Source organism: Paenibacillus sp. CFBP13512, assembly GCF_005233705.1.
In the GTDB taxonomy this organism is placed as follows: domain Bacteria; phylum Bacillota; class Bacilli; order Paenibacillales; family Paenibacillaceae; genus Saccharibacillus; species Saccharibacillus nuruki.
The window spans coordinates 1-57,671 of record NZ_QGAD01000017.1; the positions used below are offsets into that span (position 1 = coordinate 1).

The 57,671-nt window shown below is 38.9% G+C and carries 43 protein-coding genes (1 of these 43 running past the window's edge); 39 read left to right on the forward strand and 4 right to left on the reverse strand.

The window, feature by feature from the left end:
* The first annotated feature begins 165 nt into the window (after positions 1-165).
* From PaeCFBP13512_RS19050 to PaeCFBP13512_RS19115, 14 genes are all read left to right on the forward strand, one after another.
* Positions 166-2,046 (forward strand): glycosyltransferase, encoded by a 1,881-nt coding sequence (locus tag PaeCFBP13512_RS19050; protein WP_137225346.1) that lies wholly within the window; start codon positions 166-168, stop codon positions 2,044-2,046.
* 58 nt (positions 2,047-2,104) lie between these two features.
* Positions 2,105-3,070: a Gfo/Idh/MocA family protein gene (locus PaeCFBP13512_RS19055; RefSeq protein ID WP_137225348.1), complete on the forward strand. Its 966-nt coding sequence runs from the start codon at positions 2,105-2,107 to the stop codon at positions 3,068-3,070.
* A gap of 27 nt (positions 3,071-3,097) precedes the next feature.
* Entirely contained in the window at positions 3,098-4,201 is a 1,104-nt protein-coding gene (locus PaeCFBP13512_RS19060) for a DegT/DnrJ/EryC1/StrS family aminotransferase (RefSeq protein ID WP_137225350.1), read from the forward strand.
* Between the two features lie 41 nt (positions 4,202-4,242).
* A complete protein-coding gene (locus tag PaeCFBP13512_RS19065) occupies positions 4,243-5,220 on the forward strand; it encodes a DapH/DapD/GlmU-related protein (protein WP_137225352.1) in 978 nt (325 codons plus the stop codon).
* Between the two features lie 162 nt (positions 5,221-5,382).
* The gene (locus PaeCFBP13512_RS19070; protein ID WP_137225354.1) at positions 5,383-5,748 is read left to right on the forward strand and encodes a flagellar protein FlaG; all 366 of its coding nucleotides are present in this window, start codon (positions 5,383-5,385) and stop codon (positions 5,746-5,748) included.
* 36 nt (positions 5,749-5,784) lie between these two features.
* Positions 5,785-7,290: a flagellar filament capping protein FliD gene (gene fliD / locus PaeCFBP13512_RS19075; protein WP_137225356.1), complete on the forward strand. Its 1,506-nt coding sequence runs from the start codon at positions 5,785-5,787 to the stop codon at positions 7,288-7,290.
* Between the two features lie 35 nt (positions 7,291-7,325).
* Positions 7,326-7,715 carry a flagellar export chaperone FliS gene (gene fliS / locus PaeCFBP13512_RS19080; protein WP_137225358.1) on the forward strand — a complete coding sequence of 130 codons (390 nt, stop codon included), beginning with the start codon at positions 7,326-7,328 and terminating at the stop codon, positions 7,713-7,715.
* Positions 7,708-8,043, forward strand: coding sequence for a hypothetical protein (locus PaeCFBP13512_RS19085; RefSeq protein WP_137225360.1), 336 nt, complete (start codon positions 7,708-7,710; stop codon positions 8,041-8,043). Before fliS ends, PaeCFBP13512_RS19085 begins: the two co-directional genes overlap by 8 nt.
* A 113-nt stretch (positions 8,044-8,156) precedes the next feature.
* Positions 8,157-8,825: an ion channel gene (locus PaeCFBP13512_RS19090; RefSeq protein WP_137225362.1), complete on the forward strand. Its 669-nt coding sequence runs from the start codon at positions 8,157-8,159 to the stop codon at positions 8,823-8,825.
* A 207-nt stretch (positions 8,826-9,032) separates the two neighbouring features.
* Positions 9,033-9,230 carry a cold-shock protein gene (locus PaeCFBP13512_RS19095; RefSeq protein ID WP_069328533.1) on the forward strand — a complete coding sequence of 66 codons (198 nt, stop codon included), beginning with the start codon at positions 9,033-9,035 and terminating at the stop codon, positions 9,228-9,230.
* 445 nt (positions 9,231-9,675) lie between these two features.
* Complete coding sequence (gene hpf / locus PaeCFBP13512_RS19100; protein WP_069328532.1) at positions 9,676-10,245, forward strand: ribosome hibernation-promoting factor, HPF/YfiA family; 570 nt, start codon at positions 9,676-9,678, stop codon at positions 10,243-10,245.
* A 391-nt stretch (positions 10,246-10,636) separates the two neighbouring features.
* Positions 10,637-13,090, forward strand: a complete 2,454-nt coding sequence (gene secA, locus PaeCFBP13512_RS19105) for a preprotein translocase subunit SecA (protein WP_069328531.1) — start codon at positions 10,637-10,639, stop codon at positions 13,088-13,090.
* A gap of 192 nt (positions 13,091-13,282) precedes the next feature.
* A protein-coding gene (prfB, locus tag PaeCFBP13512_RS19110; RefSeq protein ID WP_137225364.1) for a peptide chain release factor 2 occupies positions 13,283-14,396 on the forward strand; the annotation gives its coding sequence in 2 pieces (ribosomal slippage) (positions 13,283-13,354 and positions 13,356-14,396; 1,113 coding nt in all).
* Positions 14,397-14,651: 255 nt separating this feature from the next.
* Positions 14,652-15,548, forward strand: coding sequence for a YitT family protein (locus tag PaeCFBP13512_RS19115; protein WP_137225366.1), 897 nt, complete (start codon positions 14,652-14,654; stop codon positions 15,546-15,548).
* Positions 15,549-15,738: 190 nt separating this feature from the next.
* On the opposite strand, the gene PaeCFBP13512_RS23285 is transcribed toward PaeCFBP13512_RS19115, so the two are convergent.
* Complete coding sequence (locus PaeCFBP13512_RS23285; RefSeq protein ID WP_161594325.1) at positions 15,739-15,909, reverse strand: hypothetical protein; 171 nt, start codon at positions 15,907-15,909, stop codon at positions 15,739-15,741.
* Between the two features lie 430 nt (positions 15,910-16,339).
* On the opposite strand from PaeCFBP13512_RS23285, the gene argC reads away from it, so the two are divergent.
* From argC to argH, 7 genes are all read left to right on the forward strand, one after another.
* A complete protein-coding gene (argC, locus tag PaeCFBP13512_RS19120) occupies positions 16,340-17,392 on the forward strand; it encodes an N-acetyl-gamma-glutamyl-phosphate reductase (protein WP_137225368.1) in 1,053 nt (350 codons plus the stop codon).
* A gap of 150 nt (positions 17,393-17,542) precedes the next feature.
* Positions 17,543-18,769: a bifunctional glutamate N-acetyltransferase/amino-acid acetyltransferase ArgJ gene (gene argJ / locus PaeCFBP13512_RS19125; protein ID WP_137225370.1), complete on the forward strand. Its 1,227-nt coding sequence runs from the start codon at positions 17,543-17,545 to the stop codon at positions 18,767-18,769.
* A 57-nt stretch (positions 18,770-18,826) separates the two neighbouring features.
* Positions 18,827-19,630, forward strand: a complete 804-nt coding sequence (gene argB, locus PaeCFBP13512_RS19130; RefSeq protein WP_137225372.1) for an acetylglutamate kinase — start codon at positions 18,827-18,829, stop codon at positions 19,628-19,630.
* Positions 19,631-20,196: 566 nt separating this feature from the next.
* Entirely contained in the window at positions 20,197-21,450 is a 1,254-nt protein-coding gene (locus PaeCFBP13512_RS19135; protein WP_137225374.1) for an acetylornithine transaminase, read from the forward strand.
* Positions 21,451-21,474: 24 nt separating this feature from the next.
* Positions 21,475-22,443 carry an ornithine carbamoyltransferase gene (gene argF, locus PaeCFBP13512_RS19140; protein ID WP_137225376.1) on the forward strand — a complete coding sequence of 323 codons (969 nt, stop codon included), beginning with the start codon at positions 21,475-21,477 and terminating at the stop codon, positions 22,441-22,443.
* A gap of 63 nt (positions 22,444-22,506) precedes the next feature.
* On the forward strand, positions 22,507-23,757 hold the full coding sequence (locus PaeCFBP13512_RS19145; protein WP_069328524.1) for an argininosuccinate synthase: 1,251 nt from the start codon (positions 22,507-22,509) through the stop codon (positions 23,755-23,757).
* A gap of 9 nt (positions 23,758-23,766) precedes the next feature.
* Complete coding sequence (argH, locus tag PaeCFBP13512_RS19150; protein ID WP_137225378.1) at positions 23,767-25,173, forward strand: argininosuccinate lyase; 1,407 nt, start codon at positions 23,767-23,769, stop codon at positions 25,171-25,173.
* A gap of 66 nt (positions 25,174-25,239) precedes the next feature.
* Here the strand turns inward: argH and PaeCFBP13512_RS19155 are convergent, their stop codons facing one another.
* Complete coding sequence (locus tag PaeCFBP13512_RS19155; RefSeq protein ID WP_137225380.1) at positions 25,240-25,881, reverse strand: pentapeptide repeat-containing protein; 642 nt, start codon at positions 25,879-25,881, stop codon at positions 25,240-25,242.
* A gap of 257 nt (positions 25,882-26,138) precedes the next feature.
* On the opposite strand from PaeCFBP13512_RS19155, the gene uxaC reads away from it, so the two are divergent.
* The 11 genes from uxaC to PaeCFBP13512_RS19210 all read left to right on the forward strand — a co-directional run bounded on the left by uxaC (position 26,139) and on the right by PaeCFBP13512_RS19210 (position 41,742).
* Positions 26,139-27,563, forward strand: coding sequence for a glucuronate isomerase (gene uxaC / locus PaeCFBP13512_RS19160; RefSeq protein WP_137225382.1), 1,425 nt, complete (start codon positions 26,139-26,141; stop codon positions 27,561-27,563).
* Positions 27,564-27,799: 236 nt separating this feature from the next.
* Positions 27,800-29,197, forward strand: coding sequence for an MFS transporter (locus PaeCFBP13512_RS19165; RefSeq protein WP_137225384.1), 1,398 nt, complete (start codon positions 27,800-27,802; stop codon positions 29,195-29,197).
* Between the two features lie 145 nt (positions 29,198-29,342).
* Positions 29,343-30,347 carry a LacI family DNA-binding transcriptional regulator gene (locus tag PaeCFBP13512_RS19170; protein WP_137225386.1) on the forward strand — a complete coding sequence of 335 codons (1,005 nt, stop codon included), beginning with the start codon at positions 29,343-29,345 and terminating at the stop codon, positions 30,345-30,347.
* A gap of 231 nt (positions 30,348-30,578) precedes the next feature.
* Complete coding sequence (locus tag PaeCFBP13512_RS19175; protein WP_137225388.1) at positions 30,579-32,051, forward strand: tagaturonate reductase; 1,473 nt, start codon at positions 30,579-30,581, stop codon at positions 32,049-32,051.
* 57 nt (positions 32,052-32,108) lie between these two features.
* Positions 32,109-33,614 (forward strand): UxaA family hydrolase, encoded by a 1,506-nt coding sequence (locus PaeCFBP13512_RS19180; protein ID WP_069328517.1) that lies wholly within the window; start codon positions 32,109-32,111, stop codon positions 33,612-33,614.
* A gap of 123 nt (positions 33,615-33,737) precedes the next feature.
* On the forward strand, positions 33,738-35,288 hold the full coding sequence (locus PaeCFBP13512_RS19185; protein WP_069328516.1) for an MDR family MFS transporter: 1,551 nt from the start codon (positions 33,738-33,740) through the stop codon (positions 35,286-35,288).
* A gap of 367 nt (positions 35,289-35,655) precedes the next feature.
* Positions 35,656-36,342, forward strand: coding sequence for a cell division ATP-binding protein FtsE (gene ftsE / locus PaeCFBP13512_RS19190; protein ID WP_069328515.1), 687 nt, complete (start codon positions 35,656-35,658; stop codon positions 36,340-36,342).
* The gene (gene ftsX, locus PaeCFBP13512_RS19195; protein WP_069328514.1) at positions 36,332-37,252 is read left to right on the forward strand and encodes a permease-like cell division protein FtsX; all 921 of its coding nucleotides are present in this window, start codon (positions 36,332-36,334) and stop codon (positions 37,250-37,252) included. Before ftsE ends, ftsX begins: the two co-directional genes overlap by 11 nt.
* Before the next feature lie 141 nt (positions 37,253-37,393).
* Positions 37,394-38,689, forward strand: a complete 1,296-nt coding sequence (locus PaeCFBP13512_RS19200; RefSeq protein WP_069328513.1) for a murein hydrolase activator EnvC family protein — start codon at positions 37,394-37,396, stop codon at positions 38,687-38,689.
* Positions 38,690-38,718: 29 nt separating this feature from the next.
* Positions 38,719-40,185, forward strand: coding sequence for a S41 family peptidase (locus tag PaeCFBP13512_RS19205; protein WP_137225390.1), 1,467 nt, complete (start codon positions 38,719-38,721; stop codon positions 40,183-40,185).
* A 156-nt stretch (positions 40,186-40,341) separates the two neighbouring features.
* The gene (locus PaeCFBP13512_RS19210; protein WP_137225392.1) at positions 40,342-41,742 is read left to right on the forward strand and encodes a serine protease; all 1,401 of its coding nucleotides are present in this window, start codon (positions 40,342-40,344) and stop codon (positions 41,740-41,742) included.
* 177 nt (positions 41,743-41,919) lie between these two features.
* On the opposite strand, the gene PaeCFBP13512_RS19215 is transcribed toward PaeCFBP13512_RS19210, so the two are convergent.
* Together PaeCFBP13512_RS19215 and PaeCFBP13512_RS19220 are read right to left on the reverse strand one after the other, a co-directional pair.
* Positions 41,920-42,738 (reverse strand): flagellar motor protein MotB, encoded by an 819-nt coding sequence (locus PaeCFBP13512_RS19215; protein WP_069328510.1) that lies wholly within the window; start codon positions 42,736-42,738, stop codon positions 41,920-41,922.
* A gap of 2 nt (positions 42,739-42,740) precedes the next feature.
* The gene (locus PaeCFBP13512_RS19220) at positions 42,741-43,526 is read right to left on the reverse strand and encodes a flagellar motor protein (RefSeq protein ID WP_069328509.1); all 786 of its coding nucleotides are present in this window, start codon (positions 43,524-43,526) and stop codon (positions 42,741-42,743) included.
* A gap of 346 nt (positions 43,527-43,872) precedes the next feature.
* Between PaeCFBP13512_RS19220 and uvrB the strand changes: the two genes are divergently transcribed.
* From uvrB to galU, 7 genes are all read left to right on the forward strand, one after another.
* The gene (gene uvrB, locus PaeCFBP13512_RS19225; protein WP_069328508.1) at positions 43,873-45,867 is read left to right on the forward strand and encodes an excinuclease ABC subunit UvrB; all 1,995 of its coding nucleotides are present in this window, start codon (positions 43,873-43,875) and stop codon (positions 45,865-45,867) included.
* 212 nt (positions 45,868-46,079) lie between these two features.
* On the forward strand, positions 46,080-48,941 hold the full coding sequence (gene uvrA / locus PaeCFBP13512_RS19230) for an excinuclease ABC subunit UvrA (RefSeq protein ID WP_069328507.1): 2,862 nt from the start codon (positions 46,080-46,082) through the stop codon (positions 48,939-48,941).
* Positions 48,942-49,173: 232 nt separating this feature from the next.
* Positions 49,174-50,259 (forward strand): S1C family serine protease, encoded by a 1,086-nt coding sequence (locus tag PaeCFBP13512_RS19235; protein WP_241669434.1) that lies wholly within the window; start codon positions 49,174-49,176, stop codon positions 50,257-50,259.
* A 96-nt stretch (positions 50,260-50,355) separates the two neighbouring features.
* The gene (locus PaeCFBP13512_RS19240) at positions 50,356-52,278 is read left to right on the forward strand and encodes a stalk domain-containing protein (RefSeq protein WP_137225394.1); all 1,923 of its coding nucleotides are present in this window, start codon (positions 50,356-50,358) and stop codon (positions 52,276-52,278) included.
* Between the two features lie 238 nt (positions 52,279-52,516).
* Positions 52,517-55,030, forward strand: coding sequence for a U32 family peptidase (locus PaeCFBP13512_RS19245; RefSeq protein ID WP_137225396.1), 2,514 nt, complete (start codon positions 52,517-52,519; stop codon positions 55,028-55,030).
* A 337-nt stretch (positions 55,031-55,367) separates the two neighbouring features.
* The gene (locus tag PaeCFBP13512_RS19250) at positions 55,368-57,575 is read left to right on the forward strand and encodes a bifunctional alpha,alpha-trehalose-phosphate synthase (UDP-forming)/trehalose-phosphatase (protein WP_137225398.1); all 2,208 of its coding nucleotides are present in this window, start codon (positions 55,368-55,370) and stop codon (positions 57,573-57,575) included.
* Positions 57,576-57,622: 47 nt separating this feature from the next.
* A protein-coding gene (gene galU, locus PaeCFBP13512_RS19255) for a UTP--glucose-1-phosphate uridylyltransferase GalU (protein ID WP_069328502.1) crosses the window boundary here: on the forward strand, positions 57,623-57,671 show its 5' portion. Its footprint extends 836 nt past the window's final position; the window shows 49 of its 885 coding nt (coding positions 1-49); the start codon lies at positions 57,623-57,625; its stop codon lies beyond the right edge, outside the window.

Consider the following 57,671-nt stretch of genomic DNA (forward strand, 5'->3'; position numbering starts at 1 on the left):
AAGGCGTGTTGCAGTTGCTTCGTTAATCTTCACAATCAAAGCGGTCTCCATTACTGGAGATCGCTTTTTTTATATAAAGCAATTGCACATATATGCAATCATGACTAACATTCTATTATTAAATCACCGATAAATAGTGTATCAGTTATAGTTAGGAGAGAGATAATGACATATACAATATCACTTTGTATGATTGTGAAGAATGAAGAGAAAGTATTAGAAAAATGCCTGAATAGTGTTCAAAGTAAAGTAGATGAAATTATAATTGTAGATACCGGTTCTACAGATCGTACATTGGAAATCGCAGAAAAGTATCAAGCAAAAATTTATTCATTTGAATGGATTAATGATTTTGCGGCGGCTCGTAATTACTCGCTAGATCAAGCGACTTCAGATTACTTACTGGTGTTAGATGCAGATGAATACCTGGAAGAGCAATCAGATCTCAAAAAAGATATTGCTGAATTTAAAGATTACTATATTATGCGTATTAAAAATTTATTGTCTAATAATAGAGTGTTGACGCATTCTTCTATTCGTGTATTTAAAAATGAAAAAAGATTACGTTATAAAAATAGGCTTCATGAACATCTTGATATTGATCAACTGGAAAATGAACTGAGTAGAGGCGAATCAGACGCAATCGTTCAGCATACAGGATATACGGATGAAGTTATGGAAGAAAAAGATAAACGTAACCGTAATATGCCTTTGATGCAGATAGAAGTTAAAGAAAATCCTACAAGTTACAATTTGTATAATATGGCTAAGCTTTATATGAATATTGAAGAATACGATAAAGCATTCGAATATTTTAAAAAAGCATTTGTAGGTAGTGAAAATAGAATGTATCAGCCAGAGCTATTAACTAAAATGGCTTCATGTTTAGATCAACTAGGATTTATAGAAGATGGATTGAAAGTATTAGAAGATGCCGTAGAGTTATATCCAGAAGATACAGGTATATGGAATGAACGTGGAAATTTATTTAAAAAAGCAGGTTATTATCGAGATGCAGAATTAGCATGGCTACATTGTCTAGCTATTGGAGATAATGGAATCACAGTGAATGAAGGCGTTGGAAGTTATATTGCTTATTTTAATTTGGCTGTACTATATGATATGCAAGGCAAACTATTACAAAGTTATGAAATGATTGTTCAATCGATACAGTTCAATATTGCCTTTGTACCTTCATTAAATAAATACTTTGAAATTGTTTTAAAAGCTAATATTCCGTTAGATGATATTTATAATAATTTTAATTTATTATACAATGTGGCATCTGTTGAAGAGTTACAAAGACTATTAGATTTGTTATATACTTTGCGCCATCCATTACTGCATCAGTATATAGAAAATAAAAACATTGTAGCTGAGAAGCATGTATCTGCCATTTCTTATCAATATATCAAACAGTATGATCTTGCTCAGAAATATTGGGGTGAGGTAGAAGAAGTTGCAGAAGAGAATGCAATCGATTTAATCACTTTAGCTTTTATTAAAAAAGATATAGAGCTATTAATACGTGCCAAAAGCATAATTAATGTAAGTGAAAAAGAATATAAAATAATCAAATTATTATTTGATAATCAAAATACTGAATCTCAAAAATTATCTGCAAATATTAAAAATATCTTAATCGATATTTTTGATAAATTAATCTATCTACAAGAATTTGATGTGTTACAAACGATGGCGAATTTACTTTCAGAAACGAATAGTGAGTTTCAATATCGTTTTGGAAAATTGTTATCTGAAAAAGGATACAGTGAAGCAGCGATCGATGTATTAATAAAAGCTTATAACCAAAATGAAGGTAATATTGACATCAATATACTATTAGGTGATCTTTGTATAAGTTCTGGTTATTTAGAAGATGCTCAATTATTTTATAATAAGCTAATTAAATTAAAGCCAGAATATAGTTCATACGAGCGTTGTTATAATATAGCTGAAAAAATGAATGATGTACCAAAAATGGTAGAAATGCAATCAATAATTAAAGAAAAGTATCCTCTTTCTAAGTGGATAACAACTGTTTAATTTTAAAAAGAAATAAGAGATACGATGGACAAAATTTATAGGACAGGAAGTAGTATAGATGGCACTTAGGGTAGCAGTTATTGGAACGGGAAATATGGGTATTCATCATTTGAGAAACTATTATCACAATCCGGATGTAGAATTGGTAGGATTTGTTGAAACAAATGAAAAGAATGCGGAAAAAGTGAAGACAAAGTATCCCATTGAACATTTTGCAGATTACAAAAAGGTACTTGGAAAAGTTAATGCTGTTAGTATTGCCACTCCTACTTGTACTCATTTTGAGATAGCTTCTTTTTTTCTGAGTCATCAAATCCATGTCCTACTAGAGAAGCCTATAACTGATAGTATTGAAGAGGCAGAAGATTTGATTGAAATTGCCAAACAACAAAATACTTTATTGTCTATTGGACATATTGAACGTTTTAATCCTGTTATTCAAGAACTCAAAAATATCCTAAAAAAAGAAAGTCCAGTTTTTGTAGAAATTCATCGTGAAAGTCCTTTTGATCCTAGAATTTATGATGTAGATGTAGTATCTGATCTTATGATACATGATATAGATGCCCTCTATTATATATTAAAAAGAAAACTCAACATTGTATCTTCTACTGGCATTAAAGTTCATTCTAATAAAAGTGATCTAGTTAATGTTCAGTTAATTAGTGATGATAATGTCTTGATAAATATTACAACAAGTCGAGCTACAGAACAAAAAATTCGTAGTTGGAGAATTATTTTAAAAGATAAATTAATTGAAGCAGATCTATTAGAACGAAAATTATATCTTTCCAGTAGAACAGAAGTTGGTAAAAAGATATTTGATACAAATGCAGATCATCATTATACACAAGAACAAATTACAGCCAAAATCTTAGTGAAAAATGATGAGCCATTACAAATAGAAATAGATAACTTTATTCAGTCGATTTTAGGTAATACTGTACTTGAGGTTGAAGGAAAAGATGGTCTAAAGGCATTAAAATTAGTTAAAGAAATTCAACAAAAAATAATAACTATCTAACTAAAATCTTCATAAAGGAGAGGGATTATGAATCCTATTTCAATTGCCAAACCATCTATAGATCATAATGAAATAGATGCAGTAGTAGAAGTGATGAAAACAGGAGAATTGGCTCAAGGAAAATGGGTGTACGAATTTGAAAACAAATTTTCACAAAAATTTGATCTGCCTTATTCTGCTGCTGTATGTAATGGAACGGTAGCACTGCATGTTGCGTTACAAGTTGCAGGTGTACAACCAGATGATCTTGTGTTAACTACTCCATTTACTTTTGTAGCTACTAGCAACGCTATTTTATATTGTGGAGCTATACCTATTTATGTAGATATTGATGAGCAGACTTATAATATCTCAATAGATTCATTGAAAGAAACGATAGCGAAATATCCTGAGGCAAAATATCTTATGTTAGTTCATTTATTTGGACAATCATGTGATATGAACGAAATTATTAAACTGACTAAAGAAAATAATATTACGATTATAGAAGATTGTGCTCAGTCGCATGGAGCTACTTATGATTCTAAGCCAGTAGGAAGTTTTGGTATTGCGGGGACTTTTAGTTTTTATCCAACAAAAAATATGTCTACGGGTGAGGGGGGATTAATAACCTCTACGCAGTCATCTGTTATAGAAAATTGCAAGTTACTAATAAATCATGGATCCAATACCCGGTATGTTCATGAAGTACTAGGCTATAACTATAGAATGACTAATATAGCGGCAGCAATTGGTATTGAACAGCTTAAAAAAATAGATAATATGAATCAAAGACGTGTAGAAAATGCCACTCAATATTTAGAAAATATAGATAACAAATGTATTAAGCTTCCTGTTACTATCAATAAAGCAAAACATGTTTTTCATCAATTTACGATTCAAACTACTCAAAGAGATCATTTAACCGAATATTTGACACAAAATAATATTGGTTCGGGCATCTATTATCCTTATCCACTTCATCAACAAAAGCATATTGTTCATTATTTAAATGACAAAAATATAACTATACCAGAGTTGCCTGTCACAGAGTTAGTGGCGCAGAAAGTAGTATCTATTCCTGTTCATCCTTTATTAGAACAAAACCAAGTTGAATATATAATAGAAACTTTAAATAAGTATTCTGTTTAATACAATTAGATTAAGAATGGGTGAATATTGTGGAGTTGTTAATGCAGCCAGTCCATTTAGAAAAAATCAGTTATCAATTTGATTGTATTCTCGTAGGAGAAAATATAGAAATATTAAAGTTCGGAAATTTAAGTACTAGAAGTGATAATCATCAATATCAATTAACTTATATTATGAACGAGAAATATTTAGAAGAATTCAATTATTCTAATGTTGGAGCAGCTATTATTCACAGCAGCTTAAAAGATAAAACTGTCAATTTTAAAAGTTATTTATTAACAGAAATTAATCCAGAAACATTATTTTATACTATTTTTTTTGAATATACTTCACGAAATTATTTTAAAAATTTTAAAAAAAGCTCTAAAGCCACTTCTATCATATCTTCTTCAGCTATCATCCATGATTCAGTAATTATAGGTAATAATTGTATAATTATGGATAATGTAGTTCTAATGCCTAACACAATAATAGGAGATCGAGTTACGATCAAGCCTAATACGACTATTGGTGGAGATGGATTTCAAGTAAAAGAAGTAGATGGTATTAGAAAAGTAGTACCTCATGTTGGAGGCGTTCAAGTAGGTAATGATGTGGAAATAGGATCAAATGTGTCTATTGATAAAGGTTTATTTGGAGAGTTTACGACTATAGGAAATGAGACTAAGATTGATAACCAAGTATATATAGGACATTCTTCTGTCATTGGTAATAGAAATATTATAGCCGGTGGAAGCTCTATAGCAGGCAATGTAATAACAGAAGAAAATATATGGATAGGGTTATCTGCATCTATTAACCAACTTTTAAAAATAGGGAAAAACAGCTTTATTGGAGCGCACGCAGCAGTCATTAAATCTATAAAACAGCATGAAAAAGTTGTAGGAGTACCTTCCAGAGTAATAGGTTGGGTCTGTGATTGTAGAAGTCCATTGAAAAAAAATGAAAATGAGTTTATGTGTACAAAATGCTCAAAAAAATACAAATTAGATGTTGATTTAACTATGCACAGAGTATAATCTACTTAATTTTAATTTAAATCTAACATTTATGTTATCGTAAATGTTTATTTAGTCTGAGTAATTAATATAAAATTATTTATTTGTATTATTCGCTCTAAAGCTAATGATGTTTTTAACCGATATATATATTAAATAAATCATTGTCGGAGGTTAACGCTAATGAATGTTCAATTCTCATTTTCATCTAGTGGCACCTACAGTCCGTTGAATAACGCCAGTACTTCTCCTCAACCTAATGTGGTTCCTGCTAATGTTAGTGAAATGAAGCAGATGGAAAAAGAAGGAGTCGTGTTACCTGTAGGACAAGAAGAGTTAATGCGAAGATTAGATCATGCTTTTAAAGCTTTATCTGGACCGGAGACTACACTACAAGTAAGTATGCATAAAGAAACCAATAGTATCATGGTTAAAGTATTAGATAAAGAAACGGGTAAAGTGATTCGCGAAGTACCTCCAGAAAAAACGTTAGATCTTGTAGCTAATATGATGCATATTGCTGGGATTTTGGTGGATAAGCGTACTTAATTATTTAAAAAATTGTAATACCAGGGAGGTTTATTTATGTCTTATATGTCCGCAGCATCTTCTTCTATTCGTGTGGGAGGACTGGCATCAGGGATTGATACAGATAGTATTGTTAAGCAGCTAATGTCAGCACAGCGTATTCCTTTAGATAAACTTAATCAAAATAAACAATTACTAGAGTGGAAACGAGATTCTTATCGAGAGATCAATAGTAAACTTGTTGATTTCCGTCAAAATAAACTTTCTCTTTATAAAAGTTCTGAATCATTAAATGCACAGAAAGCTACGGTCACAGGCAATACAAGTGCGGTTACAGCTACGGCTACGGCTGGAGCAACAGGCATAGCAATGAATGTTACAGTTAACCAACTAGCTTCTAAAGCCACTAATACTGGAGCCAGTCTTACAACTTCAGATGGAAAAGCTAAAACTTCTACTACACTTAGTCAAATTACTAATAGTACAGATCCTGCTCCTACTGAATATAAATTGAAAGTAAATGATGTAGAAATGACCTTTCGAAGTACAGATAGTATTAATGTTGTGATTTCTAGTATTAATAGTAATAGTGCAGCCAAAGTTTCAGCTACATTCGATGAAATTACAGGCCAATTCTCAATTACTTCGAAGGAATTTGGTGGAGCCGTAGTTGTGGATCCAAGCAGTACTTTTGCAAAATTGTCTAAAATGGATACAACTAATGGAGTTGTTACTCCTGCTAAAAAAGCTGAAGTGGAAATTAATGGAACCAAACTTACATTTGATAGTAATGTAAACACCGTTAATGGAGTACAATTGAATTTCTTAGCTACATCTGGAACAAATGGAGAAAGTAAAATTTCAACTCAAACAGATTCGAGCAAAGTGATCGAAACGTTAAAGGCTTTTATCAGTTCATATAACAGTATGCTTAGTACAATGAAATCAAAAACAGAAGAAACTAAATATAGAAATTTTGCTCCTCTTACAACAGAGCAAAAAAAAGAACTTAGTGAAGATGAAGTGAAAACATGGAACGAAAAATCAATGAGTGGATTATTGAAGGGTGATGATATCCTCAAATCTGCTATGCAAGATATGCGTAACGTCATTACTACTGCGTTAGGGAGTATAGGCGGAGTAAGCTTACCTGATATGGGCATTACAACAGGTACGTATAGTGAAGGTGGTAAATTATATCTAGATGAGACGAAACTCAAAGCAGCAGTAGAAAAAAATCCGCAAGGAATTATTACAACATTGCAAGGAACTGATGCTAAGACTGGCGTATTTAATCAACTATACAATAAGTTAAATGATACCATTGGTAAATTGGCAGAGAAAGCGGGAACTTCAAGATTCAATGCAGATGCTACAGCAGCATTTAGTAATAAAAGCCTTATGGCTAAAGAATTAACAGATTATAATAATCGAATTCTAGCTCTTACCAGTCGCTTGAATGATCGAGAAACTCGTTATTACAAACAATTTACGTCTATGGAATCGGCTCTGTCAAAATTGAATTCTCAATCAAGCAGTTTAACCAATTATCTAAGTTCGTAATTATATATTTTTAAAATTATAAAGGATGGTGTACTATGATTTCTTCACCTTACGAAAAGTACCGTCAAAATGCAGTACAAACTTCTCCAGGTCAACTTCTGATCATGTTATATGATGGTGCGATTCGTTTTGCATTAGCAGCTATTGATGGAGTGAATCAACAAGATTATCAGAAGTCTAATACTAACTTTGGTAAAGCACAAGCTATTATTAGTGAATTATCAGCAACTCTGGATCACTCCTACGATATTGCAGCGAGTTTGGGCAAACTTTATGAATATATGAATTATTTATTAATTCAAGCCAATATCAAAAAATCAATAGAACCTGCTGAAGAAGCATTAGGATACCTACGTGATCTTCGTGAGACATGGGTAGAAGCTAACAAATTGGCGCCAGGATCTAATGAAGTTAAGCATGGATAATCCTATTGTCACTTTAAAATGTGCTACTGATAAGATTATGAAGGGCTTAAATGAGCTATCCTATGAAGAATTAGAGCAATTTATAGAGGATCGTGAAAAACTAATCAATATGTTGCCTGATTTTTTTGAAACTCATTCAATTACGTTAGAAGATAAAAATGATTTAGAGTATATTTTGAATTACGATATTGCTCTTCAAGATCGTATGAATCATTTAAAAGCAGAAGCAGCCATATGGCTTGCGCAACGAAGTGTAGCTAAATCACAACGTAATGCTTATGATTCTAAATATAGTTCAGATAGTGTCTTAATGGATAAAAGAGAATAGCTAAGAGAGTGCATTCTATTGATAGAGTGTACTCTTTTTATTTGATTTTAAAGTTGTATTAGAAAAAGATATTTCTAATTAATTTTAATATTTAAAAGAAATGAGTGAGAGAATTGAGCAGTCCGGAAAATAATACAGATTCTCGAATAGTTAATATATATTATCATATTTTCAGTTTCTTAAATCGTTGTTCTCTATTTGAATTAGCAAAGTTTTTATTTAAGCGTAGTTATAATAAAAATAATTATTTGTTTGTAGAAAATTGGGTTTTAGGGAATGTTGGTTTATCGATTTTAGGATTAATAGTTTCTTATTTTTTAGGAAATCCTAAATGGTTTATAATCATTTTTATAATTTATGGAACTTTAAGAGTAATCGAAATTCTTTTTTATCAAGTGAACTTATCATTATTTGCTGGTTATAAACCAAATGGAAATGATAGTGGGAATACATATGCTTTGAAAAGTTATCGAAGAATGGTTATATTGTTAATTCATAATTTTTTCGAAATTATATGTTGGTTCTCATATATCTATCTTTACTTTCTTAAATCTTTCAAGATTGAAAATAACTTGAACAACGATACTCTGCAAGCGATCTACATGAGTTTTGTAACTATGACGACATTTGGCCAACCTAACTTTGAGATTTATGATAAATGGAGCTTGATTGCAATTTCGTTAGAAGCATTTATTGGTTTGATTATGACATTATTAGTCTTATCAAGATTTATTGCACTTCTTCCTCATATTAAATCTAAAGATCCATCTGAAATGAATTAAATTAACAGAACTATTTACCGATAATAAACAACCATGTATATTCAAATAGTGAAAATAATGAATTAACAATCGGAACAATATAATTGTAATAAAATACCATGAAAGTATTCACTTTACCAATTGACATTTACCCACCAAATTTGGTATATTTATAAATGTAGGCAATGTCTTACTCTACTTATTTGATAACGAAGGGAATGTTATTGCATGAATGGTAAAGTAAAATGGTTTAACGCAGAAAAAGGTTATGGTTTTATTGAGACTGATGAAGGCGGAGACGTATTTGTACACTTTTCTGCGATTCAAACTGAAGGTTTCAAAACGTTAGAAGAAGGTCAATCCGTAGAATTCGACATCGTTGAAGGCGCACGTGGACCACAAGCAGCTAACGTTATCAAATTATAATCATCCTTTTGGCATTTGCCGACCTACATAGGTATTATTGATGGTTACACATTTGACTATTACGCTAAGGCTCCGGAGACTCCGGAGTCTTTTTCTATGATGTGACAAGCTTATGAATAACTTAGGTACTTACTGATCAATAACTTTCAGTGATCTGTCACATAACAAGCGATTTAACAGGCAATAGATTGGTTAATGGAGAACAAGGGCGGCATAATAGATGAGCTATTTTCGATGCTATACCTGTTATAGACGAAAGTAGTTTTGAGGATTTTGCAAGCGTTTGACAGAAGTATCCTTATATACTCAGCTTTATCATATAAGGTCAGACGCGGGTACTCTGACGGCTAGATTTGACAATGTAATGTCACTGCTAATTTGCACCAGTATCCTTTTTACATGCCGTTAACATCTATGTTATAATTCCCTAAAGGAGGAGTGCCTTATGAACTTTGCTATACGTGGTCAACAAATCGATGTTACTGAAGCTATGAAAGATTATGTGGACAAAAAGTTAGGCAGACTTGAAAGATATTTTGATTCACCTCCCGTTTCTGACGGAACGGTTACACTTAGTGTTAATCGTGGACAGCACACGGTAGAGGTTACTATCCCTCTCCCAGGACTTATTTTACGTGCAGAAGATCGCAGTGAAGATATGTATTCTTCAATCGACTCTGTAGTGGATAAGCTGGAACGTCAGATTCGCAAACATAAAACTAAATTAAATCGTAAATTCCGCCAAGAGGGAAGCTTGAAATCCTTCTTCGTAGAAGATCCTACGGCTGCTGCACTTGCTGTTGCTGAGGATGCGGATATTGAACATGAATTAGATGAATTGGAAGTTGTCCGTAACAAACGCTTCTTATTGAAGCCTATGGACGTTGAAGAAGCGATCTTGCAAATGAATATGATTGGACATACATTCTTTGTATTCTCCAACGTAGACACGCAAGAGGTAAACGTAGTTTATCGTCGTGATGATGGTAAATACGGACTTATTGAACAAGAATAACTTTTAATTGATATAAAATCAGAGCTTATCCTTCGGGATAGGCTCTTTTTGCGTGGAAAAATTGTACAATCCGCTCTACAGTACGGTATAATAAGACTTGAATGATTTAAGAAACATTTTGTGTTCTTTTGCGTAATAAGTAGAAGAAGCTCTCAAAAAACGATGACGAACATCATATGGATATAGTCAGGCACGGGATATATTGATCTTGTGCCCTATTGAAATTTTATCATATGTCAAAGAAGTATAGGAAATGCGCTGTTTTGTTGCGGCTTTTCCCTGAAACTGGTACAATTTATTGCAACTGAGGTTATTGAATAATCCCCCATAAGCGTTACGGTATTTGCATTATTCAATAATCTATCTCTGTTTTGCGCGAAAGGGGTAAACCATGCTAGGACTTGTAAAGAAAATTTTTGGCGATACCAATGAACGTGATGTTAAACGTCTATTGAAAACCGTCGAGATCATTAATAAAATGGAACCGGAATTTGAGGCACTGTCTCATGAAGAAGTGCAAGCCAAAACGGCTGAATTCCGCGAACGTCTGGAAAAAGGAGAAACACTGGATCAACTATTGCCAGAAGCATTCTGTACTGTACGTGAAGCTTCCAAACGTGTGCTAGGCATGCGTCATTTTGACGTACAATTGATCGGTGGTGTCGCTCTGCATGAAGGAAGAATTGCAGAGATGAAAACAGGTGAAGGTAAAACACTTGTAGGGACACTTCCTGTATATCTAAATGCACTTGCTAGTAAAGGTGTGCATGTGGTTACTGTTAATGATTATTTGGCTCAACGTGATAGTCTACAAATGGGTCGCATTTATAACTTCTTAGGCATGACTGTAGGGGTTAACCTGAACGGTATGCAACATGACGAGAAGCAAGCGGCTTATGCTTGTGATATCACTTATGGTACAAATAATGAATTTGGATTTGACTACTTGCGTGACAACATGGTGTTGTACAAAGAGCAAATGGTACAACGTCCATTGTACTTCTGTATTATTGATGAAGTGGATTCGATCTTGATCGATGAAGCTCGTACACCATTGATTATTTCAGGACAAGCACAGAAATCGACTGAATTGTATTTTGCTGCGGATCGCTTTGTTAAAACATTGAAAATCGAAGATGATTTTAATGTGGATATTAAAGTGAAATCGGTAGCTTTGACTGAAAAAGGGGTAGAAAAGGCTGAGAACTTCTTCGGACTTGAAAACCTGTACGATAATAAAAATGTAACGATCAATCACCATGTAGTACAAGCGCTTAAAGCAAATACGATCATGCGTCGTGATGTGGATTATGTAGTCGCTGATGGTGAAGTATTGATCGTTGATGAATTTACAGGTCGCTTAATGGCTGGTCGTCGTTATAGTGATGGTCTACACCAAGCGATCGAATCGAAAGAATCGTTAAAAGTACAAAACGAAAGTATGACGCTGGCTACAATCACGTTCCAGAACTACTTCCGTATGTACAAAAAGCTTGCAGGTATGACAGGTACAGCGAAAACAGAAGAAGAAGAATTCAAAAAGATCTACGGTCTAGAAGTACTTCAAGTACCTACTAACCGTGTGAATCAACGTGAAGACTTTGCTGACGTTGTCTATAAGAGCGAAGAAAGCAAGTTCCGCGCTGTTGTGGACGAAATCGTTGTACGTCATGAGAAAAACCAACCGATCCTTGTTGGTACGGTATCGATTGAGAACTCTGAGCGTCTTTCTGAAATGTTGAAACGCAAAGGCATCAAGCATCAGGTTCTTAATGCGAAATACCATGCAGAAGAAGCAGAAATTATTGCACGTTCTGGTCAACCGGGTACAGTAACAATCGCTACCAATATGGCTGGACGTGGTACAGATATTCTACTTGGTGAAGGTGTAAAAGACACAGGTGGACTTCATATCATCGGTACAGAGCGTCATGAGTCGCGTCGTATTGATAATCAGCTTCGTGGTCGTGCCGGTCGTCAAGGTGATCCAGGTTCCACACAGTTCTATCTTTCTCTTGGTGATGAGCTGATGAAACGCTTTGGTGCAGATAATGTAATGAATATGATGGAGAAACTAGGCTTTGAAGAAGATCAGCCTATCGAAAGTCGTATGATTACACGTGCTGTTGAATCCGCTCAAAAACGTGTTGAAGGTAGTAACTTCGATATGCGTAAAATCGTTTTGCAGTATGATGATGTGATGAACAAGCAACGTGAAATCATTTACAAACAACGTCGTGAAGTATTAGAATCCGATAATATTCGTGAAGTTGTATTGCAAATGATCAAGCCTTGTATTGAACGTATCGTCGAAGTACATTGTAATGACGATATCCCTGAGAATTGGGAACTTCAAGCGATTGCAGATTATGTCAATAATAACTTCTTACAAGAAGGTACTATTACAGAACAAGAACTACATGAGCAAGAAAAAGAAGAGATGGTTAACTATCTGTTCGAGCGTGTAGAACTTCGTTACTTGCAACGTGAAAAAGAAATTGGCGAAGAAATGGTTCGCGAATTTGAAAAAGTAGTCGTTCTTCGTGCAGTTGACCGTAAATGGATGGATCATATTGATGCGATGGAACAATTGCGTCAAGGTATTCATCTTCGTGCTTATGGTGGTACAGATCCTTTGCGTGAGTACCAGTTCGAAGGCTTCGAAATGTTTAACCAAATGATCGCTGAAATTCAAGAAGAAGTCGCTACTTATGTGATGAGAGCACAAATTGCAAGTAATCAGGAACGCGAAGCCGTTGTAGATGAAAGCAAAATGAGCACAAGTGGTGGCGAAACGGCTGAAAAACGCCCTTCTCGCGAAGAACGTCGTCGTAGACGTAAATAATTCATAATCAATTGAATACAAATATCTAGATTTGTTGTATCCCAAGAGACACTCACCATTATCGTGGGTGTCTCTTGTTGGATCAATGAATCGCTATCTATAACGCTTGGAAGTAAAAGCGTTAATGGTTTAAATAAAAGAAGATTTTTGCACAGCAAAATATCTATTCATTATGAAGAGGTGAATGTACCAATGATCGATCCGAGTATAAAACATGATTTACGTGAAATGGCTACCAAATTATCTAACCTTAGGGGGTCTCTTTGACTTAGACCTGAAGCGTGAGCTGATTGCTAACTTTGAAGAGAAAATGTCTGCACCCGGGTTCTGGGATGATAACGAATCGGCACAAGAAGTCATTTCTGAAATGAATGCTGTTAAAGGTGCTGTAGATGATTATCTAGAGCTTCAACAAGAGCATGATGATGCTAGCCTAATGGCAGAATTAGCAGATGAAGAAGATGATGAATCACTGGCTAAAGAAGTAACCGAAAGTGTGAAAAAGCTTGTTCGTAAAATCGAAGCTTTTGAATTGCAGTTACTATTAGATGAACCTTATGATAGCTTGAATGCTATCTTAGAACTTCACCCGGGAGCAGGCGGAACTGAGTCGCAGGACTGGGGCGAAATGTTGCTCCGTATGTACAGACGTTGGGCAGAGAAAAGTGGCTTCAAAGTGGAAGTTATGGATTATCTTGCTGGCGATGAAGCTGGAATTAAAAGCGTAACGTTGCTAATCAAAGGACATAACGCTTACGGTTATCTCAAAGCTGAAAAAGGGGTACACCGTCTTGTACGGATATCTCCGTTCGATTCTTCAGGTCGTCGTCATACTTCATTTGTGTCTTGTGATGTGGTGCCAGAGATTACGAATGACTCTACGATTGAAATTCGTACAGAAGATTTGAAAATTGATACGTACCGTGCAAGTGGTGCCGGTGGACAGCATATCAATACTACCGATTCTGCTGTACGGATTACGCATTTACCTTCTGGGGTTGTTGTTACCTGTCAGAGTGAACGTTCACAGATCAAAAACCGTGAACATGCGATGACGATGTTACGTTCCAAATTAGTAGAACGTAAAATTGAAGAAGAGCGTAAGCAATTGGATGAGATTCGCGGCGAGCAATCAGAAATTGCTTGGGGTAGTCAAATTCGTTCTTATGTATTCCATCCTTATAGCATGGTCAAAGATCACCGTACTTCTGTCGAAACAGGAAATATCGGTGCAGTAATGGATGGAGATTTAGATCCATTTATCGATGGATTTTTACGCAGTAAGCTCAAAATTGAAGTTGAATAATAATCGATCGTTTAAAGTCTGGTATGAGAGTTATCTTTCATATCAGGCTTTTTTTGTGCTTCAATTACCCAAATAGATCTACTTTTAGTCTATAGCGATATAAAGATTTCTATCTTTGTTTAAAAAGATGGTGGCGAAGCAAAACATCTCTGCTACACTACGGTACTGTATGTTCTTTTCAAATAAATAGGGTTGCGTTAGAATAAGAAAGCTATGTAACTTTATGCAAAATAATGAGTACAGGAGAATATAGAAATGATCATGCAACCTCGTACAGGACAACGCAGACGTAAACCCCCAATGATTCCATTAACAGGGCCTCTTCGCAACAGTTGGGATATTTTGTTGATTATCGTAGGGGCTTTTATTATGGCACTGACGTTTAACCTGTTTTTATTACCCAATCATATCGCTTCAGGAGGGGTCTCCGGGATATCGATTATTGTTAACCAACTGCTTGGGATCGAACCCGCTTATATTCAGTGGCTACTTAATATTCCTTTATTTATCGCAGGTGTTATTTTACTAGGCAGACAATATGGAATGCGTTCGTTAATCGGAACGATTGTGCTACCTCTATTTGTCTATCTGACCAGTAGTTTTCCTGTGCCTACCACTAACCCTTTATTAGCAGCGTTGTATGGAGGAATCGGAGTCGGATTGGGACTTGGGATCGTATTTCGTGGACGTGGTTCGACAGGCGGATTATCTATATTAGCGCAAATTATTCAAAAGTATACGGGATTCAGCATGTCCTTTTGTGTGATTTTGACAGACGGTAGTGTTATTGTGTTTGCAGGATTATTACTCAAACCAGAACAAGCATTATATGCATTAATTAGTCTGTATATCACCAGTAAAGTGATCGATGCGGTAGAGCTAGGATTCAGTAACTCCAAAGTAGCGTATATTATCACCAACGATATTGAACAAATGCAAACAGCGATTTTGAATGATCTGGATCGTGGTTTAACGAAGCTTAATGGTGAAGGCGGGTATACTGGTGACGAACGAACCGTATTAATGGTCGTCATTGGACAAAATGAAGCCAGTCGCTTGAAAACCATTGTGCGCTCGGTTGATCCTGATGCTTTTGTGATTATTAGCAATGCCCAAGAAGTATTAGGTAAAGGATTCAAAATGACTGGATAAAATAAAAAATTCTTTTCGCCATATCAGCTTAGAACTCATTAGGTAAGAGTTCTAAGCTGAGAAGCGAAGAGGATTTTTTTATAGTGTACCGGGTCAGAGCAATAGATTATAAAGGTGCTGTCTAGGTACTGTCTGGTATAGTTCTAATCATCTGTAATCTTATAAGCTAAAACTATTTTTGTAGTATGTATTAGTTAGTTTTTCTTTTCAAAAGATAAATGACGGCATAACCAATTGCTAAAATAGCTACACTTGCTAGACAAGCAAGTACAATCGAGATCGTGATAGTTCCACTTAATAAGTAACCCACAAGCAATCCTGTGAGAAAAGCAGAAATTAAATTAATCGCTATATTCCTCATCTACAGAATCCTTTCTCTTTATCAAATTGTATATCAAGTATTAAAATAAAATGGTAAATAATGGTTTATAGATATCATAGCACGATACATGTACAAATGAATAGCATAGATGAGTAAGATCATTTTAACGATATAATTAGTAATATCAGACAAAAGTATAGATTAAAAGTAAAAAAGACCTTTTCTGAAATTTAATCAGATAAAGGTCTTTTATTCGTATATAATACAACTAAAATAGATAAGACATCGTGTAGATGCATAAAAGTAAGAAATTTATTCATAAAGTTGTATTTATATTAACATCGATGTATAATAATACACATCTTATTTATTCGGACTGAAATGGAAATCGTTGTTATGGAAATGGAAAATTGCTTATACATGGATACAGTAGATCGATGATCTTATTTGAGTACAGGAGGAGTTCAACTTGAATCCAACTAAACAAAGAGTAGCTATTGTAGGTTCCACCGGCTATGGCGGGGTGGAACTGATTCGTTTTTTACAGCATCATCCGCATGTCGAGATCACTTCGGTTATTTCTGCATCTAGCAGTGGATCACCCATGTCGGATCAATTTCCTCATTTAGGCGGAGTTATTGATATGGACTTAGACGGAGTCGATGCAATAGCTACGGCTGCCAAAGCAGATATTGTATTTACCGCAACACCTTCAGGAGTGAGTAGCACTTTAGTTCCACAATACTTAGAAGCAGGGTTGAAAGTCATTGATTTATCCGGTGATTTTCGCCTCAAAGATAGCAGTACTTACGAGCAATGGTACAAGCATGATGCACCCGCAGATCACTATTTAGCAGAAGCGGTGTACGGATTATGCGAGCAAAAGGGTAATGATGTACAAGATCAGCGTCTAATCTCGAATCCAGGTTGTTATCCTACTGCTACATTACTTGCATTAATGCCTGGTGTGGAAGCAGGATGGATCGATCATAGCTCTATTATTATCGATGCGAAGTCAGGTGTATCCGGTGCAGGACGTGGGACGAGCTTAACAAGCCATTATGCAGAAATGAATGAAAATTTTAAAGCGTATAAATTAAATAAACATCAACATATTCCAGAAATAGAGCAAGTATTGTCTGGCGTTACTGGAGAACCTGTGGTTGTCACGTTTAGTACTCAATTGGTACCGATGACACGTGGAATTATGACAACGATGTATGCAACGATCAAAGGCCAACATAATGAACAAGATTGGATCGATCTGTATCGTGAGTATTATCGTGATCGTCCATTTATACGTATCCGCAAGCAAGGCAACTGGCCTTCAACAAAAGAAGTAGCTGGTTCTAATTATTGTGATATCGGATTCGCTGTAGATGAGCGCACAGGACGCATTACAATTGTGTCTGTGATCGACAATCTAGTCAAAGGCGCCGCAGGACAAGCAATCCAAAACTTAAATCGTATGATGGGCTGGGAAGAAACACTAGGTCTAAAAATGGTCCCTGTTTATCCATAGTGCTTGGCAATATAAGCACGACCCAAGTTCAATAAGAAAAAGATTTTTGCAAAGCAAAATATCTAGTCCGCAGTGCTTGGCAGTATAAGCATTAGCCAGTGTATAGCATTTAAAGTAGTTATTGTCGATCAGGAAGTGAGAGGAGATATCATGGCAGATCAGGGATTCAAAGTAGTTGAGGGAGGTTCTATCGTCACTCCCCGAGGATTTCAGGTAGGTGGATTGCATTGTGGTCTGAAAAAAACAGAGCGTAACGACTTGGGTGTTATTGTATGTGATGAACTGGCAAATGCAGCAGCTGTGTATACAACGAATCTTTTTCAAGCGGCACCGCTTCAAGTGACCCGCGAAAGTCTAGCACATGGAACATTACGTGCGGTAGTAGCGAATAGCGGAAATGCTAATGCGTGTACAGGCAAACAAGGTGAACAAGATGCATATACGATGCGTGCTCAGACAGCACAGTATTTAGGTCTTCACGAACATGAAGTAGCAGTAGCCTCTACAGGCGTTATTGGTGAATTGCTGAAAATGGATCGTTTATCTGCTGGAATCACTCGACTTCCTGCTCATATCGGCAAAACAGAAGAACATGCCGAAGCTTTTTGCCAATCGATCTTAACAACAGATTTAGTTAAAAAAGAAATCTGTGTCTCTGTGATAGTCGATGGGCAAGAAGTGCATATTGCAGGAGCGGCTAAAGGATCAGGAATGATTCATCCAAATATGGCAACCATGCTTGCATTTATGACGACAGATGCCGTGATTTCTTCAAGTGCGTTACACCAATTATTAAGTCAGACCACAGATCAGACATTCAATATGATCACGGTGGATGGAGATACAAGTACCAATGATATGCTAGTTGCGATGGCGAGTGGCTTTGTTACACATAATGAATTAACACCAGAGCATCCAGATTGGGCTCGTTTTGCTGCGGGATTCCGTAAAGTCTGTGAATATCTAGCTCAAGCGATCGCTCGTGATGGCGAAGGAGCGACCAAGCTAGTCGAAGTGATCGTGACAGGAGCGATTAGTGAGCTATCTGCAAGAGCAATCGCCAAAACAGTTATCGGATCAAGTTTGGTTAAATCTGCAATGTTTGGAGCAGATGCTAACTGGGGACGTGTAATAGCCGCTGTAGGGCGCGCAGGCGAACCTTTGAATGTAGAGACCGTAGATATCCGCTTAGGCGATATCGTGGTACTGACAGGCTCTAGACCGGTTCCTTTTGACGAAGAAGCAGCACTGGCGTACTTACAAGGCGATAAAGTTGAAATCGTCGTGGATTTACACTATGGAGATGGACAAGCTGTAGCATGGGGCTGTGACCTGACGTATGACTATGTACGTATCAATGCAGCTTACCGGACATAATGATTATCAATTACACATCCTATTCTAAGTTCAAATAAAGGTTAGGTGATACCAACAATGAGCGGAGCCAATACACGTACTTTTGTCATGAAGTGCGGAGGGAGTACACTTGCAGCATTACCGGATTCTTTTTTTACCGATTTAAATGAGATTCAGTTATCCGGCATTCAACCTGTTATCGTGCATGGCGGTGGACCTGCAATCTCTGAGAATTTGAGCAAGTTAGGCATCGAAACTGAATTTGTCGGTGGATTACGTAAAACAACAGAAGAAGTGTTAGACGTAGTTGAAATGGTACTCTCAGGCAGTATCAACAAGCAGATTGTACGACGCATCCAAAGTACAGGTGGCAAAGCGATCGGTATATCGGGTGTAGACGGTTCATTGATCCAAGCGAAGCCTGTAGCCAACTCAAGTGAAGTCGGGCTAGTCGGTGATGTGACGTATGTTGAAGCTTCGATTATTCAAGGTATTGTCGATCTAGGGTATATGCCTATTATCGCTCCTGTTGGCAGTGATGCGACCGGACAACGATATAACATCAACGCAGATACTGCTGCAGGTGCAGTTGCTTCTTTTCTAGGTGTACCACAAATGATCGTTGTCACAGACGTACCTGGAATCATGCGATCTGTCGACGGCAATAAACAAGTATTACCCCAAGTGTCTATTCAAGATATTGAGGACATGATCGCTACCGGAGAAATTTACGGCGGCATGATCCCCAAAGTCAAAGCAGCCATCGCTTGCATTCACGGCGAAGTACAAGAAGTCATAATCGTAGATGGCACCGAACCACAAGTACTCAGCCGTGTACTCAAAGGCGAAACCATAGGCACACGCATTGTGCGTAAAAATTAAAGATACAATCAAGCTAAGCCAACAATTAAATCTATAGTTTAGATAGGCGATAAGCAGTATCTATTGTTAAAAATTCCTATGAATTTTTGATTAACATCTTAAAGATATTCAATCTCATTCAAAGTATATGTAAAAATATTATTATTTATGGCTATATCCAATATTGTTATACGCAACTTAAAATAAATCTTTCAAAGACTAATCCAATTTCAATGTACTTTAACTAACCAGTTTTTAAAATATTAAATCTATTTCAACTAACCCAAAATCCAAGAACTAAATCTAAACACTAAATGCAAGAACTTTAACCACCTTGCCACCCCACCTGTAAAATTAAAAACGATCTTAAAATGAGGTTATATGCACAGAGTGGAAAAAATGGATTTGATTCTGAAAGAGCGAAGCGCTCGCCTTTGAGGTGGTATCCTTACCGCAAAGCGGAATCAAAAGGATACCACCTCAACAGCGACGACAAGAACAAATCCATTTTTGGAACGGTGTTAGCATATCACCCCATTTTCATTCGTTTTTCAAATCACATATTAATTATGAGGAGCGTGACCAGCATGGCTAATCCGATCAGCAGTCAATCTGCACAACCAACGCACACTGAGCAATCTGAAAGTTCTTTATTTCCAACGTATGCGCGTTATCCTATCGCTTTTGCCAAAGGAAAAGGTAGTTATCTGTGGGATACTGACGGTAAAAAATACCTCGACTTTATGTGCGGTATTGCTGTGACGAATCTAGGTCATGCACCGGACACTGTTATTGATAAACTCAAAAATCAATTGGATCAATTGTGGCATACATCGAACCTGTTCCATATTCCTAATCAAGAACAAGCGGCACAACTGATAACCGCCAATAGCTGTGGAGATGCGGTATTTTTCTGTAATAGCGGAGCAGAAGCGAATGAAGGGGCAATCAAGTTAGCCCGTAAATATCAGCAAAAAGTTAAAGGTGAAGAACGTTACGAGATTATTACTTTCGGACAATCGTTTCATGGACGTACACTAGCTACACTGACAGCAACCGGACAAGATAAAGTGAAAGAAGGATTCCATCCATTGCCAGCAGGCTTTGTAACGGTACCTTTGCATGATCTCGATGCCCTCAAGTCAGCGGTGAATGAGCATACAGCAGCTATTATGATCGAAATGATTCAAGCTGAAGGTGGCGTCTATCCAGTAGAACCTGAATTTATGCAACATATTGTAGATCTGTGTAACGAGCACGGATTATTGTTGATCGTAGATGAAGTACAGACAGGTATGGGACGCACAGGTAAAATGTTCGCTTATGAGCATTATGGTATCGAACCGGATATTTTCACATTAGCCAAAGGGTTAGGAAGTGGCTTCCCGATTGGGGCATTGGTCGGTAAAGGATTCCTCAAAGAAGCATTTGTCGCAGGAAGTCATGGTTCTACATTTGGAGGTACACCTCTAGCAACAGCGGCTGTTATCGCTACAATTGAAACGATGCAAGAACAGAACGTAGTAGAACAAGCGGCTACGATGGGAACCTATCTACAAGAACAATTACAAGCGAAAATCGGCAACCATCCGTTTGTTAAAGATATTCGTGGTAAAGGATTATTGATCGGTATTGAATGTGATGGTCCTGTAGGCGAATTGGTTACAGTTGGGCAAGAAAAAGGATTGTTATTTATTACAGCAGGGCCTAATGTGATTCGGTTGTTACCAAATCTTTTAGTGACTCAAGCAGAAGTTGATCAAGCAGTAGATATGATCAAAGATATTATCGAAGCGTATGCGCCGATTGTAAATAATTCAACGATCATCAATGGAAAATAAATCGAAATAAGGAGGTTCATATCCATGACAGATGCAGTATCGAAAAACAGTTCGTTAGAACTTAGTCATTTTAAAGGCAAAGATTTTGTGGAATTAAGCGACTATACCGCAGAAGAAATTCATTTTTTAATTGATCTAGCAATCGAACTGAAGCGTAAGCAAAAAGCAGGAGAATCGTATCGTCCACTCGAAGGTAAAACAGTCGGATTAATTTTCGAGAAATCTTCGACACGTACACGGGTATCTTTTGAAGTCGGTACTTTTCAGCTAGGTGGACATGCTCTGTTCTTGAGTAAAAATGATATCCAAATGGGACGCGGTGAGATTATTGCAGATACAGCACGCGTGATGTCACGCTACCTCGATGGAATTATGATTCGTACCTTTGGACATGAAAATGTAACCGAACTGGCGAAATATGCAGATATTCCGGTTATTAATGGACTGAGTGATCTAGGACATCCTTGTCAGGTACTGGCTGATTTCCAGACGATTGTGGAGAACAAAGGGAAGCTCAAAGGATTAAAACTTGCGTATATCGGAGACGGTAACAATATGGCACACTCGCTAATGATTGGTGGCGCTCGTGTAGGATTGGACGTCTATGTAGCCACGCCAGAAGGATATGAGCCTGATCCAGAAGTAGTGAAACAATGTGAAGCCTTAGCCGCTGAAAGTGGAGCAACGATCAAAGTTGTTCGCGATCCAAAAGAAGCTGTGCAAGATGCAGACGTAATCTATACCGATGTCTGGGCAAGTATGGGATTTGAAGAAGAACAGAAGATTCGTGAACAAGCATTTAAAGATTATCAGGTCAATGAAGAACTGGTAAGTCATGCGAAATCCGATTATATTTTCTTACACTGTCTACCGGCTCATCGTGGTGAAGAAGTCAGTGCAGGCGTTATTGATGGACCCAATAGTGTGATTTTTGATGAAGCAGAAAATCGTCTACATGCACAAAAAGCAATTATGGCGGCTTTGATCGGATAAAGTAAGATAGAATAAGAATAGTTCGATATATGGATATGAAGAAAGTGGAGGGAATACAACAACATGGCTAAAAATAAAATTGTACTTGCATACTCAGGTGGACTGGATACATCTATTATTTTGAAATGGTTAAAAGAAACATATGATGCAGAGATTATCGCATTTACCGCAGATATCGGACAAGCCGATGAACTGGATGGTTTGGAAGAAAAAGCATTAGCAACAGGAGCTTCTAAAGTCTATATTGATGATCTACGTGCTGAATTTGCCGAAGATTTTATCTATCCAATGTTCCAAGCAGGAGCACTATATGAAGGACAATATCTACTAGGTACAAGTATTGCTCGTCCGCTTATTGCGAAGCGTATGGTTGAGATTGCGCGTGCTGAAGGTGCTATGGCTATCGCTCATGGTGCTACAGGTAAAGGAAACGATCAGGTTCGCTTTGAATTGAATGCAGCAGCTCTTGCTCCTGAGATCAAAGTCATCGCTCCTTGGCGCTTAGAAACATTCCGTGATCAGTTCCCGGGACGTGCTGAGATGATTGAATATGCTGAAAAGCATGGCATCACGGTAACAGCTTCAGCGGCAAAACCGTATTCAACTGACCGCAATTTGCTACATATCAGTTATGAAAGTGGTGTATTGGAAGATCCTAACTTTGATGCAAGCGCAGAAAGTAATAAAGATATGTTCTTGCTTAGCGTTTCTCCAGAAGATGCACCGGATCAACCAGAAATGTTAGATTTGGAATTTGAAAATGGAAATTGTGTAGCGCTAAATGGAGAGAAATTGACTCCACTCGCAGCGATGGAAAAATTAAATGAGCTTGGTGGTAAACATGGTATCGGTCGTGTTGATATGGTGGAAAACCGCTTTGTAGGTATGAAGAGCCGTGGCGTATATGAGACACCGGGTGGAACGATTCTATTTACAGCGCATCGCAAATTAGAATCTTTAACGATGGATCGTGAAGTGATGAGTCTGCGTGATTCACTGATTACTCGTTATAGCAATCTAGTGTACAATGGCTTCTGGTTTGCACCGGAGCGTCTAGCTTTACAAGCATTAGTGACTGAAAGCCAAAAAAATGTTACAGGTACAGTACGTGTGAAATTATACAAAGGTAATATTATTGCAGCAGGTCTAAGCAGTCCTTACAGTCTGTATAACCCTGAAATTGCAACGATGGAAGCTGATCCAACCAATGCTTATGATCAAGGGGATGCAGCAGGCTTTATCCAATTGAATGCTCTTCGTCTACGTGTAGGCGCAGGTGTGCGTCAAGCAGCGCAAGCGGATAAAGGAGAGTGAACCACAGCTATGAGTAAATTATGGGGCGGACGTTTTACCAAACAAACCAATCATCTGGTTGAAGAATATACAGCTTCAATCCACTTTGATAAAGCTTTGGCAGAAGAAGATATTCAAGGCAGTCTGGCACATGTCAGTATGCTAGGCAAATGTGGGATTGTACCTGCTGAAGATGTAGAAATCATCAAAAAGGGTCTAAACAAAGTACTCGATAAAATCCGTGCAGGCGAGATTCAATTTTCGGTGTCGGATGAAGATATTCATATGAATATTGAAAAGCATTTGATCGAAGAAATCGGTGCTGTAGGTGGTAAATTACACACTGGACGTAGTCGTAATGATCAGGTAGCGACAGATATGCATTTATACTTGCGCAAACGTGTTGTAGAACTTACAGGTCTACTTCATGGATTACAAGAATCATTGATTACACAAGCAAAAAGCAATATGGATACGATTATCCCGGGCTATACGCATCTACAACGTGCTCAACCGATTCTTTTCCCTCATCATCTGATGGCGTATGTCTCGATGTTTGAGCGTGATATTGATCGTCTGAAAGACAGCTATAAACGGATTAATGTATTGCCACTTGGTGCAGGTGCATTAGCTGGAACCACATTCCCGATTGATCGTCATTATGTAGCAGAACAATTAGGATTCGATGGTGTATATGAGAACAGTTTGGATGCGGTTAGCGATCGTGACTTTATCGTAGAATTCTTAGCAGGTGCGTCTCTGATTATGACCCATCTCTCTCGTCTTTGCGAAGAATTGGTGTTATGGAGCAGTACAGAATTTAGCTTTGTCGAATTGGATGATGCGTTCTGCACAGGCAGCAGTATTATGCCACAGAAAAAAAATCCGGATGTAGCAGAATTGGTACGTGGTAAAACAGGTCGTGTATACGGTAATCTGATCGGATTACTGACTGTACTCAAATCGTTGCCACTTGCGTATAACAAAGATATGCAAGAAGACAAAGAAGGTATGTTCGATACGGTGGCTACATTGGAAGGTGCACTTCAATTGTTCGCACCGATGATCGCTACGATGAAAGTAAATACAGGACGTATGCGTGAAGCAGTCAACAAAGACTTTTCCAATGCGACTGATATTGCAGACTTCTTGGTTGGTAAAGGTCTTCCTTTCCGTCAAGCTCATGAAGTGATTGGTAAAACGGTACTGTACTGTATCCAAGAAGGTAAATACTTACTGGATCTAACACTGGAAGAATTCCAAAACTTCTCCCCTTTGTTCGATGACAGTATCTATGCTGTATTGCAACCAGAAGCTGTAGTCAATGCACGTAATGTGTATGGCGGTACAGCAACTGTACAGGTCGCTGCGGCTATTGAGCGTGCTGAAGATAAATTAACACATACTGTGACATGGCTAGAAGGTCATGTACAGTAAAATAAATAAGCTAAACTGATTCAACAAAAAGGACAACCATGATAATAAGGTTGTCCTTTTTGTGTATTAAGATTTGATGACAAGTCCCATCAGTCCAACAAATGAAGAAGCTTGATACGGCGAAATGATACATCCTCGCAAATCTTCAATTTCAATCTGTAAGCTTGTAAAATCACAGGTACTGAGATCCACTTCCTGTAACGAAGTGCCTGACATCATAGCGGTGTCTAACTGACAATGATCGAACATAACAGATTTGAAGGTAGAAGAGCAGTAATCCGCCCCGATCAATGAGCAATGTTCGAAAGAGACATTTTTGAAATTAGAAAAGCGAAATACAGAGTAATCAGCGACACAGTCGATAAAGCGAACATTTTGCAAGCGACTTTGAGCAAAATCAGTACCGATTAATTTGCACTGCCGAAATTCTGTACGATGAACAAACGAATGAGGAAATGGAATATTCGAAAGATCACATTGATCAAATATCACATCGGTCAGTTCGATTTCAGCTAAATGGGACTCGATGATATCTACTTTTTCAAATATCGTTTTCTCAAAAGATACCCGTTGCGCTTCCTGACGATCGATCGTGAATTGTTGTATTTTGACACGACTAAACTCGTCTTTGGCTTGCAAAGAGTATAAAGGTTCCTTTAACTGCTCTAACTGTTGCGGAATTTTGGGAGCTTCGATTGGGATAGACATATGTAGTAGTACCTCCATCTTTGGGATTATGATCATTATATCGCAAGGATCTGCTGTGATTGTATGACTCTATGCCTAGAATATGAATTTGCTATGATATCTGTTACAATAACAGCACTTCTTAGTTCATATAACTGTAACAATAAAAATAGCGAAATCCTATTGCGTATTCTGCAAAAAGAGATACAATAAGACTGTAAATGTTCACGTTAACAAAGTGAGTAAACACAGCTGAATCAAGGAAAGGAAGGAATACAATGACTGTTAAATTTTTGGATCAAAACTTTATGCTACATAGTGATACAGCGATCCAACTGTACCACCAAGTAGCAAAAGATATGCCGATTATTGATTACCATTGTCATTTGAGTCCACAAGAAATTTTGGAGAACAAAACGTTTAAAAATATTACAGAAGCATGGTTATATGGAGATCATTACAAATGGCGCGTGATGCGTGCTAATGGAATCGAAGAAAAATATATTACAGGCGATGCCGATGATTATGATAAATTTCTGGCGTGGGCAAGAACCGTACCGCAATTGATCGGTAATCCACTGTATCACTGGACACATCTCGAATTACAACGCTTTTTCGGAGTAGACGAATTATTAAGTGAAAAGACAGCTCCGCAAGTCTGGCAAAAAGTAAATGAACAACTACAGGGTGAAGGATTCGGAGCGCGCGATCTGATTACCAAGTCGAAAGTAACTGTCGTGTGTACGACAGATGATCCTGTCGATGATCTTGGTTATCATGTACAGATTCGTGAGCTGAACGGTTTCTCGACAGCTGTCTTGCCAAGCTTTCGACCAGACAAAGCATTAGAGATTAATCGTGCTACATTCCGTCCGTGGTTAGAACAATTAGTGGGTGTCTATGGATCAGAGATTCGTACCTATGACGACTTTTTGAAAGCGCTTGAGCAAAGAGTTCGCTTTTTCCATGCCGCAGGAGGACGAGTATCCGATCATGCGCTGGATACGGTTGTTTTTGCAGAGGCAACTCAAGCAGAAGTCAATCAGATTTTTGCCAAAGCGTTAGAGCAAGGACAAGTGAGTAGTGAAGAAGAAGCGAAGCACAAATCGTATACACTTGTATTTTTGAGTCAATTGTATGCAGAGCTAGATTGGGCGATGCAGTTCCATATTCATGCGTTACGTAACAATAGCACATCGATGTTCAACAAATTAGGACCGGATACCGGTTATGATTCTGTAAATGATGGATTGATTGCGAAGCCGTTAGTGTCACTATTAGATGCTATGGAATCAGCAGGAGCCTTACCGAAAACGATTTTGTACTCACTCAATCCGAATGATTATCCTGTTCTAGCAAGTGCAGCAGGTAGCTTCCAGAGCGGTGGTATCGCTGGTAAAATTCAGTTCGGTACAGCGTGGTGGTACAACGATCATCGTGATGGTATGCATGAGCAGATGAAATTGTTAGCCAATATGGGTGTGTTAGCTCGTTTTGTAGGGATGTTGACCGACTCACGTAGCTTTTTATCATATACCCGTCATGAATATTTCCGCCGTCTGTTGTGTGATCTGTTAGGTACATGGGTAGAACAAGGGGAAGCACCTGATGATATGGAATTGTTAAGCGGTATTGTAGAAGGCATTTGTTATACCAATGCAGAGCAATATTTTAATTTCCCAGCAGTCGTTTCTGTACAGTAATCAGGTAGAAGTATCGCTTTGGCTGATATAGAACATAGAGTATGGAGACAGTGATGTTCTAACAGATGCAGTCAAAGCGATATTTACTTCTGAGTATTATGTGATTAATTTCACAAAATAAATAATGCCTTATCCAATCCATTCAAGCAGCAAGAAACGTAGAAATGCTCAAAAAAGTATCGCATGATTGTCGATATTGTAAGCGGTTGATTTTATCAAATCAAGGGGTGTGTCACATGGGAGTTGCTACATTAAAAGGGGTCAAAGCGGAAGAAAATGTGATTGACGGCAAGATCAGTTTGAAAGAAAAGATTTCGTACGGTATGGGGGACTTTGGGAACGGATTTATGTTTGATCTGGGGCAATTGTATCTGTTAAAGTTTTTTACAGATGTAGCAGGGATTCCAGCGATTGCAGCAGCAGGTATATTTCTAGTCAGTAAATTATTTGCAGCGATCTGTGATCCGATTGTTGGTTCTTCGATTGATTATCGCAAAAATATCGGAAAGAACGGTAAATTTAGACCCTATCTGATCTACGGAAGTCTTATTCTTGCGATCCTGACAGTGTTTACGTTTATCTCACCTAATCTATCAGTAACAGGTAAATTAATTTATGCGTATGCTTCTTATATGATCTGGGGGATTGGGTATTCATTTGTAAATATTCCTTACGGTTCACTGGGTGCATCGATTACTCAGAATACGATTGAACGGGCATCGTTATCGTCATTCCGTCAAGCCGGTTCACTTGGAGCTTTATTTGTAACAAGTGTAATCGTAATGCCTTTAATTGTGCATTTCGCTAATCCATCTGTAGGTTTCCCTGTGGTGATGGGGATTATGTCTATCATCGGTGTGCTTGCTTTTATTGTGTGTTTTCGCGGAACGAAAGAACGGATTATCAGTCAAGCCGCTCCTTCTGAAAAATTATCGGTCGGCAGTGTGGTCAAAACATTTGTCAGTAACAAACCGCTATTAGTACTGGTTTTAATGACTGTATTCACGATTTCAGCGTACAATATCAAATCAGCGATGTTGATTTATTTTGCACAGTATAATTTAGGTAATGTAGAACTGATGGCGTATATGAACTTTATTATTATCGGGTCTTCATTTATCGGCGTCTTGTTTTTACCTAAATTGGTGAAAAGATTCGGTAAACGCAAAACAGCGATGATCGGACTTGGAATTAGTGTGGTTGCAGATACGATCAACTTTATTGCACCATCGAATGTGTATATTTTCACAATCTTAGCCAGTATTGCATTTATCGGTATTAGTATCCCTAACGGTGTCACATGGGCTTTTGTATCTGATATTATTGATTATGGCGAATGGACATCAGGTGAACGTAAAGAAGGAACGACCTATTCATTATTTAACTTTTCTCGTAAATTAGCACAATCGTTATCCGGTTTCTTATCAGGTGTAGGTCTAGCTGTTGTTGGTTATGTACCGAATGTGGTACAGACGGTCGGCACTCAGATCGGGATCAAAGCGTTATTGTGTCTGTATCCAGCGATTGCTCTGGCTATTGCCATGTTGATTATCGGATTAATGTACAAATTAACAGATAAAAAGCATGAACAAATCGTTGAAGAACTACAATTGCGTCATCAACCATTAGAGTAGAAAGAATGAGAACAATCGCATAGCGCTCAGCAACCGTCCGTATTATGGTGAGTGGAACATAATATGTTATTCTTAGGAGAAGAGGAGTCATATGATTCCTCCGAGTCGATGAATCGAACAAGCTGGAATAAAGGAAGGTATGCATATGGCAGCCACTATCAAAGATATCGCCAAGCTAGCGAATGTTTCTCATACAACCGTTTCTCGTGCACTGAATAATAGTCCGCTTATTAAAGAAGTCACCAAACGTAAAATTATGCAGATTGCGCAAGAAGTGAATTATATTCCAAATTATAATGCTAAAAGTCTGGTATTACAGCGTTCGCATACGATAGGTTTGTTTTTTACCAGTATTTCAAATGGTACCAGTAGTAGCTTTTTTGCCGCTACGATTCGCGGGGTTAATCGTGTAATCGGGATCGAATACAATTTATTTGTACGTGGCATTGATGATTATCTAGATTACAGTTCGATTCATCGTAAACGGTTTGATGGCATTATTTTGATGAGTCAAAGTGAAGCGGATAATGATTTTATCCATCATGCATTAGAGCAAGAAATTCCGATTGTGGTGCTGAATCGTCTTCTACCCGGTGCGAATCTAGTCAATATTGTCTCCAATGATAAAGAAGGATCTTATCATGCTGGACAATTTCTGATTGAGCAAGGGCATACACAGATTGCTATTATCGAAGGGATCAAAAGCTTTAAGTCTACAGAACAACGCCGATTAGGATTTGTTCAAGCGATGGAGGAAAATGGATTATCGATCCCATCCCAATATATTGTAGGCGGAGAGTATGATACAGAAAGTGGTTATCAAGCGATGCAACAATTGCTAGCTTTATCAACACCACCAACCGCTGTATTTTGCTCCAATGATGATATGGCGATAGGTGCGATGAATGCCGCATTTGAACAAGGGCTCAAAGTGCCACAAGACCTGTCGATTGTCGGGTTTGATGATATTAATTTCTCCATGTATACTAATCCTGCATTAACGACAGTGAAGCGTCCGATCGAAGACATCAGTGCACGCGGGGCAGAGAAAATATTAGAACAGATTCGTGAAAAAGAAACACAACAAGAATTGATCTTTGTTGAAACTGAATTGATTCAGCGTAAATCAACAGCTGTTTATTCAGAGTGATTTATTGAAGCCACCAATCGTTCAAATTGCTAAATAAGACCGTTATAGATTGAGGATTCCAGAGCTTACTACTATGCGCAGGAATTCTCTTTTTAATAAATGATAAGATTGTGATCTAATTCACTTTGTTAACGTGTGCATAAAATTATAATTATTGATAAGAACACAAATAGTATCCAGAACATAAGTTAGCTATTCCTATTTTAAAATAAAGATCAGGAGGATATGATCATGCCAGCACTTAACCGAACCACTTATCCAGCTTCAACCTATACTGAAAAAGTACTGCAATTTGGGGAAGGCAATTTTTTGCGAGCATTTACCGATTGGCAGATTCATCAGATGAACCAAAAAGCGAACTTTGATGCAGGAGTGGTCATCGTACAACCACTAGCTACAGGGATGGCTGAACGACTGAATGAACAAGATGGATTATATACGGTGTATCTCGAAGGGATTCAAGAAGGACAACCTTCTCGAACTCATGAAGTAATCGAGTGCGTCACACGCGGAATCAATCCTTATGAGCATTATGAACAGTATGAAGCTTTGGCGTATCAACCTGAATTGCGTTGGATTATTTCCAATACGACTGAAGCTGGCATTGCTTTTAACAGCACAGATCAATTAGCAGATCGTCCACAGCAAAGTTATCCTGGTAAATTAACATCATTATTGTATCGCCGTTTCCGTCATTTTCATGGAGAAGAGAGCAAAGGGTTTATTATTCTTCCTTGTGAGTTGATTGATCATAACGGAGATGAGTTGAAACGAATTATTTTGCAATATGCAGAGTTGTGGAACTTGGAGCCTGAATTTGGTGCGTGGGTACATCAAGCGAATACATTTTGTAGCACTCTGGTGGATCGAATTGTACCGGGTTATCCTAAACAGCGTATGCCTGAGATTACAGCTGAGCTTGGATATGAAGATCAGTTTGTTGTAGTAGGTGAACCATTTCACTTGCTTGTGATTGAAGGCCCCGCATGGATCGAACAAGAATTACCTTTTGCTCAAGCTCATTTGCATATCAAAGTGGTGTCAGATATGGCGCCTTATCGCACTCGTAAAGTACGTATCTTGAATGGCGCTCATACCGCAATGACTCCTGTTGCGTATCTATATGGTCTCAATACAGTAGCAGAAGCAGTAGAACATCCGATCACAGGTGCTTTTGTCCAGTCTCTTATTCAGGATGAGATTATACCGACTTTGGATCTGCCTGCTGATGAGTTAGAGCAATTCGCTGCTGCTGTGATGGAACGTTTCCGCAATCCATATGTAGAGCATTTTCTAATGAGTATTTCACTTAATAGTATTTCCAAATTCAAAACCCGTGATCTACCTACGCTCACTTCTTATATCGAACAACAACATCAATTACCAGCCAAATTAGTATTTTCGCTTGCGGCTTTGATTGCTTTCTATAAAGGCGATCGTAGCGGAGAACGTATCTTGTTAAATGATGATGAAGCTGTGTTACAACAATTAGCTGAACTATGGAAAAACTGTGATAACAGTCAATCAAGCCTGTATCAGTTGGTGACTGCTGTACTCGGTGAAGTTTCATTCTGGGGAATGAACTTAAATTCTTATGCAGGCTTAACTGAACAAGTGACGATTGATTTGTACCATATTCAACACCAAGGAATGGTTGTTGCTGTGCAAGAGTTGATGGCTCCATCGGTAACACCTACTGTGTAATCTACTATAAGCATTATTTACGATAAAGAGACCTTTTATAAGGAGGCATACCGAATCATGTTGGAATATATACAGATTCATCCGCAAGATAATGTGGCTGTGGCGCTACGTGATTATCAGCAAGGTGAAGTGATTACACTAGATACCACAACAGCTACGGCACAATCAATTACGTTAACTGAAGATATTGCAAGAGGACATAAGATTGCACTACAACCGATAGAAATCCATCAACATATTATCAAATACGGCTATCCAATTGGACATGCGATTCAGCCGATTGCCGTCGGTAGTCATATTCATACTCATAATGCCAAAACCAATTTGACTGGTATTGAAGAATATCATTATGATCCCAAAACATTATTCAATCCATATACGCTCGAAAATCGTACATTTCAAGGGTATCGACGTAGCAATGGAGATGTGGGTATCCGTAATGAGCTATGGATCGTACCTACAGTGGGCTGTGTCAATGGAATTGCTGAATTGATCTTAAGTGAGTTCGAGCGTGAAGTAGGCGATATCGCTCCTTTTGAAAATACATTGGTGCTTAAGCACAGTTACGGTTGTTCTCAGCTTGGAGATGATCATCAATATACACGTACGATTTTGGCTGATGCGGTCAAGCATCCAAATGTAGGCGGTGTACTGGTACTTGGGCTTGGCTGTGAAAATAATGAAATGGATCAATTTAAGCTTGCGATCGGTGAACATGATGAACAACGGGTCAAATTCCTTGTCTCGCAAATGGTATCTGATGAAGTCGAAGCAGGTGTGCAATTGCTTAAAGAAATCTTTGAACATGTACAAGGTGACCATCGGGAAGAAATACCGTTAGCTGATCTCAAAATCGGACTTAAATGTGGTGGTTCTGACGGATTATCAGGGATTACAGCTAACCCCCTATTAGGTCAACTGTCTGATTATATGGCGGCACAGGGTGGAACCACAGTATTAACAGAAGTACCGGAAATGTTTGGTGCTGAACAGATCTTAATGGAGCGTGCAGCAGATGAACAGGTATTTGGCAAAATTGTTCATCTAATCAATGACTTCAAGCAGTATTTTATGGATTACAAACAGCCTGTATATGAGAATCCGTCTCCGGGTAATAAAGCAGGTGGGATTACTACATTAGAAGATAAATCACTGGGTTGTACGCAAAAATCAGGCATTTCTCCTGTACAAGATGTTCTATTATATGGAGAACGATTACAGACACGCGGATTAAATCTGCTGAGTGCACCGGGTAACGATCTAGTGGCTTCATCTGCATTAGCAGCAGCAGGTTGTCAGTTGGTCATTTTCACCACAGGACGGGGTACGCCTTTCGGTTCGTTTGTACCCACTATGAAAGTATCAACCAATTCACCTTTATTTGCTAATAAACCACATTGGATTGATTATAATGCGGGCACTTTAGTAGAAGGTGTAACGATGGAAGATGGATTGCGTGATTTTATCGAGTATATTATCGAAGTCGCCAGTGGACGCTGGGTCAATAATGAAAAAAATAAGTTCCGTGAATTGGCGATATTTAAAAGCGGAGTTACTTTGTAAATAGGCGTTTGTCGTCTTCAATTCAATAATATGCTATACTCATTCCATTGTGACCAATGGGTCAGTAACAAACAGATGCTTCTCAGAAGGATCATGTTATGATTACGAAAAAGGAGTGAGTATATGTCGGCATCTGTTGCTGAAAAAAGCAAAGGAGCTTCGAAAACAGGCTGGATCGTCGCAGGATTGTTGCTCGGTATTTTTATTGCAGCGATAGATAATACGATTGTGGCCACAGCGATTGCTACAATTGTAGGCGACCTTGGAGGGTTTGATCAATTTGTCTGGGTAACTTCAGCTTATTTGGTTGCTTCTCTCGCAGGAACCCCTATTTTCGGCAAGCTTTCGGATATGTATGGTCGTAAGCGATTTTTTATTTTTGGTGTTGTTGTGTTTATGCTCGGTTCTATTTTATGTGGGACAGCCGATTCGATTGTACAACTTAGTATTTATCGAGCGATTCAAGGAATAGGTGGCGGTGCACTTGTACCGATCGCTTTTACAATTGTGTTCGATACGTTTCCACCGGAAAAGCGTGGTAAAATGACAGGCTTGCTGGGTGCTGTATTCGGAATGTCCAGTTTGTTTGGTCCATTATTAGGCGCTTATATTACTCAGTATATGAATTGGCGCTGGGTGTTTTATATCAATGTTCCGTTTGGTATTATTTCATTTCTATTGATTATGGTCTTTTATCATGAATCGATGGAACGTTCGAAGCAAAAAATCGATTGGTGGGGCGCAGGTCTGCTTATTGGTGCTGTCGTTTCATTAATGTTCGCTCTAGAATTAGGCGGAGATACGTATCCGTGGAATTCAGGCGTGATCTTAGGATTATTTGTGAGCTTTGTGATCTTACTGATCGCTTTTATTTTTGCGGAAAAGAAAGCAGCAGAACCTATTATTTCATTTCCAATGTTCAAAGATCGTCTGTTTACTAGTAGTACATTAGCGGCTTTCTTCTATGGAGCTGCGTTTATTACAGTCGCTCTATATATTCCGATCTATATTCAAGGGGTTAGCGGTGGAACAGCAGTCAATTCAGGGCTGACTTTGATGCCAATGACGATCGGATCAGTAATTGCTGCGATGCTTGGCGGCATACTGGTTAACAAATTAACCTTCCGTCGTATTATGATGATTTCTGGATTTTTATTTGTATTAGGCATGGCACTGTTAAGCCGGATTACACCGGAGACCCCTGCACTATTATTGTATCTATATCTAGCTACAGCAGGATTCGGTATTGGCTTCTCATTCTCTGTACTTAATATCAGTGGGATTCAGAACTTTGATTTCCGCCAACGTGGAGCTGCAACCTCTACGTTAACATTTGTTCGTTCACTAGGGATGGCACTGGGTGTAACCATATTTGGATTGATTCAGCGCAGTATCCTTAGCAATCAATTGCAAGCAGGTGTCGATCAAAGTGGTAGTGGAAGTTCATTACCTCCGGGACTTGATCTGACACAGTTAGATCCACGTGCCTTATTATCGGATGATATCAAAGCCAATCTACCTGCCCAAGTTATTGAGATGATTCAAGTGGCTTTGACCAGTTCGATCGCCGGTACATTTATGTGGGCAGTTCTACCCGCAATCGGGGCATTAATCGCTGTTTCGTGTATGGGTAAAGAACGTGCTCTACAAACCAACAAGCCTAATCAAAAGTGATGTTACAGTATGTTTTTTAAATATAGACGCTTTTTAAGGTCGTTAGCAGAAGAAAGTCTGATTTCAGCATGATGCTGATTTCAGGCTTTTTTGATTACTGAGTGATTTTCGAGTTATTATAGTACTCAAATGGTAACGAATTTGTTACAATAGAGATTATTGAATCAGTCTTTCAAACATATGGTGTTTTGATACATTCTGTACAAAGTACCTCATCGTATATTGGTTTACTTGATAAGAACCAACCTACCTATACTTAGTGTTGTTGAAATGTGAAGAATAGTAGTACCGAATAAAAGAATTCAGACTTCATCTTGCCACATGAACAGTGTACAGATGAATGATCTTGTTATTAGGAAGTGATGATTTGATAGAAATGCAGGACGTATGGAAAACTTATCCGAATGGAGCACATGCTCTACAAGGGATCTCTGTGAAGATTGATCGCAACGAATTTGTATATGTGGTCGGTCCTTCGGGTGCGGGTAAGTCTACCTTTATGAAGCTAATGTATCGTGAAGAAACACCAACTAAAGGTCAAATTTCAGTAAATGGATTCAATTTGGGCAAATTAAAACAACGTAAGATTCCATTATTACGTCGTAATATCGGAGTTATTTTTCAAGATTTTCGTTTGCTTCCGAAGTTAACAGCGTACGATAATGTTGCTTTTGCAATGGAAGTTATTGAAACGCCGAGAAAATTAATGAAAAAAAGAGTAATGGAAGTATTGGATCTAGTAGGACTTCAAAGTAAAGCAGGGCGTTACCCTGAACAAATGTCCGGTGGTGAGCAACAGCGGATTGCTATTGCACGCGCAATCGTCAATAATCCAGCTGTTATTATTGCGGATGAACCGACAGGTAACCTTGATCCTGAGACGTCATATGGCATTATGCAATTGCTAGATGAGATTAATTTCCGTGGTACAACAATTATTATGGCAACTCATAATAGAGATATTGTGAATTCGATGCGTCGTCGTGTATTAGCGATTGAAGACGGCATGATCGTCAGAGATCAGATTAGAGGGGAGTACGGTTATGAATTTTAATACCTTCTTGCGACACTTGCGGGAAGGTTTTAGAAGCGTATTCCGCAATGGATGGATGTCGATCGCATCCATTACTTCCATTATTGTGTCTCTGTTTATTTTGGGTGTATTTATTTTGTTAGTATTAAATGTGAATCAACTAGCTGATCAGGCAGACAGTGAAGTTGAAATTAATGTCTTTCTAGAACTCAACGTAGATCAGTCGTTACGACAAGAACTACAACAAGAAATCAGTGCAATGACAGAAGTAAGCACGGTCACTTTTGTTCCCAAAGCACAAGGATTGAAAGAATTACGTGATCGTCTGGGTGAAGGTGGAGAGTCCTTTTTACAAGGATATGCACAAGATAACAATCCATTACCTGATGCTTTACGTATCCAAGTGATAGAACCAACAACTGTTCCTTTTGTCGCTCAGAAGATTGAAGCACTGAATACAGAACATCCTGAGAAACCTATTCTCAAAGTTCGTTATGGTGGAGACACTGTACAGACGTTATTCAAAGTTACTGCATTGATTCGTAATATTGGTCTGATCTTAGTCGCTGCGCTTGGACTGATGGCGATGTTCTTGATTGCCAATACAATTCGAGTCACTATACTTGCACGTCGTCGTGAAATTAGTATTATGAAGCTTGTTGGAGCCACGAATCAATTTATCCGTTGGCCGTTCTTTATTGAAGGTGCACTATTAGGCGGTATTGGTTCACTGGTAACAATCGGTATTCTATTTATCGGATATCAGCAATTGGTAGCCGCTTCTGTTCGATCATTTGGAATAGCGTCTGTGATCACTTTGATTCCGTTACAGCAGATCTGGCCATTATTAGGCAGTCTATTGCTTGGACTTGGAGTATTGATCGGAATATGGGGTAGTACACTCTCGATTCGTCGCTTCCTTAAAGTATAAAATAAATTATTTTCGTGAATATGCAAAAAAAGCTAAGATATCTGCAAAATATTGCCGATAATCATACTTGATGCAAGTGCTGAACGCCGGAAAACGACTGTTTCAAAAACCTACAAACGGTAAAAGGATGGGGAGAAAAAGTTGAAAAAAGTCGCATCAGTTATGGCTGTTATTTTATTGGCAGTCTCTGTGATACAACCACAACACGTACACGCCGCCAAATCGGTTAGTGATATCCAAAGTCAATTAAATGCTGTGGAGAAAAAAGCACAGGAAGCAGCCCAACAGAAGAAAAAAGCTGCTGCTCAAAAGAAAAAATCGCAAGTACTGAAAGCTAGAACACAAAAAGATCTAGGTAAAGTATTGCAAGCGATCAATGAAGTGAGCAGTCAGTTGGCTCGCGTTTCTAGTGATATTTCACAAACCGAATCAGGTCTGCGTCAAGCGAAAAAAGATCTGGCTGAAACCAAAGAACGTATTCATGCTCGTGAAGGTATGATTGATACTCGTGTACGTATGATGTATACCGATGGATTAATCTCTTATATGGATGTGTTAATGGCATCAACCAATTTTTCTGATTTTGTAGAACGTGCCGATTCATTACGTATGATTGTAGATCAAGATCAGGACATTTTGGCTCAACATGAGAAAGACAAACAATTCGTAATCGTAACGCAAAAAAAATTGACTGCTTCGTATGCAAAAGCGAAAAGTCTATATGCTGAAAAAGCAGAGCGTAAAGGCGAATTAGATGCCAAAGAAAGCGAAAAACAAGTACTTATTTCTAAATACAATACACAGATTGAAAATGCAGACGATATCACGTCCGAGCAAGAACAAGCGTTGTGGGATCTAGCTGATAAACGTGCTTCTCTGTATCAAGAGAAAACAGCACTAGAAGCACAAGAAAGAGCAGCAGCGGCGGCTCGTGCAGCAGCTGAAGCTCAAGCCAGAGCAGAAGCAGCAGCGAACAATCCACCATCATCCGGTGGAGGTGGAAGCTATACACCACCAAGTACAGGTGGGTATCAAGGTAGCGGTAATGGTAGTATGGGTCTACCTGTAAATGGCGCACGTATTTCTTCTCCATTCGGATACCGTAATCACCCGATTCAAGGGGTATACAAAATGCACACAGGTGTTGATTTTGCAGCTCCTCAAGGAACTGATATTCATGCCGCTCAAGGCGGTACAGTCGTTGTCGCTCAATGGCAAAATGGATACGGTAATACTGTGATTATTGATCATGGAAATGGAATTAAAACATTATACGGACATATTCGTGATGGCGGTATAGCTGTTTCTGTAGGGGCTACAGTGAGTCAGGGACAGAAGATTGCAGAAGTAGGTTCTACAGGAAACTCTACAGGTCCTCACTGTCACTTTGAAGTACGTGTGAATAATACACCTGTCGATCCGATGGGTTATCTGTAATAGCGTTAAGCTCAGAGAGGCGGTAACACATGATGAGAAAACGCACCGTAGCACTACTTGTGATTGCCATGATGGTGCTGAGTAGCGTGCTTACACTGGCTTTTACTAGTCTGCCAGGAATCGCTCGTAACGCTGTCAACGGACAAGGATTGCTCGCAGCCCTTAGCGGTGGTGGTCTAAGCGACCAACAGCAAAGTAAATTAAGTACAGCTGCCAAATTGATTGAAAGTAATTATTATCAAGATGTAGATAGCAACAAGCTAGTAGATGGTGCGATCAATGGAATGATGGAAGCATTAGGTGATCCTTATTCCAGTTATATGGCTCCTGAGACAGCGACTCAATTTTCCGAATCGATTGCAGGATCATTTACTGGAATTGGTGCAGAAGTGTCGCAAGAAGATGGTAATGTAGTGATTGTTTCTCCAATCAAAGGGTCGCCTGCGGAAAAAGCAGGATTACGTCCTAAAGACATTATTGTATCGATTAATGGCGAATCGTTAGCGGGCGTAGACTTGAATGACGCGGTTAACAAGATTCGTGGTAAAAAAGGCACAACAGCTACTCTTGAAATCAAACGTTCTGGTAGTTCAAATACGTTAGATTTCAAAATTGTACGTGATGATATTGATGTAGAGACGGTTACTTCGAGAATGACGGATGACAAAATCGGCGTAATCACTGTAACGCAGTTCTCAATGAATACAGCCGAACGTTTTGATGCTGAAGTGAAAAAGCTTGAAGGCGAAGGTATGAAAGGTCTTGTGATTGATGTTCGTAACAATCCAGGCGGCGTTCTATCTGTTGTAATTGATATGGCTGAACAATTTGTTCCGAATGGAAAATTGATTGTACAGGTCGAAGACAAAGCAGGTAAACGTGATGAGACCAAGTCCAAAGGTAAAGGTGTTAAATATCCGATTGCTGTAGTGACGAATGGTGGTAGCGCAAGTGCTTCTGAGATTCTAGCAGGTGCCTTGAAGCAATCTGCTGGTGCGACTTTATACGGTGAGACGACGTATGGTAAAGGTACCGTTCAGACGAGTATGGATAATATCTTTAACGATGGCAGTCTAATTAAAATTACGATTGCCAAATGGTTAACACCAAATGGAGATTGGATTCACAAAAAAGGAATCAAACCAGATGTTAAAATTGCTCCACCGGATTACTTTACAGTGACTCCAATCAACAAAGAGAAAACACTCAAATATGATATGAATAATAGTGATATTAAGAGTGCTCAAATTATGTTAGATGGTCTTGGTTACACGGTAGATCGTAAAGATGGTTATTTTGACCGTGATACCGAAACAGCAGTGAAATCATTTCAGACCAAGCAAAAGCTAAAAGTAACGGGTGCGATTGATGAGAAAACAGCAACAGCACTTGAAGTAGCATTAGTGGAGCATATCCAAGATCCACAATACGATGTTCAGATCAACAAAGCGATTTCAGGCGTTGAAAAGCAGATTTCTACCACGAAGACCCCGTAATTTGAAACTGTAATGCGCTTATTCATAAGTATTTCCAAAAAGAAGGCTGTTATAGCCTTCTTTTTTTATGTAGAATAGAGAGAGTTGAGTCTATATGCGAATGAATGATACGCTGATAGTGAAGCAAAGATAGATGGCAAAGGAGAGTGGCAACCGTTGAACGTATTGGGTGAGGCACTCCGTATGATAGGCGGGGCATTAGGGGCGCTATTAACGCAGCCTTTTTACTATATATTTCTAATCGGTGTATTGTTGCACTATAGAAGACAAGGTATTCTTGAACGTAAATTATTTAATATCCGTATTTATGTCTATGCAGGTCGAGTGTTACGAACCGTCGTTACCGGGATCATTGCAGGGCTACTGATCTCGATCGTTATGGCTTTTATTGGTATACATATAGAGACAGAAATAATCTGGTGTATAGGCATTATTTTGATCCTATTATCCTTATTCCGTCTACGTTACGCTCATTTGACGATGGCTTTGGCTGTACTTACGATTATCTATATGGTGTTACTTTCATTTCCGTCATGGCAACCGACCGGTGTGATAGGGTCATTTATTTCGAGTATTCGTCATATTGACTTGCCTGGATTATTAGCGATATCGGTATTGTTGCAATTGATCGAAGCGTTATTATTTCGTATGCAAGCGCTACGTTTTTCTTCACCTGTAGTGATCGAAGGCAAACGTGGTAAGCCTGTAGGTGCATATGCAATGGAAGCTTTCTGGCCTGTTCCACTGTGGTTATTTATTCCTTCTGTAAGTGGTATCGTTTTACCGTGGACACCTCTTCATGGAGCACAATCATGGATAGACGGTGTATCGCTAACGGCATTGCCTGTAATGATCGGTTGTAGTGTATTAACACAGACCCATTTGCCACAAGCGAAAGCACAGCGAATAGCGAAGCGGTTAGTACAAAGTGGTCTGATTATGGTAGTATTTGCAGCCCTAGCATTATGGTGGGCACCGATTGCAATACCGGCAGTCATTATTGCTGTGATATTACGTGAATGTGTGATGTACTTCAGTCGACGAGAAGAAACAGAGCAGAGCCCATTATTTATTCGTGGATTACGTGGAATCAAAATTTTAGATATTATTCCGTATAGCCCTGCGGCAGAACTAGGCATTACCGCAGGTGAAAGTATGTATAAAGTGAACGGACAGCTTATCCATGATCCTCAATCTCTTCATGCGGCATTGCGAATCAATCCTGCATTTTGTAAATTGGAAGTATTAAATGTAGAAGGCGAAAGTAAATTTCTGCAACGGGCGATCTATGCAGGAGATCATCATCAGTTAGGAATGATATTCGCGCCAGACGATCAAGCGGTGGTTTCGCCAGATATTCAGCGACTATCGGCATGGCATTTGTTAACCAAACCGCGTGTACAGAAGTTGCCTAGTAGCTATCATGAACATTCTGCTTTGTTATTACCAGAAGGTGAGCAAGTGACCGAACCGGAAGTACCGGAAGAGCCAATTGAATTGACTCCCGAGTATATTGAAAAGCATGGATTACCCAAGCGTCCTCGGCGTAAGTCATAAAGCGCATAAAATAGTATGTTGCTAAATAATAGGTGTACCCAATACCTAATAAACAATCATTAAATGTTAGCAAAAAATGAATTTTAGAACATAAAAACACTCCAGTGTAGCTTCTCATCTATAGATAGAGAAGTACGCTGGAGTGTTTTTTGTATTTCAACTTTTATATGCAGCCCATTAATCTTGCAATTGACGTAACACGATGATTTCAACACGGCGGTTTTTTTGACGACCCGCAGCGGTTGAGTTATTTGCGGTGGGGCGAGTATCTCCATAACCTGCATATTGAAACTTCGATTTGTCTAACCCTTTAGTATCAATAAAATAGCGCAGAACAGACAATGCACGAGCACCTGACAACTCCCAGTTATCCTGATAACGTGAAGCATTTACAATCGGCAGATTATCGGTATGCCCTTCAATGCTGACCGTCGTATCAATCGATTGGAAAAGGCTAGACAATTGCGCCAGTGTGGCTAAAGAAGGTGATTTGAGATTGGCTTGTCCTTCATTGAATAAAAATTGATCGCTTAGTGTAATCGAGATCCCTTGAGGCTTATCAGCAACCACAACTTGATTGCCTAGATTGTTCGTTTTGACATAGGTTTCGATTACACTCATAAGATTGGCTAGTTCACTTTCCTGCTTACGGAAAGCTTCTTCGCGATTAGTTAGTGTAGTAGATCCACTTTGTGTATCTTTACCGCCAGCATTACCTGCTTGATTACTGGTAGAAGTAGAACCACCGTTACTCGTATTTTTACCTGCTGTTCCGGTAATGCCTTTACCACCATCTAGAATTGAATTGTCGCTTTGAAAAGTAAGCTGTAACGAGTCCGTAAGCACCTGATACTTTTCTGTATCAACATGACTCACCGAATACATAACCACAAAAAAGATGAGTAATAGTGTAATTAGATCCGCATAAGTAATCAGCCAGCGATCTTGATGGTTATGCCCATTTCCTTTTTTACTGCGCCGAGAATAACGTGCCATCGTTATTCCTCCCCTGTTCTAGCTTCGCGAATAAGATTCCCATTACTTTCCGGCAAAAAGGTTTCTAGCTTTTTACGAACCAATTGAGGGTTCTCACCATTTTGGATAGACAATACACCTTCTAATAACATTTCCATCGTCTGAATATCCAGTTCGCTACGTGAACGAATCTTGGAAGCAATCGGTAGGAAGATGAGATTGGCACTGGCTACACCATACAACGTCGCTGTAAAAGCAACAGCAATTGATCCACCTAATCCTGTGGGCTCGCTTAGACTGCCTAATACTTGAATCAGACCCATAACCGTACCAATAATCCCCATCGTAGGTGCATAACCACCCGCAGAATCAAATACTTTGGCATATTGTTCATGTTCTAATTCGGTTTTGGTCATTTCAAGTTCTAGAATCTGTTGAATGACTTCACGATCTGTTCCATCGACCACTTGCTGAATCCCTTCTCTTAGAAAAGGATTATCATGAGAAGAAGCTTGAGGTTCAAGTGCAAGTACACCTGCCCGGCGTGCATGCGTAGACATATTCACAATATCTTCAATCAATTGTTCATTATCTGTACCACCTGATGAAAAAGTAAAAGCTATCGCACGTGGAATTTTTTTCAATCGTGCTAATGGAAAACTGATGACGACAGCCGCAGCTGTTCCTCCAAATACGATCAATGCAGCAGCACCTTGAACCAGCCCGCTAGCATCTCCGCCTTCCCATAAAAAGCCCCCAATCAATGCAGCAAGTCCTGCAATAATCCCAATAATCGTTGTTAAATCCATTCATTCATCTCCTGTTCTGGGTATGGGGAATAACCGTAAATGTAACGATTTACATAAAAAAAGTTAAAATTTCAGTCTTGTTTCAATTGCATAAACACAATAGGAAGAGTATAATATAAGAACAAACATTCCTATAGCGGTATATTTTTGCTGTGCTATAGAGGATATGATCTACAGACAACTTATTATAGAATAATTAACCAAAAATGAGATTCGTCAATTCATGGTGTGCCACCATCGTACATGTTGGGTAAAGAATAATGTATTCGGCACTTTGAGTAACGGTCTCTTTTGTTATTATCGGGCACGTGTAATTATATTTTAGACGATAGGGTGATGCAGGGCAATGAATGATATTGTTGTCAGCTCCAAGAAATTTGAAATACAGTCGGAATTCTCTCCTCAAGGCGATCAGCCTCAAGCGATAGATGAGTTGGTAAAAGGTATAGAACGAGGAGAAAAGTATCAGACTCTTCTCGGGGCAACCGGGACAGGTAAAACATTTACAATGGCACAAGTGATTGCCAAGGTGCAACGACCTACACTGGTTATTGCACATAACAAAACATTAGCGGCGCAATTAGCAGGGGAATTTAGAGACTTTTTCCCTAACAATTCTGTCGATTATTTTGTAAGTTATTATGACTATTATCAACCGGAAGCCTATATTCCGTCTTCAGATACGTATATTGAAAAAGATTCCAGTATCAATGAAGAGATCGATAAATTACGTCACTCAGCGACCAGTTCGTTATTTGAACGTCGTGATGTGATTATTGTAGCCAGTGTATCTTGTATCTATGGTCTGGGTTCACCTCAAGATTACGGCGGTTTGTTATTATCACTGCGTGTAGGTATGGAGAAGTCGCGTAATGAGATCTTATCTCGTCTCGTTGATATTCAGTATCAACGGAATGATATTAACTTTGTACGCGGTACGTTCCGTGTACGTGGTGATGTGATTGAGATTTTCCCTGCTTCTCGCGGAGAACAAGCGGTACGTATTGAATTGTTCGGTGACGAGATTGAACGGATTACTGAAATTGATGTGCTGACAGGTGAATTAGTCGGTGAACGCGAACATATTGCTATTTTCCCGGCATCTCACTTTGTTACCAAAGAAGAAACGCTTAAAGTAGCGCTTAAAAATATCGAACGTGAACTAGAAGAACGTCTTAAAGTGTTAAATGAACAAGGAAAGTTGCTAGAAGCACAACGTCTAGAGCAACGTACTAATTATGATCTTGAAATGATGAGAGAAGTAGGCTTCTGCTCCGGGATTGAGAACTATTCCGGTCCTCTTACTTTCCGTGAACGTGGAGATACTCCTTATACACTCATGGATTATTTTCCAGATGATATGTTGATTGTTGTCGATGAATCACATGTAACATTGCCGCAAATTAGAGCGATGTACAATGGTGACCAGGCGCGTAAAAGTGTACTGGTTGAGCATGGATTCCGTCTTCCATCAGCATTGGATAATCGCCCGCTTAAATTCGAAGAGTTCGAAGATAAAGTTAGTCAGATTGTGTTCGTTTCAGCGACACCAGGCCCTTATGAATTGGAACATTGTCAAGAAATGACTCAACAGATTATTCGTCCAACAGGGCTGCTTGATCCTATTATCGAAGTTCGTCCAACCAAAGGACAGATCGACGATATTATTGGAGAAATTCATTTACGTATTGAGCGAGATGAACGTGTACTGTTAACAACATTGACCAAGAAAATGTCGGAAGACCTTACCGATTACCTCAAAGAAATAGGAATCAAAGTCAGGTATCTGCATTCGGATATCAAGACATTAGAACGGATGTCGATCTTGCGTGATCTTCGTCTGGGAACGTTCCATGTTCTTGTCGGGATTAACTTGCTACGAGAAGGACTTGATTTACCTGAAGTATCTCTAGTAGCAATTTTGGATGCGGACAAAGAAGGATTCCTGCGTTCTGAACGTTCATTGATCCAGACTATTGGTCGTGCGGCACGTAACTCGGATGGTCGAGTCATTATGTATGGTGATCGTATTACAGATTCGATGCAGAAAGCTCTTTCAGAAACCGAGCGTCGTCGTAGTATTCAGATTGCCTATAATGAAGAACACGGTATAACTCCGCAAACGATCCGTAAAAAAATACGTGATGTTATCGAAGCGACCAAAGTGGCTGAAGGTAAAGCAAGTTATATGGAAGAGATCGGTAAAACGAAACTTTCCAAACGTGACCGTCAAGCACTGATCAGTCGTCTTGAACTGGAAATGAAAGAAGCAGCGAAAAATCTACAGTTTGAGCGTGCAGCGGAATTGCGAGATGCTGTGCTAGAACTCAAAGCTGAATAACATCTAGATTCTACAAAAACAGAGTACCTGTTACTCTTCATCTATGAATAGATAAATAATGAAGGTTGTTAAATATCCTGTGTTGTCTCCAGTGATGTTTGACAACCTTTATCATAGCTTACTGCTAAATGGATAGCATGCTCAATTAGAGATGTGGATATACAGAAATGTAGCAATTACTCCGGAAGCACCGGACTTGGAGGTTGGATTATTTGGCAAACAAATTTATCGAGGTCAAAGGTGCACGCGCACATAACCTCAAAAATATTGATATTAGTATCCCGCGCGATAGCTTTGTGGTATTAACAGGGTTAAGTGGATCAGGGAAATCTTCACTGGCATTTGATACGATTTATGCAGAAGGTCAACGTCGTTATGTCGAATCATTATCTGCGTATGCTCGTCAGTTTTTGGGACAGATGGAGAAGCCGGATGTAGATTCAATCGAAGGATTGTCTCCTGCAATTTCGATCGATCAGAAAACAACAAGTCGTAACCCTCGTTCTACAGTAGGTACAGTAACGGAGATTTATGACTATTTACGTCTTTTGTTTGCACGAGTAGGTCATCCTCATTGTCCTGTGCATGGAGTTGAGATTACGTCGCAAACGGTAGAGCAGATGGTTGACCGTATTATGGAATATCCAGAACGTACCCGTCTGCAAATTTTGGCACCAGTCATTTCTGGACGTAAAGGTGAACACAAAAGTATTTTCTCTGAAATCTCTAAGCAAGGATTTGTTCGTGCTCGTGTGAATGGCGAGATTAGAGATGTATCCGAAGATATTCAATTGGAAAAAAATAAAAAACATACCATTGAAGTTGTGGTTGACCGTATTGTAGTCAAAGAAGATGTAGCTACTCGTCTGGCAGATTCGATTGAGATGGCTTTGAAAATGTCTGGCGGTCAATTGCTGGTAGATATTATCGACAAAGAAGAACTTCGCTTTAGTTCCAACTTTGCGTGTCCGATCTGTGGATTCAGTATGGAAGAGTTATCCCCACGTATGTTTTCGTTTAACAGCCCGTTTGGAGCTTGTACTGAATGTGATGGTCTGGGTGTACGTATGGTTGTTGATCCAGATTTACTGATTCCTGATAAAAGTAAAACGATCGATCAAGGTGCTTTTCAAGCATGGAGTGGTGGATTATCGAACTATTATCCTCAATTTCTAAAATCAGTATGTGAGCATTACAAGATTCCGATTGATGTACCTGTATCTGAATTAAAAGAAGAGCAGATCAATCTGATTTTAAAAGGATCAGGTGAACAAAAGATTCGCTTCCGTTATGAAAGTGACTTTGGACAGAAAAAAGAAGCTCAAGTGCTGTTCGAAGGCATTGTTCATAATTTGGAACGTCGTTATAAAGATACGTCTTCAGATAGTATGCGTGAATATATCGAAGGATTTATGAGTGCGAAGCCTTGTCCGGTATGTAAAGGAAATCGTCTCAAAAAAGAAATTCTTGCAGTTACCGTTAATCAAGTGAATATTTCAGAAGTGACAGCGATGCCTATTGGCGATGCAACTACTTTTTTTGAAAATCTAGTATTGAGTGAAAAAGAACAAAGTATTGCTCGCTTAATTTTGAAAGAAATCGGTAGTCGTCTAGGATTCCTTGTTAATGTAGGTCTAGAATATTTGACGATGGCACGTGCGGCAGGAACATTATCCGGTGGTGAAGCACAGCGTATTCGCTTAGCGACACAGATCGGTTCTAGTCTAACCGGTGTACTTTATATTCTGGATGAGCCTAGTATTGGGCTACATCAACGGGATAATGATCGTCTGATTCATACGTTAGAGCATATGCGTGATCTAGGAAATACATTGATCGTGGTTGAGCATGATGAAGACACGATGATGGCGGCTGATCATATTATTGATATCGGGCCGGGTGCAGGAATCCATGGTGGGCATGTGATCGCAGAAGGAACACCTGCTGAGATTATGGCGCATCCTGATTCGTTGACAGGTCAATATCTAAGTGGACGCAAATTTATCCCTGTTCCTGCGAAGCGCCGTGAAGCAAGCGATCGTTGGTTAGAGATTCGTGGAGCCAAAGAAAACAATCTTAAAAATGTAAATGTTAAATTCCCTATTGGATTGTTTACAGCTGTAACGGGTGTATCCGGTTCTGGTAAATCAACACTCGTTAATGAAATCCTGTACAAAACATTAGCTCGTGATCTGAACAAAGCTAGAGTTCGTCCGGGTGAATATCGTGAAATCCGTGGACTAGAGCATGTGGATAAAGTAGTTGATATTGACCAATCACCTATCGGTCGTACACCACGTTCTAATCCAGCAACATATACAGGTGTATTCGATGATATTCGTGATTTATTCGCACAGACCAATGAAGCCAAAGTACGTGGTTACAAAAAAGGTCGCTTTAGCTTTAATGTTAAAGGTGGACGCTGTGAAGCTTGTCGCGGAGACGGTATTATCAAGATCGAAATGCACTTTTTGCCAGACGTATATGTACCTTGCGAAATCTGCAAAGGAAAACGTTATAACCGTGAGACACTTGAAGTGAAATACAAAAACAAAAGTATCTCAGATGTGCTTGAAATGACGGTGGAGGATGGCGTAGATTTCTTCCAAAACATTCCTCGTATTCAGCGTAAAATGCAAACACTATTCGATGTAGGTCTAGGTTATGTGAAGCTTGGACAACCTGCTACTACATTATCCGGTGGTGAAGCGCAACGTGTGAAATTGGCTTCTGAATTACATCGTCGTAGCACAGGTAAAACGATCTACATCTTGGATGAGCCGACAACAGGATTACATGTAGATGATATTGATCGTCTATTAACAGTACTTCATCGTCTAGTCGATTCTGGTGATTCCGTACTGGTGATTGAGCATAATCTGGATGTAATCAAAACAGCCGATTATTTGATCGATCTTGGTCCAGAAGGCGGTAGCGGTGGAGGTACGATTCTGGCATCGGGTAGCCCTGAACAATTAGTCAAAGTGAAGAATTCATACACAGGGCACTATCTCAAACCTATTTTGGAACGAGATACACAGCGTAGTCGTGAACTTGAAAGCAGTCAGGTTTAAACAATGAAATAAAGTAATCATAGCCAGTACATGTTGAATAAGGATACACATTCAGATGTACTGGCTTATTTTTGCCCAAATATGCTTATATTTATCAATGATTACCGAAAGATAGTTCTTCATGGCAATTGTGTCATACCTGTGCATATGCTACATTGGAATCAGACTATTGTTCCTACAACATGATGATTTTACAGGAACGTATACGCAACTATAGAAAGGCTGGATGAATTTGAAATTATTCCGATCCAAATTACCTGCACTTGTATTATTAACTTCTGTGTTGATGTTACCGGCACAACCATCGGTATGGGCATCGGATACAAGCGACGCTTCAAGTTATACATATTCATCTCCTAAGTATGCAGCTTCTACCACAAGTAATATTTCCAAAATTATTGCACGTATCTCTCCTTCTGTTGTCGGTATTGTAGGCACAGCCAGTGCGGAAGCGATTGCTGCTGAAGGCGGTTCAGGAGACGAAGAACCCGGCGGAACAGGTATTGCTTTCGGTTCAGGCGTTATCATTTCATCAGATGGATGGATTGTAACCAATGCCCATGTGATCGATAGTATGGAACCTGGAGCTAAAGTTATTACATCGGAAGCCAAAGGAAATAGCAAAACGTATTTGGTTAAAGAAATTTATAGCGATACGGTAAGTGATCTAGCCATTATCAAAATCAATGCTACATCACTAAAAGTTGCTTCTTTTGTATCTAGTAAAGAACAACCTGTTGTCGGCGAGCAAGTAGTAGCGATTGGAACACCGTTATCTCTTTCATTACGCAATTCAGCAACATCCGGTATTATTAGCGGGGTTAATCGTGCAGTCGATGCTTCGTACAAATTGCTTCAAACGGATGCAGCAATCAATCCGGGAAATAGCGGCGGTCCTTTAGTGAATATGGATGGTAAAGTGATCGGGATCAACACCATGAAATATGAAGCATTGGGCGTAGATAATCTTGGATTTACGATTCCAGCAGATACCGTTCAATATATTATTGGACAGTTATTCAAATACGGAGAAGTTCATCGGGCTTCGCTGGGGCTAGATTTTGAAGAAAGTGAAGATGCTCTTAGCGGTATGCCTACAGACGATGCATTGACTGTAGGAAAAGTGAACTCGACGATTGCTAGCAAAGCAGGGATCAAAAAAGGCGATATTCTCTACAGTGTAAATGGCAAAAAAGTACACACTGTTGTCGATTTGAACGAAATTCTCAAATCTTATGTACCCGGACAAAAGGTCAAACTTGTGATGCAATCGAATGGTGATATCGTGAATCGTCAAGTGAAATTAAGTAAAGAATAAGATACTTTTAGATCTAATAGTACCATTCAAAAAGTAAAGATCAGACATCGCTGTTGGAATTTCCAGCAAGCTTGGATACAGAAATGAGGAGCTTGAATGAGTAAGTGGTTGCGGATTACCGCTTCAAGTCTACTGGCTATTGTGCTCGTGTTGACCACCGTGTATGCAACAACAGGAACAGCATCGGCAGCAGCACTATTGGAATTGAAGATCAAAAAAGGCAGTACATCTGCAACGATCAATGGTCAAAAGCAAACGATCGTCAAACCTTACGAAAGTAATGGAATCACGATGGTGCAATTAGGTCTATTCACACGTGCATTCAAAGCACAGGTGAAGTTGCAAGAAAATGATTCAATCAAGTTGATGTATGGCAAACGTACGCTTTCGATGACAATCGGTAGCAAAAAAGCCTATCTCAATGGTTCTACATTTACATTGGATGCAGCTCCTGTGATGAAGTCAGGTATCTTAATGGTTCCTGTTCGCTCTGTAGCCAAAAGTATCGGTGCTAAGTTCAAAGTAGTATCCGGTCAAATGATTATCACGGTAGCTCCAGCCACAACAGATAGTGGTACAGATAAATCTACACATGTCGGTAAAACGAAAATAGGCAGTAGTAAATATCAATGGTCGATAAACTATCCAAGTGATCTGACGAACCTTGGTTTACAGGATGGCAAAAATGCAGCATTTATGGACAATGAAGCTAAATACTATCTGCAAATTTTTGTAGATCCTGAGATCGCTATGGTAGGTCAAGGTAGTGAGAGTGATCTACAAGATTTATTAGATGAATTGGTTTCTTCTGCTCAAGATGCTGGAGAAATGATCGTCGATCAAAAAGTAGTCAATAGCAGTAAAGGCAACTATGCTTATATTACTTCTAAAGATTCAGATGGCATTTTGTCTCAAACTCGTGTGTATACAGGGAATGGGCATGTTTATTATGTGATGTATGCTGATTCAGAAGCTACCAGTTACAAAGACTTTACTAAAGCTAAAGTAACTTCATTATTAAATTCGTTCAAAACGTCATTCAATAGTGCTGACAAAGCAATGGAAGATCTTGCTAGTAAAGAAGAAGATACAGGCACAGGCAAAACGTTAGAAGCTAGTGAATATGGTGTTTATATGGAACTTCCGGCTGATTTTGAAGCTAGTGAGAGCAGTGTAGATGCTTCTGCAAAAGATGGATCTTACGTCGCTGTTAATGTTTATAGCGCACCAGCAGGGAGTACGCTAGCAGAATGGTTACAGAAGATTCAAGGCTGGTTTGCAGACAATTTCAATAGCGATGCTTACCGTAACTTGGGTAGCGAGCAAAAAGAAATTGCAGGACAGACTGCGACTGTGAATAAGTTAGAATATACATTTGGTGATACATGGATGACTGAATATGAAGTCTTGTTCCAAAAAGACGGATATCGTTATTATATGGAATACAGTACGCCATCCGATAAAGCATCGAAAGATGCTGATTTCCAGGTGATGATCGATTCGTTGGAAATTGATTTCCCTACACTGGAAGAGAACTTTGGTTCATTACCTGTTGACTACTATTCACAAGATCGTAGCAAAGTAGCGACACATACATCGGAAGCGAATCATTACAGTGTAAAAGTTCCTCGTCATTGGACAAGCACAGACAATGATTACGAATCTTCTTATGTGTATTTCTCTCATACTGGTGGATCTTTCAATATTTCGACCAAGACAACCAGTTCTTTGGAAAAAGCAGTCACTCAATGGAAAGCGACATTTGAGGGTTCAGGTGATAATAATGTATATGGTGTAGAGCTATCTGAAGGCACGCCAACAACGTTTGCAGGTGTTCCTGCTTATACCTTTACAGCTAATTATCCAGATGCTACTCATCCGTATACAGGCACGTATACGATATTTACCAAAGGGAAAATGACGTATATCCTAGGTGATGAAGTAAACAATACTAACAATACACCTGTGCATCAAGCAGATTTAGCTAAAGTCTTAGCTTCTTTTCAATTAACCTCTTAAAATATGTAAGCAAGAATAGAGCTACCTTAACGGGTAGCTTTTTTCTTATGAATAAATGTGAAAAAAGATCATGATTTTCATTGAAAATTCAAGCAATAAGGTAGATAGACGCTCTTAGGTCTGTTACACTGGAATTAGAATAAATTTAAATCATATGATCTGTTGATAACAACGATGATGATAACTATTAAAAAAGTATTGCCAGAACTAAGGCAATCTAGGAGGATATAAATTCTACATGAGTGATACAGGGTTACGAAGAGAAGACGTGGAGCTTTTAGCACCTGCGGGTGACTGGGACTGCATGCGGGCGGCGGTAGCCAATGGGGCAGACGCAGTCTTTTTTGGCGTGGAGAAGTTCAATGCACGGGCGCGGGCGAATAATTTCCGGATGGATGAGTTGCCTGAGATTATGTCTTTTTTGCATAGTTATGGAGTCAAAGGGTTTTTAACCTTTAATATACTGGTATTTGAAAATGAATTAGCCGATGCGCGTGAATTGATTGACGCTTGCGTCGTTGCAGGTGTGGATGCAGTTATCGTACAGGATTTGGGATTGGTTAAAATGATCCGTGAAATTTCACCGGATTTCCCGATTCATGGTTCGACGCAGATGACGATTACATCACCAGAAGCGGTTGAATTTACGAAGCCATTTGATATCGAACGTGTCGTTCTAGGACGTGAAAATAACCTGAAACAAATCAAAAAAATCGGTGAGCAAGCACGTCTGCCGATGGAAGTATTTGTTCATGGAGCACTATGTGTATCTTACTCCGGTCAGTGTCTAACTTCTGAAATGTGGGGCGGACGTTCAGCAAACCGTGGCGAATGTGCACAAGCTTGTCGTTTGCCATATGATTTGATGGTTGATGGCACGCAGAAGATTATGGGAGACGTAACGTATTTGCTTTCTCCTAAAGATCTAGCAGCTATCGATATTATGCCTGAACTGATCGAAGCAGGAGTGACTTCTTTCAAAATTGAAGGCCGTCTCAAAACACCTGAATATGTAGCCAACGTTGTGAGTAAATACCGTAAAGCGATCGATCGTTATTTTGAAGGTGATCGGGATTCGATTACACGTGAAGATATTCGTGAATTGGAACAAAGCTTTTCCCGTGGATTCACTCATGGTTTCTTAGATGGAACGAACAATAAGAAGTTAGTAGACGGTACATTCCCGAAAAGCCGTGGTGTTTATATGGGACGTGTCGAGCAAGTCTTGCGTGATGGGGTAGTCTGTCGCTTAGAAGCTCCGCTTAAACGTGGAGACGGTATCGTATTTGATGCTGGAGATCCTACGCAAAAAGAGCAGGGTGGACGCGTCTATGATCTACGTCGTAAAGGCGTAAAAATCGAAGGCGAAGCTGATGAGACATGGATGGTCGATATTGTTCCAGGACGTAACGATGTTAATTTGCATCGTGTACATGTAGGCGATAAAGTCTGGAAAACAAACGATCCTGCACTGGATAAACGGATGAGACAAAGTTTTGATACTGAGAAGCCTTACCGTGTATTCCCTGTTCATGTCAAAGCTGTTGGTCATGTAGGTCAGCCTTTAGTAACATGGTGGACCGATGTACAAAAAGGAGTCACAGTACGTGTCGACTCTGAAATGGAACTGGAGATCGCTGCTAAGCGTCCGATGACTTCTGAATTATTGGAAGAACAATTCGGTCGTCTGGGAGGAACTGTGTTCCAATTGGATCAATTAGAAGTTCAATTGCATGGCGATATTATTATCCCGATGCGTGAGCTTAACAATATTCGTCGTCAGGCGGTAGAACAACTTGCAGGAGAGCGTCCGAAGCCTCCGGTATATATTCAACGTGATATCGAAGTCTACAGCGATGCTGTGGCGGCATCTGCACCTGTACAAGGAACGGCTGCTACATTAACAGCATTATGTCGTAGTGTAGAGCAAGTCGAAGCAGCACTACAAGCTGGAATCGAAATGATCTATGCAGACTTTGAATTTATCAAGCAATTTCCAGCAGCTGTGGCAGCTGTACGTGCAGCTGGCAAAAAAATTGCTTTAGCTACACCTCGTATTCATATGCCTGGTGAAAATGGATATCATGCGAATATTTTACGTTTACAACCCGATGCGGTATTGGTGCGTAATACAGGAGCATTATATTACTATTTAAGCCGTCGTCAGACACACCCAGAAGAGAACCATCCTGAATTGATCAGCGATTTCTCATTGAATGTAGCCAATCACAAAACAGTAGATCTATTCTTAGAAGCAGGTGTAGACCGGATTACTCCTTCATATGATTTGAATATTCAACAAATGGTTGATTTATTAAGTCGCACGAAGACTTCTCAATTAGAAGTGGTTATTCATCAACATATGCCGATGTTCCATACAGAGCATTGTGTATACTGTACATTTTTGAGTGAAGGGACAGACTATACCAACTGTGGTCGTCCTTGTGAAGAGAAACGTGTTTCGTTGCAAGACCGGATTGGGATGTCTCATCCTGTACGTGTAGATGAAGGATGCCGGAATACTGTTTATAATGCGATCGAGCAATCAGGTGCAGAATATCTAAGTGACTTCTTGAACTTGGGCGTACCTAGTTATCGCATTGAGTTCTTGGAAGAAACGCCAGAGCAAGTGATAGAAGTCATCGAATTGTACACCAAAGCATTACGTGGTGAAATCAACGGAACTCAAGTATGGCGTACGCTAAAAGCAACCAATCAATTAGGCGTAACCCGCGGACAATTGGTTAAATAATTATAAAAATACAGATTCAATCTTAAGAGAATGCCTTGTGCATTCTCTTTTTTTATATTCGATAAAGTGTCTATTTAGAGACAAATCCAGGACGTAGAGAATCCTTTTTGTAGGGATTATTTTTCCAGATAGAGAGCGGATGAAAAGGCTCTCATGGTGTTGGGTCGCTAAGAATGTTGAGTCGTACATATCAATTAAGGGTAATTTGCATAAGCAATGACTTTACTGCCGGTGAAGTCAAATGAAAGAAATTGTCTTGTTATTCAGGCGATTTACACATAGTAAAGAGTAAACCAATCACATAACTATTCAATTATTGTTAAGGAGAGGGGATTCAATGAGTAAAATTATTTTTGTATCCAACCGTTTACCTGTAACTGTAAAAAAAAGTGAAACAGAGATTGAATATAGTAAGAGTATAGGTGGACTAGCTACAGGTCTTAAAAGCTACCACGAACAATCGGATAGTCTATGGGCTGGATGGCCTGGTGTAGCTAAAGACGATCTTAACGAAGAAGAAACACAAACGATCAGTAATGAATTGCAAGAATCCTATAACTGTTTGCCTATCTTTTTGTCTGAACAAGAAATAGAGCAATATTATCATGGATTCTGTAACGAAACGATCTGGCCGTTATTCCACTATTTCAACGACAAAGCGGAATACACAACAGATACATGGGATGCTTATAAAAACGTCAATCAGAAGTTTTTTGATGCGTTAGAACCTGAGATTGGACCAAATGATACAATCTGGATACATGATTATCAATTGATGTTACTTCCACAGATGATCAGAGAAAAATATCCCGATACTCAAATTGGGTTTTTTCTGCATATTCCATTCCCTTCTTTCGAAATCTATCGCTTGCTCATTTGGCGTGAAGAGATTTTACAAGGATTGCTTGGTGCAAATCTGATCGGATTCCATACTTATGATTATGTACGTCACTTTTTAAGTAGTGTACGTAGACTTTTAGGTAAAGAACATAATTTGTACAAAATCAATGGAGAAACACATACCACTCAAGTCGATGCCTTCCCAATGGGAATTGACTATGATTATTTTGCAGCACCGACTCAATCTCAAAACTTGTCTTCGGAAGCGCAAGAATTTATCGAAAGTACGAAGAGTGTACAAAATATTATCTCGGTCGATCGCTTAGATTACACTAAAGGGATTCCAGATCGTATTAAAGCGTTCAAACAATTTTTGGCGCAATACCCGGAATATCATGAAAAAGTACGCTTAAACCTTATCGTAGCCCCTTCTCGCGTCGGTGTAGAAGCTTACGATTCACTTAAACGTGAAATCGAAGAGTTGGTTAGTGAGGTTAATGGTAAATACGGTACACTCAGTTGGATGCCTGTATGGTTCTTTTTCCGTACATTTACGCAAGATGATCTGATTGCTTTCTACCGTAATAGTGATGTGTTATTAGTGACTCCTCTACGGGATGGAATGAATCTAGTAGCGAAAGAGTATATTGCTTCTCGCACAGATTACAAAGGTATGATTGTTCTTAGCGAAACAGCAGGAGCAGCTAGTGAACTAGGTGAAGGTGTTATTGTAAATCCGAATGATTATGGTGAGATCGCTGCCGGTATCAAAACAGCATTAGATATGCCAGATCATGAGAAAATCGAACGTAACAAAATGTTACATGTTCGCCTTTCCCGTTATAATGTGAAATTCTGGGCAGATGAATTCCTAGAAGCCCTTAAAAATACAACAGAAGAACAGACACCGACTCGTCCACTTCTGAATCTTAAATCTGGATATTCAGATATGGAGAAAGTATATAGTGATTCTGAAAAACGCCTACTATTCTTAGATTACGATGGTACACTGGTGGGATTTAAGCCGACTCCAGAACAAGCGAAGCCAGACGAAGAATTGAAGCAGTTGCTTGCTGGTCTGTGCGCAGATCCTCGTAATACCGTAGTTATCATTACAGGACGAGATCGTTTTGTAATGGAAAAATGGTTAGGAGATTTGGATCTTCATATTATTGCTTCTCATGGATTATGGTTCCGTAAGCCAAGAGCAGACGAAGATTGGATGATGACCGTTAACGTAGACAACGATTGGAAAGATACGATTCGTCATATTTTAGAGAAATATACAGATCGTACGCCAGGTTCGTTGATTGAAGAAAAAGAATACTCGTTAGCATGGCATTACAGACAGTGTGAACCTGATATGATCGGACTCAAACGCGATGAGCTGAAAGAAGCATTATTGTCGATTACGAATTCGATGACTATCGGTGTACTCGAAGGTAATAAAGTGCTAGAAGTGAAAGATAACCGTATTAACAAAGGTCATGGAGCACATTTATTGCTACGTGATCAGGAATATGACTTTATTTTAGGTGTAGGCGATGATACAACCGATGAAGATTTGTTCTCAGCGCTTCCTAAAGATTCATATTCGGTTAAAATCGGAACAGGCAACACGCATGCCAATTATCGTTTGAAATCGGTCAAAGATATGCGCTTATTGCTTAAACGATTAGTGACACAAAATAAACAAGAAGTATAATATATAATCTATAGATGCAAAACAGCATAGAAAAAGGAGTTTGAATCATGAAAATTCGTAAAGCGATTATCCCAGCGGCAGGACTAGGAACACGTT

Bases quoted from the DNA above. Each gene is read 5' to 3' on its own strand.
- PaeCFBP13512_RS19050 (WP_137225346.1), top strand. From the start codon at position 166: ATGACATATACAATATCACTTTGTATGATTGTGAAGAATGAAGAGAAA.
- PaeCFBP13512_RS19055 (WP_137225348.1), top strand. From the start codon at position 2,105: ATGGCACTTAGGGTAGCAGTTATTGGAACGGGAAATATGGGTATTCAT.
- PaeCFBP13512_RS19060 (WP_137225350.1), top strand. From the start codon at position 3,098: ATGAATCCTATTTCAATTGCCAAACCATCTATAGATCATAATGAAATA.
- PaeCFBP13512_RS19065 (WP_137225352.1), top strand. From the start codon at position 4,243: ATGCAGCCAGTCCATTTAGAAAAAATCAGTTATCAATTTGATTGTATT.
- PaeCFBP13512_RS19070 (WP_137225354.1), top strand. From the start codon at position 5,383: ATGAATGTTCAATTCTCATTTTCATCTAGTGGCACCTACAGTCCGTTG.
- fliD (WP_137225356.1), top strand. From the start codon at position 5,785: ATGTCTTATATGTCCGCAGCATCTTCTTCTATTCGTGTGGGAGGACTG.
- fliS (WP_137225358.1), top strand. From the start codon at position 7,326: ATGATTTCTTCACCTTACGAAAAGTACCGTCAAAATGCAGTACAAACT.
- PaeCFBP13512_RS19085 (WP_137225360.1), top strand. From the start codon at position 7,708: ATGGATAATCCTATTGTCACTTTAAAATGTGCTACTGATAAGATTATG.
- PaeCFBP13512_RS19095 (WP_069328533.1), top strand. From the start codon at position 9,033: ATGAATGGTAAAGTAAAATGGTTTAACGCAGAAAAAGGTTATGGTTTT.
- hpf (WP_069328532.1), top strand. From the start codon at position 9,676: ATGAACTTTGCTATACGTGGTCAACAAATCGATGTTACTGAAGCTATG.
- secA (WP_069328531.1), top strand. From the start codon at position 10,637: ATGCTAGGACTTGTAAAGAAAATTTTTGGCGATACCAATGAACGTGAT.
- PaeCFBP13512_RS19115 (WP_137225366.1), top strand. From the start codon at position 14,652: ATGATCATGCAACCTCGTACAGGACAACGCAGACGTAAACCCCCAATG.
- PaeCFBP13512_RS23285 (WP_161594325.1), bottom strand. From the start codon at position 15,909: ATGAGGAATATAGCGATTAATTTAATTTCTGCTTTTCTCACAGGATTG.
- argJ (WP_137225370.1), top strand. From the start codon at position 17,543: ATGGCAGATCAGGGATTCAAAGTAGTTGAGGGAGGTTCTATCGTCACT.
- argB (WP_137225372.1), top strand. From the start codon at position 18,827: ATGAGCGGAGCCAATACACGTACTTTTGTCATGAAGTGCGGAGGGAGT.
- PaeCFBP13512_RS19135 (WP_137225374.1), top strand. From the start codon at position 20,197: ATGGCTAATCCGATCAGCAGTCAATCTGCACAACCAACGCACACTGAG.
- argF (WP_137225376.1), top strand. From the start codon at position 21,475: ATGACAGATGCAGTATCGAAAAACAGTTCGTTAGAACTTAGTCATTTT.
- PaeCFBP13512_RS19145 (WP_069328524.1), top strand. From the start codon at position 22,507: ATGGCTAAAAATAAAATTGTACTTGCATACTCAGGTGGACTGGATACA.
- argH (WP_137225378.1), top strand. From the start codon at position 23,767: ATGAGTAAATTATGGGGCGGACGTTTTACCAAACAAACCAATCATCTG.
- PaeCFBP13512_RS19155 (WP_137225380.1), bottom strand. From the start codon at position 25,881: ATGTCTATCCCAATCGAAGCTCCCAAAATTCCGCAACAGTTAGAGCAG.
- uxaC (WP_137225382.1), top strand. From the start codon at position 26,139: ATGACTGTTAAATTTTTGGATCAAAACTTTATGCTACATAGTGATACA.
- PaeCFBP13512_RS19165 (WP_137225384.1), top strand. From the start codon at position 27,800: ATGGGAGTTGCTACATTAAAAGGGGTCAAAGCGGAAGAAAATGTGATT.
- PaeCFBP13512_RS19170 (WP_137225386.1), top strand. From the start codon at position 29,343: ATGGCAGCCACTATCAAAGATATCGCCAAGCTAGCGAATGTTTCTCAT.
- PaeCFBP13512_RS19175 (WP_137225388.1), top strand. From the start codon at position 30,579: ATGCCAGCACTTAACCGAACCACTTATCCAGCTTCAACCTATACTGAA.
- PaeCFBP13512_RS19180 (WP_069328517.1), top strand. From the start codon at position 32,109: ATGTTGGAATATATACAGATTCATCCGCAAGATAATGTGGCTGTGGCG.
- PaeCFBP13512_RS19185 (WP_069328516.1), top strand. From the start codon at position 33,738: ATGTCGGCATCTGTTGCTGAAAAAAGCAAAGGAGCTTCGAAAACAGGC.
- ftsX (WP_069328514.1), top strand. From the start codon at position 36,332: ATGAATTTTAATACCTTCTTGCGACACTTGCGGGAAGGTTTTAGAAGC.
- PaeCFBP13512_RS19205 (WP_137225390.1), top strand. From the start codon at position 38,719: ATGATGAGAAAACGCACCGTAGCACTACTTGTGATTGCCATGATGGTG.
- PaeCFBP13512_RS19215 (WP_069328510.1), bottom strand. From the start codon at position 42,738: ATGGCACGTTATTCTCGGCGCAGTAAAAAAGGAAATGGGCATAACCAT.
- PaeCFBP13512_RS19220 (WP_069328509.1), bottom strand. From the start codon at position 43,526: ATGGATTTAACAACGATTATTGGGATTATTGCAGGACTTGCTGCATTG.
- uvrB (WP_069328508.1), top strand. From the start codon at position 43,873: ATGAATGATATTGTTGTCAGCTCCAAGAAATTTGAAATACAGTCGGAA.
- PaeCFBP13512_RS19240 (WP_137225394.1), top strand. From the start codon at position 50,356: ATGAGTAAGTGGTTGCGGATTACCGCTTCAAGTCTACTGGCTATTGTG.
- PaeCFBP13512_RS19245 (WP_137225396.1), top strand. From the start codon at position 52,517: ATGAGTGATACAGGGTTACGAAGAGAAGACGTGGAGCTTTTAGCACCT.
- PaeCFBP13512_RS19250 (WP_137225398.1), top strand. From the start codon at position 55,368: ATGAGTAAAATTATTTTTGTATCCAACCGTTTACCTGTAACTGTAAAA.